At 59.4% G+C, this 46132-nt stretch carries 32 protein-coding genes, 2 tRNA genes and 7 pseudogenes (1 of these 41 only partly in view); 20 read left to right on the top strand and 21 right to left on the bottom strand.

Translation table 11 applies throughout. The annotated features are described in order from the left end of the window. The first annotated feature begins 250 nt into the window (after positions 1-250). Entirely contained in the window at positions 251-790 is a 540-nt protein-coding gene (locus tag MPC4_RS06985) for a transposase (protein ID WP_174511879.1), read from the top strand. A gap of 15 nt (positions 791-805) precedes the next feature. On the opposite strand, the gene ypfJ is transcribed toward MPC4_RS06985, so the two are convergent. The 4 genes from ypfJ to MPC4_RS06965 form a co-directional block, all read right to left on the bottom strand. Beyond that, complete coding sequence (ypfJ, locus tag MPC4_RS06980) at positions 806-1699, bottom strand: KPN_02809 family neutral zinc metallopeptidase (protein ID WP_174511878.1); 894 nt, start codon at positions 1697-1699, stop codon at positions 806-808. Positions 1700-1969: 270 nt separating this feature from the next. Then, positions 1970-2830 (bottom strand): uracil-DNA glycosylase, encoded by an 861-nt coding sequence (locus MPC4_RS06975; RefSeq protein ID WP_174511877.1) that lies wholly within the window; start codon positions 2828-2830, stop codon positions 1970-1972. A 42-nt stretch (positions 2831-2872) separates the two neighbouring features. Next, positions 2873-3862 (bottom strand): L-threonylcarbamoyladenylate synthase, encoded by a 990-nt coding sequence (locus tag MPC4_RS06970; RefSeq protein WP_174511876.1) that lies wholly within the window; start codon positions 3860-3862, stop codon positions 2873-2875. Further along, positions 3859-4275, bottom strand: coding sequence for a winged helix-turn-helix transcriptional regulator (locus tag MPC4_RS06965; protein WP_174511875.1), 417 nt, complete (start codon positions 4273-4275; stop codon positions 3859-3861). The genes MPC4_RS06970 and MPC4_RS06965 overlap by 4 nt, the downstream gene beginning before the upstream one ends. 80 nt (positions 4276-4355) lie before the next feature. Here MPC4_RS06965 and MPC4_RS06960 point away from each other — a divergent pair, with 80 nt between their 5' ends. Further along, on the top strand, positions 4356-4970 hold the full coding sequence (locus MPC4_RS06960) for an FMN-dependent NADH-azoreductase (protein ID WP_174511874.1): 615 nt from the start codon (positions 4356-4358) through the stop codon (positions 4968-4970). A gap of 106 nt (positions 4971-5076) precedes the next feature. Here MPC4_RS06960 and MPC4_RS06955 read toward each other — a convergent pair whose 3' ends face one another. Together MPC4_RS06955 and MPC4_RS06950 are read right to left on the bottom strand one after the other, a co-directional pair. Beyond that, positions 5077-5955, bottom strand: coding sequence for a hypothetical protein (locus MPC4_RS06955; RefSeq protein WP_425312427.1), 879 nt, complete (start codon positions 5953-5955; stop codon positions 5077-5079). Between the two features lie 146 nt (positions 5956-6101). Further along, entirely contained in the window at positions 6102-8579 is a 2478-nt protein-coding gene (locus tag MPC4_RS06950) for a YfhO family protein (RefSeq protein WP_174511873.1), read from the bottom strand. Positions 8580-8975: 396 nt separating this feature from the next. On the opposite strand from MPC4_RS06950, the gene MPC4_RS06945 reads away from it, so the two are divergent. Both MPC4_RS06945 and MPC4_RS06940 read left to right on the top strand, forming a co-directional pair. Beyond that, on the top strand, positions 8976-9539 hold the full coding sequence (locus MPC4_RS06945) for a nitroreductase family protein (protein ID WP_174511872.1): 564 nt from the start codon (positions 8976-8978) through the stop codon (positions 9537-9539). A gap of 105 nt (positions 9540-9644) precedes the next feature. After that, positions 9645-10346 (top strand): cupin domain-containing protein, encoded by a 702-nt coding sequence (locus MPC4_RS06940; protein ID WP_174511871.1) that lies wholly within the window; start codon positions 9645-9647, stop codon positions 10344-10346. A gap of 4 nt (positions 10347-10350) precedes the next feature. Here MPC4_RS06940 and MPC4_RS06935 read toward each other — a convergent pair whose 3' ends face one another. The 3 genes from MPC4_RS06935 to epmA all read right to left on the bottom strand — a co-directional run bounded on the left by MPC4_RS06935 (position 10351) and on the right by epmA (position 15080). After that, the gene (locus tag MPC4_RS06935; protein ID WP_174511870.1) at positions 10351-12852 is read right to left on the bottom strand and encodes a DUF3772 domain-containing protein; all 2502 of its coding nucleotides are present in this window, start codon (positions 12850-12852) and stop codon (positions 10351-10353) included. Positions 12853-12918: 66 nt separating this feature from the next. After that, positions 12919-14028, bottom strand: a complete 1110-nt coding sequence (locus MPC4_RS06930; protein ID WP_174511869.1) for a lysine-2,3-aminomutase-like protein — start codon at positions 14026-14028, stop codon at positions 12919-12921. Next, positions 14025-15080: an EF-P lysine aminoacylase EpmA gene (gene epmA / locus MPC4_RS06925; RefSeq protein ID WP_174511868.1), complete on the bottom strand. Its 1056-nt coding sequence runs from the start codon at positions 15078-15080 to the stop codon at positions 14025-14027. The genes MPC4_RS06930 and epmA overlap by 4 nt, the downstream gene beginning before the upstream one ends. Before the next feature lie 225 nt (positions 15081-15305). Here epmA and efp point away from each other — a divergent pair, with 225 nt between their 5' ends. Further along, the gene (gene efp / locus MPC4_RS06920) at positions 15306-15875 is read left to right on the top strand and encodes an elongation factor P (RefSeq protein WP_134487325.1); all 570 of its coding nucleotides are present in this window, start codon (positions 15306-15308) and stop codon (positions 15873-15875) included. A 123-nt stretch (positions 15876-15998) separates the two neighbouring features. Here efp and MPC4_RS06915 read toward each other — a convergent pair whose 3' ends face one another. Then, positions 15999-16223, bottom strand: coding sequence for a hypothetical protein (locus tag MPC4_RS06915; RefSeq protein WP_174511867.1), 225 nt, complete (start codon positions 16221-16223; stop codon positions 15999-16001). A gap of 504 nt (positions 16224-16727) precedes the next feature. Between MPC4_RS06915 and MPC4_RS06910 the strand changes: the two genes are divergently transcribed. After that, positions 16728-17999 (top strand): NAD(P)/FAD-dependent oxidoreductase, encoded by a 1272-nt coding sequence (locus MPC4_RS06910; RefSeq protein WP_174511866.1) that lies wholly within the window; start codon positions 16728-16730, stop codon positions 17997-17999. Between the two features lie 4 nt (positions 18000-18003). On the opposite strand, the gene MPC4_RS06905 is transcribed toward MPC4_RS06910, so the two are convergent. From MPC4_RS06905 to MPC4_RS06890, 4 genes are all read right to left on the bottom strand, one after another. After that, positions 18004-19533, bottom strand: a complete 1530-nt coding sequence (locus MPC4_RS06905; RefSeq protein WP_174511865.1) for an aspartate ammonia-lyase — start codon at positions 19531-19533, stop codon at positions 18004-18006. A gap of 241 nt (positions 19534-19774) precedes the next feature. Beyond that, positions 19775-22093: a Tex family protein gene (locus MPC4_RS06900; protein WP_174511864.1), complete on the bottom strand. Its 2319-nt coding sequence runs from the start codon at positions 22091-22093 to the stop codon at positions 19775-19777. Positions 22094-22288: 195 nt separating this feature from the next. Then, the gene (locus MPC4_RS06895; protein WP_280514753.1) at positions 22289-23431 is read right to left on the bottom strand and encodes a radical SAM protein; all 1143 of its coding nucleotides are present in this window, start codon (positions 23429-23431) and stop codon (positions 22289-22291) included. A gap of 30 nt (positions 23432-23461) precedes the next feature. Beyond that, positions 23462-23842, bottom strand: a complete 381-nt coding sequence (locus MPC4_RS06890; RefSeq protein ID WP_174511862.1) for a hypothetical protein — start codon at positions 23840-23842, stop codon at positions 23462-23464. A gap of 602 nt (positions 23843-24444) precedes the next feature. Here MPC4_RS06890 and MPC4_RS06885 point away from each other — a divergent pair. Further along, positions 24445-24534: transfer RNA gene (locus MPC4_RS06885), tRNA-Ser, on the top strand. A gap of 168 nt (positions 24535-24702) precedes the next feature. Next, positions 24703-25953 carry a tyrosine-type recombinase/integrase gene (locus MPC4_RS06880; protein WP_174511861.1) on the top strand — a complete coding sequence of 417 codons (1251 nt, stop codon included), beginning with the start codon at positions 24703-24705 and terminating at the stop codon, positions 25951-25953. On the opposite strand, the pseudogene MPC4_RS06875 reads toward MPC4_RS06880, so the two are convergent. Both MPC4_RS06875 and MPC4_RS21725 read right to left on the bottom strand, forming a co-directional pair. After that, positions 25872-26093, bottom strand: a pseudogene (locus MPC4_RS06875) (transposase); the annotation flags it as partial. The gene MPC4_RS06880 and the pseudogene MPC4_RS06875 overlap by 82 nt on opposite strands. A 160-nt stretch (positions 26094-26253) precedes the next feature. Continuing rightward, a pseudogene (locus MPC4_RS21725) lies at positions 26254-26623 on the bottom strand (transposase). Positions 26624-26889: 266 nt separating this feature from the next. On the opposite strand from MPC4_RS21725, the gene MPC4_RS06860 reads away from it, so the two are divergent. The 5 genes from MPC4_RS06860 to MPC4_RS06840 all read left to right on the top strand — a co-directional run bounded on the left by MPC4_RS06860 (position 26890) and on the right by MPC4_RS06840 (position 35153). Next, positions 26890-26966, top strand: a tRNA-Met gene (locus MPC4_RS06860). 302 nt (positions 26967-27268) lie between these two features. Then, a complete protein-coding gene (locus tag MPC4_RS06855) occupies positions 27269-30382 on the top strand; it encodes an N-6 DNA methylase (protein WP_174511859.1) in 3114 nt (1037 codons plus the stop codon). After that, positions 30375-33470 carry a type I restriction endonuclease subunit R gene (locus MPC4_RS06850; RefSeq protein ID WP_174511858.1) on the top strand — a complete coding sequence of 1032 codons (3096 nt, stop codon included), beginning with the start codon at positions 30375-30377 and terminating at the stop codon, positions 33468-33470. Before MPC4_RS06855 ends, MPC4_RS06850 begins: the two co-directional genes overlap by 8 nt. Next, positions 33470-34201 (top strand): M48 family metallopeptidase, encoded by a 732-nt coding sequence (locus MPC4_RS06845; protein ID WP_174511857.1) that lies wholly within the window; start codon positions 33470-33472, stop codon positions 34199-34201. The genes MPC4_RS06850 and MPC4_RS06845 overlap by 1 nt, the downstream gene beginning before the upstream one ends. A gap of 19 nt (positions 34202-34220) precedes the next feature. Further along, on the top strand, positions 34221-35153 hold the full coding sequence (locus MPC4_RS06840; RefSeq protein ID WP_174511856.1) for a GIY-YIG nuclease family protein: 933 nt from the start codon (positions 34221-34223) through the stop codon (positions 35151-35153). A gap of 218 nt (positions 35154-35371) precedes the next feature. On the opposite strand, the gene MPC4_RS06835 is transcribed toward MPC4_RS06840, so the two are convergent. Continuing rightward, positions 35372-35539, bottom strand: a complete 168-nt coding sequence (locus MPC4_RS06835) for a hypothetical protein (RefSeq protein WP_174511855.1) — start codon at positions 35537-35539, stop codon at positions 35372-35374. Then, positions 35536-35868 carry a hypothetical protein gene (locus MPC4_RS06830; RefSeq protein WP_174511800.1) on the bottom strand — a complete coding sequence of 111 codons (333 nt, stop codon included), beginning with the start codon at positions 35866-35868 and terminating at the stop codon, positions 35536-35538. The genes MPC4_RS06835 and MPC4_RS06830 overlap by 4 nt, the downstream gene beginning before the upstream one ends. Here MPC4_RS06830 and MPC4_RS06825 point away from each other — a divergent pair. Beyond that, positions 35837-36988 (top strand): annotated as a pseudogene (locus MPC4_RS06825) (IS3 family transposase). The gene MPC4_RS06830 and the pseudogene MPC4_RS06825 sit on opposite strands and share 32 nt — an antisense overlap. 315 nt (positions 36989-37303) lie before the next feature. Continuing rightward, positions 37304-37726 (top strand): annotated as a pseudogene (locus MPC4_RS06820) (integrase core domain-containing protein); the annotation flags it as partial. Positions 37727-37962: 236 nt separating this feature from the next. Here MPC4_RS06820 and MPC4_RS06815 read toward each other — a convergent pair. The 3 genes from MPC4_RS06815 to MPC4_RS06805 all read right to left on the bottom strand — a co-directional run bounded on the left by MPC4_RS06815 (position 37963) and on the right by MPC4_RS06805 (position 42462). Next, positions 37963-40710: a rhamnosyltransferase WsaF family glycosyltransferase gene (locus MPC4_RS06815; protein ID WP_174511853.1), complete on the bottom strand. Its 2748-nt coding sequence runs from the start codon at positions 40708-40710 to the stop codon at positions 37963-37965. A gap of 100 nt (positions 40711-40810) precedes the next feature. After that, positions 40811-41596, bottom strand: a complete 786-nt coding sequence (locus tag MPC4_RS06810) for a methyltransferase domain-containing protein (RefSeq protein ID WP_174511852.1) — start codon at positions 41594-41596, stop codon at positions 40811-40813. Between the two features lie 77 nt (positions 41597-41673). Beyond that, positions 41674-42462, bottom strand: coding sequence for a class I SAM-dependent methyltransferase (locus MPC4_RS06805; RefSeq protein WP_174511851.1), 789 nt, complete (start codon positions 42460-42462; stop codon positions 41674-41676). A gap of 224 nt (positions 42463-42686) precedes the next feature. On the opposite strand from MPC4_RS06805, the pseudogene MPC4_RS06800 reads away from it, so the two are divergent. The 5 genes and pseudogenes from MPC4_RS06800 to MPC4_RS06780 form a co-directional block, all read left to right on the top strand. Beyond that, positions 42687-43027, top strand: a pseudogene (locus MPC4_RS06800) (transposase); the annotation flags it as partial. Then, a pseudogene (locus tag MPC4_RS06795) lies at positions 43022-43402 on the top strand (transposase); the annotation flags it as partial. The pseudogenes MPC4_RS06800 and MPC4_RS06795, both read left to right, overlap by 6 nt. A gap of 99 nt (positions 43403-43501) precedes the next feature. Next, positions 43502-44551, top strand: a pseudogene (locus MPC4_RS06790) (IS630 family transposase). Between the two features lie 341 nt (positions 44552-44892). Further along, the gene (locus MPC4_RS06785) at positions 44893-45975 is read left to right on the top strand and encodes a sulfotransferase family protein (RefSeq protein WP_174511850.1); all 1083 of its coding nucleotides are present in this window, start codon (positions 44893-44895) and stop codon (positions 45973-45975) included. A 105-nt stretch (positions 45976-46080) separates the two neighbouring features. Next, positions 46081-46132: the beginning of a coiled-coil domain-containing protein gene (locus tag MPC4_RS06780; RefSeq protein ID WP_174511849.1), read on the top strand. It continues 1124 nt past the right edge of the window; 52 of the gene's 1176 nt are visible here — the first part of the coding sequence; it begins with the start codon at positions 46081-46083; its stop codon lies off the right edge, out of view.

The raw sequence follows: 46132 nt of genomic DNA, 5'->3' as shown, positions 1-46132 counted from the left end.
CGGTTGCAATCAATGTGGGTCCAGTTGCAATGATTGTGGTCCCGAGCGCCGAGGCTAGTTGCAATGATTGTGGGCCGGAACTTGCGATGATTGCGATCCCGGCCGCGGATGATTGCGGTCCATTACAGATAGGGCGCGCCAAACAATCATTTCCCAGCGACGGCGCGCCACGCTTTGCGATTAGGCCCCGATTGCACTATTCCCAACTCTATCTGATCAATTATCGCAGGCGCGCATTTCCGGCTGGCTCATGCTTTCAACCATCGTCCTTTATGAAATGACTGACTCGTCGCGCCGCATCGATCCCGCGGAGAGCGTTGTGCGAACCTTGAGTTCGCTCGTGAAGGCGAACGTCGAGGGACTTCTCGGCGATGTCGCCATTGCGGGACCAGCGGAGCAGGGCCTTGGCTTCATCGCGGATCATGCCGGCTGCGGCTTGATTGAGGCGACGGACGAGGCCGAATGGTTGCGCCGCGCGATAGAGGCGGCGCGTGGGCCGCACCTTTTCCTGCTGCGATCGGGCTTCGCGCCGCAGGCGGGATTCATCGAAGAGGCGGGCGATTTCATCAAAGCACGATCGGCCAGCCTCAGCGGCCGCGCCCCGGCTGCGCTGCTGCGCGCCGCGCCGGAGACATTCATCGAGCGCGTCTTTCCAAACGCCGCGCCATTGGCTGGTCTCATTGCTTCGCGCCAGCGCTGTCTTGAGGCTTCGGCTGGCCGGCTGGCCGCCCTGGCGCGATCCGTCACTCCGGCGACGACTTTGCGAACTCATGCGCGCCGCGTAGGGTGACGCGCGTTCGCGGCGTCATCGCGCAAAAGTGTTACAGGCGTCGACCTCACCGGATTTCAGGCCCGTGTTGAGCCATTGCTCGCGCTGGGCCGCCGAGCCATGCGTGAAGGAATCCGGCACGATATAGCCTTGCGCGGCCTTTTGCAGGCGATCATCGCCAATCGCCTGAGCGGTCCTCACCGCCTTGTCGATATCGCCAGGGTCGAGGATCTGGTATTTTTTTTGCGCATTGGCGGCCCAAACGCCGGCCAGGCAGTCGGCCATGAGTTCGACGCGCACCGAAATGGCGTTCGCCTGGGCTTTACTCGAAGCGCGCTGCTGCGCCGCCTGAACCTTCGGCAGGATGCCTAGCAGGTTCTGGACATGGTGGCCGATCTCATGCGCGATGACATAGGCGTAGGCGAAATCGCCGCCGCCGCCGAGCTTCTCTTTCATGTCGCGAAAAAAAGACGTGTCGAGATAGACTTTCTGGTCATTGGGACAATAGAAAGGCCCCATCGACGCGCTCGCGCCGCCGCAGCCCGATCTCGTCGAGCCGTTATAGAGCACGAGTTTCGGTTTGACGTAGGCGACCCCTTTCTGGGACGGCAGGATATCGGTCCAGACATCTTCATTCTCGGCGAGAACCGCCGCGACGAACTGGCCCATTTGGTCCGAGGGAGCGCCAGCCTGCCGCGACGGCGGCGGGGCGCTCTGCGTTTGACCGCCATGGCGCGCTCCGCTCATCATCTCGGCGCCCCCGATCAGGAGGCGCGGGTCGATGCCGAGCGCCCAGCCGATCAGACCGAGCACGACGATGGCGCCGATGCCGAGCTGGCCCCCGCCAAAACCTGGGCCGCCGCCGGCATATTCGGTTTCACCGCGCCGATCTTCGACATTATCGGAACGGCGAAAATCTTCCCATCTCATAAGCGGCTCCCGGCTAAGGCATGACTCCGTTTGTGGATCGGATCATGCATTCAAATCATGAGATAAAGCGAATGAGGGATGCAACGTAAACATCAATTTCGGTCCAGGCGACGGCTCGAAACGTTCGTAATGGTTTCGATTGAGTTCATCGTTGCAACAGGGAACAAACAAAAGCGCGATATCTGAATAGCGGCCATCGCCTTTAAGCTGCGCAATCGGCGTCGCGATGACCAAGGGCCATGTTTTTGTTCGTTTTCATGCGGAGTTTTCCTAAATCTGCGCGCGCAGCCGCACGATCTCCCTGGCGAGCAGCCGCAGATCCTGCCAGGCCAGTTTCTTCTGCGCGGGTTGCCGCAAAAGATAGGCCGGATGAAGCATGGCGATCGCCTTGATCGTCGCGTTTCCGACTGCATAATTGAACCAGCGCCCGCGCAATCGCATGATCCCGTCTTTCGAGCCAAGCAGGGTCTGCGCCGAGGGGGCGCCGAGGCAGACGAGGATTTTTGGACCAACGAGTTCGATCTGCCGCTGGATAAACGGCAGACAGGCGGCGGTCTCGATCGGGGTCGGGGTTCGATTGCCAGGGGGGCGCCACGGAACGATGTTGGCGATATACACCTTGCTGCGCTCAAGCCCGATTGAAGCCAGCATCTTGTTCAGCAATTGACCGGCGCGGCCGACGAAAGGCGCGCCCTGCCGATCCTCGTCCGCGCCCGGCGCTTCGCCGACGAACATAATTTCGGCCCCGGCCTCGCCGTCGCCGAAGACGAGCTGGGTCGCCGTGGTCTTGAGGCCGCATCCTGTAAATCGCAGCAGCTGCTCGCGCAGTTCCGCAAGGGTTTGAGCCGACGCCGCGGCCGCCCGCGCGTCCTGCTCGGCTTCTTCCACAAATGCGACCGTGCCTGCTGCGCGCGGCGGAGTGGCGGACGCGGTCGGCTGGCGCGGCGGCTCCTCCCTTTGTATTACGCGTTCAGGCTCCCGCGCTATCGGTGAAGCCGAAGCTTGCGCTTCCGCCAGCCGATCATGCGGCGCCTCGTCGAGCGCGATGTCGACGCCCATGTCGGCGTACCAGCGCAACAGTTGGGTAAGGCCGTCCGGCACGATGCGAACCTGTGTAAGCTGTGAATCCATCGCCAAATTTTACGTGCGGCGCTCAAGCCATCGAAGCAATGTTCAAGGTCTTGGCGCGGCCGCGCGTTTCAGCCTGTCATTGATCGCCTCGCCAAGGCCAAAATGCGGGATCGGCGCAACGGCGATCGAGGGCGACCCCATCGCGTCGAGTTCGCGCAGGAAACCGAAGAGATTGGCCGCGGCCTCATCGAGATTTCGCCCCGGCGACAGGTCGAGTACTGCGTCTTGCGCAGAAAATCGACCGCCGAAATCGAGTCCGGCTTCGCCATGTTCGACACCCGACGCGTCAAGGCGAAGGCGCGCTCGCGGCGCGTAATGTGAGGAGAGGGATCCCGGCGCGATGATCGCGCCTTCGCTTCTGGCGCCGCCGAGCGCGACGCCCAAGGTTTCTTCGATCAGCGCGCGGGAGAGACCGCCCGGCCGCAGGAGGCGCGGAGGCCCGTCGAGACACGCGACGATCGTCGATTCGACGCCGACGGGGCAGGGCCCGGCGTCGAGAATGAGGTCGATGTCGTCGGAAAGATCCTCAAAAACATGGGCGGCGCTCACAGGACTGACGCGGCCGGAACGGTTGGCGGAGGGCGCGGCGAGAGGGCGCCCCACGGCGGCGATAAGGCTGAGAGCCGCCGGATGGGAGGGGATGCGCAGGGCGATCGTCGCTTGGCTTGCCCGCGCGAGATCGCAGACCGTCGCATGGGGGGCCAGGGGGAGCACCAGCGTCAAGGGGCCCGGCCAGAAGCGCTCGGCGAGTTGGTTCGCCTCACGTGAAAACACACCCTGCGCCTTCGCCTCTTCGAGGCTCGACACATGGGCGATGAGCGGATTGAAGGATGGACGTCTTTTCGCCGCATAGATGCGCGCGACGGCGGCCTTTGAGGTTGCGTCCGCGCCAAGGCCATAGACCGTCTCGGTCGGGAACGCGACCAGTTGTTCCGCGCGTAGAAGGCTCGCCGCCGCCGCGATGCCGGCAGCACTGGCCTCGCATATGCGCGCGCGCGGCGCGACGATGGCGGAGCGAAGATCCTTGTTCATTTAGCGAAGCTCATCGGCGCGGCCTGCTCCAAGGATTGGCTTTGGCCTTTCGCCGCCTGATCGAAACGTCGCTGGGCGTCTTCGATGACCGAGACATTCCGCACGGCCCAGGCGCCGAGTTCGCGCACCGGAACCAACAGGGAATGCCCGAGCGGCGTCAATTCATAGTCGACGCGTGGCGGGATGGTCGGGAAAACCGTTCGCGTTACAAAGCCGTCGCGCTCGAGGCCGCGCAACGTCAGGGTCAGCATGCGCTGCGAGATTCCGCCGACGCGTCGGCGCAGTTCGTTAAAACGCATCGGACCATCGCCCAAAAGCATGACGACCAGAACGCTCCACTTATCGCCGATGCGGGACAGCACCGGCGCGACGCGGGCGCATTCGCTGGGCACATGCGTGTGACTCTGTTCCAAAAATGTGCCTCCTTGCGCCTTCTTTACAGGTACGCATAGTGCCTTGGTTACAAACCTATACTATGAAAGAGCATCGGTCCATGAAACTTCTGCACATCGATTCCAGCATTCTCGGCGGCTATTCGGTCAGTCGTCAGCTCTCGGCCGATATCGTCGCGAAGCTGCGCGAGATCACCCCCGGCCTTGAGATCATCTATCGCGACCTCGCCGCGGAGCCGACGCCTCACCTTTCAGGTTCTTACCTCGCTGCGCAACAGCCAGGTGCTCCGGCGCCCGACGCTGAGGTGCGGCAAGACGTTGCTCTCGGGGCCAAAATTCTGGACGAATTTCTTGCCGCCGACATCGTGGTGATCGGCGCGCCTATGTATAATTTCGCGATCCCAAGCCAGCTCAAGGCCTGGATCGACCGGGTGGTCATCGCCGGAAAAACCTTTCGCTATTCCGAGGCAGGCCCCGAGGGGCTGGCCGGGGCTAAGAGAGTGATCATCGCCTCGTCGCGCGGCGGCGTATTCTCGGGAGGCGCCCCCGCCGCGGCGCTCGATCATCAGGAGAGCTATTTGCGCGCCGTTTTCGGCTTCATAGGCATTACCGGCGTCGAAATCCTGCGCGCCGAAGGCATTGCATTTGGGCCGGACCCCAAGGCGGAGGCGATCAAAGCGGCCCAGCACGAAATTTCTAATCTGAAAGCGGCCTGAGCCGGACCGCAGCGGGCTGGCGCTCATATTGGATCGTGCAGGCCGTCCACCTTGGCGGTCGGCGCGATCCCCGACGAAGCTTTTCCAGACCGCACGAAGCGCGACCCTATTTCGCCAAAACCTCGACATCTCTGTCGACCGTCGATTCGACCTTGAAATTGGTTTGATAGACGTTGCTGTCGTGCCTTGCGATGGCGACATATTCGCCTTCCGCGAGAACCAGCGAGGGGAAGGCCCCGATCATTTCGCGAATGACGTCGCCGCCGGGCGTCAGGATCGTGAAGGAGGTGTTGGCGAGCGCTTCGCCGCTTGGACCGCTGACGAGCTTCAACGTCATCGTCGCCGCGCGATGGCGCAAGGTCGCGTCAGTCAGTTTGCCTGGCTGCACATGCAGATCGGCGCTAATCACCGAATTGGTCGAGTTGACCGAGCCATTGCTCTGGGGGTCGAGCAGAGTCGAAACGACGTGATAATTGCCTTCAGGCAAGCCGATCATATCGCCGGATTTTCCATTAGCGACGAGCTTTGCTTCGGAGTTGTTTCGCTCCGGAACATAGATTGAGATTTGCGTTTTCGCAGGAGCGATCGGCGCATCGCCGAGCATGCCGACAACGCGCAGCGCGCCGGCGTTGAGAACCAGTTTCTCGGTCACGCTCTTGCCGTTGATCTCGACTCTTTTTGTTGCGCCAGCAAGGCCAAAGGCGGCATGGACGATGAAATTGCCGTCGCGAAGGGTGAGCGCCGGCGCCGCGTCCGTGGAGTCGGCGACGAGTGTGTGGGAGCCGTCGAGTTCGGCCTTTTCATCAAAGACGCGCCAGTGAACGCCGGCGCGCAGCGGTTGCGCGTCGGTCGCGCCGAGAAAAGCGCTAAGGTGCAGGACATTGCCCTGCGCCGCCTGTGGCTTCGCCGCTTCTTCGCCCGCGGGCAGGCGCAAGGGCGGAATGTTCGATGCGTCCGGCGGAGCCGTATTCGGAGTTTGCGCCATAGCCGCCGTCGTGAGCCAAACGCAGGCGAAGAGGGCGCCGGCAAAGCTCAAGAGCGCTTTCATCGCAGTGGTCTGAGGCAAATCCGCGCCCGCTGCGCGCAAACATGCGCCGGTCGCGGCGCGCCAATCGGGCTTCACGTGATCCCTTACTCCTCGGTCTTATGCAGGATGGTCGAAAACGCCGCCGACAGATTTGCAAATGACAGCGGCCGGAAAGCGAATTCAATGCTGTGGCGTCCCGCCGGCACTTCAACGCCGCGGAACAGAATATTGGCTTTCAGCATCGGCTGCGGCTTGCCGTCGACGCGAACCTCCCATCCAGGATAAAAGAGATCGTGGAGCACGACAATGCCGGCTTTGTCGGCGTCAACGTCGAGCGTTACCGCATTGTCGGAGTAATTCGTGATCTCAACACGCGACGGATCTGGCGTCGCGACCGGCGGCGCATTGAAGCTTGCGCCGGAAACGCGGTCGCGGACCTGCCGGAGATCATCAAGGTTTGCCTGATCGATCAGCGCTTCGTGAGTGCGGTCGAAGTCCGGCATGACGTGTTCGTCCAGCACCTGTTCGCTATCGACAATTTTGACGTCTGGCGCGAAATAGGCGCGGGGCGCGGCTTTGCCAAGCTTATAAATATACATATTGTCGCTCGAATAGATCAAAGCGGCGTTCGGGCGCGGCACGTGGCGCGGCAAGCGCGTCAAGGGCCGATCGAGGACCAGATATTCAAGCCCGAGCAAAGATGCGAGGCGGCATTTGTAGCCGCGAAACGTGCCAGGGAAATGGCGCAGATTGGGATCGCCGGCATTGTCGCCGGGGCCGACGGCGCGCTCATAACCGTCGATGCGCAGGGGGTTGTAGCCGACGGTATTTTCCAGCTTCAGCGCCATCGAGGCGTTTTGCCAGGGACCAGGCAGCCCGAGGATCTCGACGCGCGGATGCTCGCCATCATGCGTCTTGGCGGCGATTTCGCGACGCAGCAGCGCGACGCCCGCCGCCTCGCCCGGCCTCATCGTCGCGAAGACGCTATAGCGGCTGACCGGCTCGGCGTTGAGCGACGAGGCGGCGTTGCGCCAGACGATCTCGCCTCCGGTGATGACAACGAATAAGGCCGCCGCCACGGCCCGCCTGCGGCGATCCTGCAAGGCGAACAGAAGCGCCGCTCCGACGAGGCCGATCGCGGCGGAGACGCCAAGCTGGCCGATCGAAGTCGCGACCCGGCCTTCGCGGAGGGAAAAGGCGAGGCCAGTGCCGATCAGACCGGCGACGGCGAGCGTGGTCGCCGCGGCCAGCGCCCAGCCGAACCATCGCGGCGTTGCGCCGAAAAAGCCCGGCAGACCGTCGAGGACATAGCGATGCAGCAAATAGCCCGAGCCGAAGGCCAAGGCGATATTGAGGATGAAGGTGGCGTCGGCCGGCCGGCGATAGAGCGAAACGCCCGGAATCCAATCGAAAGCGAGGGAGAAGAACGGCGTGTAGCGGCCGAGCGAATACAAGGCCGCCACGACCAGGACAATGAGGAAAAAGCGAATGCCGCGCGCGAAGATCCGACCGGCTGCAAGCCCATGCCACACGAAAAGGAGAATCGGCAAAGTGCCGACGAAGAGATAATCGACGGCGCGGTCGGTCCAGTCGGCCCGCGTCATCGTGTCGTAGTCCGGCCCCCAATAATCGTAAAGATGGTCAAGCGAGCCGAAGAAATTTGGCACGATGAGCGTAATGAGATTGACGGGGGCGAGCGATCCCGCCGCCGCGACGCCAAAGGCGATGCCGGGGCGGTTGGAATCGCCGAGAAACTGCATCGTCAGCAGGGCCGGAACGAAGAGAATCGCGCCGATCACGCAAGCTGCGAGGGTGAGCACGCCCAGTCTCGCGCGAAGATAGGCGAAAGCGGCGCCGGATTGCGCGATGGCGAAAATGACGCGCCCGGCCAGAACCATGCAGAGCAAATAGGCGACCTGATCCCGCCCCAGCGTCATCAGCGCCGCGAAGACGCCGAACAGAACGGCGAACCGATAGGACCGCCGCTCCAGGGCGATTTCGAGGCACCAAAGCGCCGCCGGAAAGAACGAATAGGAAATGATCATTCCCGTGTGCTGCAGTCGCGACGAGGCCGCGCCGCCAAGCATGAAAATCAGCGCCGCGAGGACCGCGCCAGCGGGGCTCCAGCGCCGCCGGCGGAACAGTCCCAGCATGGAAAGCCCGCCGAAAGCGAGATGAGCCAGTATGACGCCGTCAAACAGCTGCATCGAGGCGTTGGGCGCAATGAGCGCGAACAGCACCATGCTTGGGGTGAAGAGCAGCGATTGCGGATCGGCTACGGACGGGTGTCCGGCAAAATGATAGGGATTCCAAAGCGGGATCTCGCCGCGATGAAGGGCGTCGGCGAGAAAACGGAACATCGGATAGAAATGATTCTTGGAATCCCAGGGCACCACCGCTCCGCTTACCAGCCAGCAGGCGAGGGCGAGGCCAAGGAACGCCAGAAGGGCCATCACGGCGAAGAAGCTCGCCCGGCCTGTCCAGACCGGCGCCTGAAGCCGCTCCTCCACTTCGGAAAGCCCTCGGCGCGCATGGCGGCCGAGCGTGGTTGAAGGGTAGGGGAGCGTATCGAAAAACGACATTAGGATGGAGTTCCGATGGGCGGGTTCGTAATGGAGGGGCAAGCGAGTTCTTGCCGCGTCTCAGCAAACTGCTGTGTGATTGGGCACATTGAGGCTGGCAGAGTGCCAATTCGCCAAATTATACGGCGTTTTCAAGGAGCGGATGAAGCGAAGCCCGCGCATCGCGGATTCTTGAACGCATTGTGACCCTCGACTTGGGAACGCGCTTCAATCTGACCAGCATATGCCCCGAGCGCGTCCCGAAGCTGGCCTCTCCATTTCCTTGCCTTCTCCCCGGTCAATTATGCTTGTTCCATAAACAAAATCGCCAGATGTCATCGAGGCGCGCTTGTGTCTGTCAGCGCGGCGGGATTTGATCGCCGCCACCCCTTCTATGCCGAGTTCAGTGAACCTGCCATGAACGAACTGATCGAAAAGCTTAAGACCCGGCGCTCGGCGCCGCCGGCGACCTTGTCAGGTCCCGCACCCACCGCCCAAGAGATCGAAACCCTGCTGACGATTGCCGCTCGGACGCCCGACCATGGCAAGCTCGCGCCCTGGCGCTTCATCGTCTTCGAAGGAGACGCGCGCGAGCGCGCCGGAGCCATCATCGCGGACGTCTATGCGCAAGCGAACCCGGGGGCGGGCGCTGAACGCAAAGCCGCCGAGCAAACGCGCCTGAGCCTCGCGCCGCTGGTGATCGCGGTGGTGTCGCGCGCGGCGCCCCACCCGAAGATTCCTGAATGGGAGCAGGTTTTATCCGCGGGCGCGGTCTGCATGAACCTCGTCGTCGCGACAAATGCGCTTGGCTTCGCCGCCGCCTGGCTGACCGAATGGTATAGCTATAATCAGGAGGTTCTGGCTCGGCTTGGCGTTGGGGCCGAAGAAAAAATCGCCGGGTTCGTCCATATCGGCCGCAATGACTCGAGGCGCGAGGATCGCGTGCGGCCGGCGCTCGCCGATATCGTGACGCGATTTTAAGGAGGTGTGTTCGGAAAGCAGCAGTTTTTCCCTAGCAAGACCGTAGGCTGAACATTGAAATATTGAGCATTTTCGATAGGCGTCGAAGGAAACAGGGCTCCGTTCATGAGAATTAACGCTGATTTCACGCGTCGGATTGTGGTGCGCCGTGGCGATGCGCAATGGACGCCCTCGCCGCAGAAGGGCGTGGAGCGGCTGATGCTCGACCGGATCGGCGGGGAAGTCGCCCGGGCGACGAGCTTCGTGCGCTTTGCGCCGGAAACCGACTTTCCCGGTCATACCCATGGCGGCGGCGAAGAAGTTTACGTCATCGACGGCGCGTTCGAGGATGACAATGGGCTCCACGCGGCCGGCGCCTATATTCGAGACCCGATCGGCTCCTCCCATGCCCCATTCAGCGCGCAAGGCTGCACGCTTTTCGTCAAGCTCTGGCAATTCGACAAGGACGATCACGATCACGTCGAAATCGACACGGCGTCCGGCGAATGGCGCAAAGCGCCGGAAGGCTTTGCGATTCAACCGCTGCATCATTTTGCCGGGGTCACGACCTTCCTTGTCCGGCTTGATCAAGGCGCGACCCTTAACCGGGCTATCCACCCCGGCGGCGAAGAGATGGTCGTTCTCGCTGGCGCCTGCGCTGACGCTGAGGGGGACTATCCGGCGGGGACCTGGATCCGCGATCCCGGCGGGCGCGTGCAGCGCCTGTTTTCGGCGGGCGGATGCACGCTGTTCGTCAAGACCGGCCATCTTGCGGCGGCGGCGGCCGCGGCGCGGATGGCCGATGAGGCCGCCTCCGGCGCAGGATAAAATCTCAGCTGACCGCCGCGCTCGCGCCAGGCTGATCCTGTGCGCTTCTTCCCGGCGCCTGAAATCCGAGTTTCTCCGCGCCGACGATCTGGATCTTTTGAGGATCGACCGGCGGTCCGTCGAAAAACTTATGCTCCTTGAACTGTTTGAATATTTCGAAATGGAGATCGCTGCGTACGCGCGTCATGATTTCGACGTCGGCGACAAAGGCTGCGAGTTCGAAGCTGAGGGTCGATCCGGACATGCCGGTAAAGAATATTTGCGGCGCGGGAATTTTTAATACGCGGTCATTGCCCCTGGCCGCGGCGAAGAGAACCTCCCGTACTTTTTCGGGATCAGCGGCGCCGTTGACGGTCACGGCGATGACGATCCGTCCGCTTCTGTCATTGCGGACGAGATTCTTCACGACGCCGGTGATGAGGCTCGAATTCGGAATGATCACCTGCGCGCGGTCGACAGTTTCGATCTCGGTCGAGCGCACATTGATGCGGCGGACAAAACCCTGGTCTCCGCCGACGATAATCCAATCGCCGACGCGCACGGCGCGCTCCCAGAGCAGGATCAGCCCCGAGACGAAATTATTGACGATCGACTGCAGCCCGAAGCCGATGCCGACCGAAAGGGCGCCGGCGACAATGGCGAGTTTTTCGAAGCTAAGGCCGAGATAGCCGAGCGACAGACCCGCGGCGAGAATAAATCCGACGTAGCCAAGGCTTGTCGTGATCGAATTGCGCAGTCCGGAGTCTAGCGTGGTGTGCGGGAGCAGGGATGACTCGAGCCAGCCCTGCAAGCCCCGGATCGCCGCCGAGACGAGTCCGAATATGACTGCTGCAATGACGATCGAGGCCGGAGAAATGACGACATCGCCGATCTTGAAGCCGAAGAACGCGGAGCGAAGATCAAAGGGGACGTCGGTCGATTGCAAGCCCCACGGCGCCAGCACCGCTATGACCGCGACGATCAACAGGGTGAGCCGCAGGACGCCCGAGAGCAGGATGCCGACCAGTTCCAGCGAATCGCGCTGAAGCCCTATGCGGTTGATCAGCCAATGCCCGAATTTCGCCGCCGGTTTGAACCCGGTCGCGATCGCCTCTTCGACCAATATGCTCGCCATAAAGTAAAGGGAGACGACGGCAGTGGTCCAGAGCGCCTGGTCGAGGAAGAAACTTGCGAAAGTCGGGTAGCCGACAAAGACGCCGATTGCGACGACGAACGCGGCGACCATGGCGGCGGCGCGCAAAATGCCGAACCAGTTCCAGCGTCTCGTGAGCGCGGGGCCGAAGCAGTCGACATCGGTCGCATCGGCGCCGACGCGCCAAAGCCCCACAGCGAGGGCGATCGCCGCCATCAGCGCGCCAAGGCCGCGCGTCGCGACCGAAAATGAAAGCGAGCCGTCCACGGCGTCGTTGAAAGCTTCACAAAGGCGCGTCGCCGAAACGATCGAGGCGACGGCAGTCGCGACGCCGACGAGAAGCGCCGCCGCGCTGTCGCCGATCGGAGGCACGCGCCAGTTCGGCCGCGTCGGCGCAAACAGACCGCGGGCGATGCCGGCGGCGACCGCGATGCGAAGAACGCCGCTGCCGATCGCCTCGAAGACCGCTTGCAGGCGCAAGGTGGTGAGGTCAGCGGCGTCGAGCCCGAAAACGACGATGTAGGTCAGCGCGACGGGCGGAACGGCGATGACCAGGGCGATCCACCAGGCGCCGAGAATTTTGAGCAGACGGCCCGGCTTTTCGACGGCGCTGCTGCGCGCGAGAACGCGTTTGGCGAGCACGGCGAGCGGAATGTAGGCGAGAAAGACGGCGGCAAGACCAAGCCAGAACGCCGCCAGCCTCCAGCCGTCGAAGCGGGCGCTGATCCTTGACGCCCAATCGCTGAACAATGAGCCGATGTCTTCGATATTTCCGGGCGCCTCGCGCCAGACGTCGGTCCAGAGTTTGGCGTTGGCGATGCTGGTTGATCGCTGAAACAGGGATCTCGTGAACAAGGCGCGCCGTCTGGCCGAGATGTCGGTTTTCATCTGCTCTGCGCGAACGGAGAGCAGCTTGGCGCGCTTCAAGAGTTCGTCAGCGTTGCTGAAGCTTTGCTGCTGCGCAGTTCGCTCCTCGGTGACGGCTGGATTTTCAGGCGGCGATTTGTCGTCGGGCGGCGCGCCGAGCTGGTCCAGCCTCGCCTTGATCTCGGCGATGCGTGGCGTGATGCGCTCGGTGACGGTGTTGACGGAATCCGCGATCGGGCCGATCTGCTGGCGAGCGCCGGCAAGGTCGCTATCGCTCTGATTGTGGCGCTCGAGGCCGGTCGAGATATTATTGAGGGCGGCGTTCGCCTTGTCGAGCGTGTCGGCGAGGCGCGCGAGATCCGGCGCCGGAGCGGCCGTCGCCGCGGGCTGGGCTGGCGCCGCCTTGGCCGGGGCAGGCGTCGCGGGCGGCGGAGCTTGCGTCTGCGCTCGCGTTGGAGTCATCGCCAGCAACGTCATGATGCCGAGAACGCAAGCGAGATATTTCAATAATGCTTCCTTTCAAAAACAGGGACCCGCGCCGCGCGGGCCGCAACGCAAATGCGCCAAATGAGATCACCGCACGCGATCGCAAGCGCTCTCTGCGGCTACGCTGGCGTCAGGGCTCGCGGAACCCGGCGGATAAACATGCGCTCGGCCCTTGTAATCACTGATCTTATAGGCCGGCTTGGCGCTGGTTTCATCGACGTAATTGGGGCCGATCGGCGATTTGCCGTGACCTCCGGGCAGGTCGAGAACGTAGGCTGGCTGGCATAGGCCGGAAAGGCGGCCGCGCAACTGGCGCATCAACTCGCGGCCCTTTTCGATTTCGACGCGAAAATGCGCCGTTCCGGGCGCGAGATCCAGCTGGTGCAGATAATAGGGCTTGACGCGCGTCTCGACAAATCCACGCATCAAAGCGCTCAGGGTCTCGACGTCGTCGTTCACTCCTGCGAGCAGCACGCTCTGGCTCAGCATCGGAACGCCAGCGTCGATGAGGCGCGCGCAGGCCGCGCGGGCCGATGGCGTCAATTCGCGCGGATGGTTGGCGTGCAAGGCGACATATACCGTTTTGGCGGATTGCCGCAGGGCTGCGATCAGATCCGCGCTGACGGCGTCAGGATCGACGCAGGGCACACGCGTGTGCAGGCGTACGATCCTGACGTGTTCAATGGCCTCAAGGCGCTTCATGACGTCGGCGAGGCGTCGCGGCGACAAGGTGAGCGGATCGCCTCCTGTCAGAATCACCTCCCAGATGCGCGGCTGCGCGGCCACATAGGCAAGCGCCGCGTCGAGGGCTTTCGGCGCAAGATGCGTGGGGCTACCTGGTCCGACGACCTCGCGACGGAAGCAGAAGCGGCAATAGACCGGACAAATATGCAATAGCTTCAAAAGCACACGGTCGGGATAGCGATGAACGACGCCTTCAACCGGGCTGAAGGCGCTATCGCCGATCGGATCGCTGAGTTCCTCGGGGCGCGGAAAGAGTTCGGCGAGATCGGGAATGAATTGGCGTGCGATGGGATCGCGCGCATCCTTCGGGTCGATCAGTTCCGCGACCGCCGGCGTCACGCCGATGGCGTAGGACCTGGCGATGCTCTCAAGCTCCGCCCGGCGCGCCTCCGGCGCGAGGCCGGCGCTGATGAGGTCGGCGGCGCTGCGAAGCGTCGGAGGCGACGGGCTCATTTCGCCCAAACGCCTTCGGCGACCGGCGTCCAGATCACCTGCTCGATGTGGGGCGCGCCGGTCGCAAGCATGACGAGCCGGTCGAAGCCGAGCGCGATGCCGCTTGCCGGCGGCATCACAGCCAAGGCGGCGAGGAAATCCTCGTCGATCGGATAGCTCTCGCCATAAATGCGCTGGCGCTCCGCCATCTCCGCCTGAAAGCGGCGCCGCTGCTCGTCGGCGTCCGTCAATTCGCCGAACCCATTGGCGAGCTCAACGCCGCAAGCATAAAGTTCAAAGCGCTCAGCAAGCCGCTGATCCTCTTGTAAATTCGCCAAGGCAGCCTCGCTGGCCGGATAATCCATGAGGATTGTCGCACGACCGTGTCCGAGATGAGGCTCTATTTTGACGGAAAGCAGCTTGCTGAAAATGTCCGACCAGCTGTCGTCTCGCACGACCCGGACGCCGCATTTTTGCGCGTTTGCCGCGAGCGCCTCGCGGTTTGGGGTCAATCCGTCGATCGTCGCCAGCAGATCAATCCCGGCGTAGCGATCGAAGGCCTCCGTCACGCTCAAGAGCTCCAATTCCTCGAACGGATCGGCGATCGCGCTCCCATAGGTCAATAAATCCGCGCCCGCCGCCTTGGCTGTCGCGGCGAGAATCCCGGCGCAGTCCTCGATAAGCCGCTGATAGGGCGCGTGCGCCCTATACCATTCGAGGAGCGTGAATTCGGGATGGTGGAGCCTATCCCGCTCGCGATTTCTGAACACGTGGGCGACGGTAAATATACGCTCCTCGCCGGCCGCCAGCAGCTTTTTGGCGGCGAACTCCGGCGACGAATGCAGATAGAGAGGCGACGCCCTTCCCGCCCCATCCTGCATTTGAGTGGCGAATGCGCTGATATGGGCTTCGTTGCCCGGCGAGATCTGTAAAATGGCGGTGTCGACCTCGACGAAAGATTGCGCGCCGAAAAACGCCCGCAGGCCAGCGAGCATCCTCACGCGCGCCTTGAGGAAGGGGCGCCGGTCCGCATGGATATCCGGCCGCCACCAGGGCGATCGCGCGCTCACCATGCTATTTCGCTTGAAAAGCGCGGCGGAACATGGCTAGCGATAGGCGCAAGCGCGGACGCGCATCGCCGACCCAAGTTTTCTTCAGTTCGCCCGCGAATGGCTCCGTCCATGGTTGCACTGAAGCAAACCTGCAAGGCCATCGCATCCGGCTCCAGTTTCGAGAACCCGGACGCCCAGGCGGCGAAGGCCGGCGTTCGCATCGTTTGATCGTATAAAGGAAAACCAGTGAAAGTCATCGCCAGTTCGATTCGCAAAGGCAATATTATCGAGAGAGACGACGGTCAGCTCTATGTCGTCCTGACCGCTGAAAGCTTTCACCCCGGCAAGGGCACGCCGACGACGCAGATCGACATGCGCCGCCTCTCCGACGGCGTCAAGACGACGGACCGCTACAAGACGACCGAGCAGGTCGAGCGCGCCTATGTCGAAGATTCCAATTTCAGTTACCTTTATCAGGACGCCGACGGCTATACCTTTATGAACGGGGAGAATTTTGACCAGGTCATCGTTCCGCCCGCGGTGATCGGCGATCAGGCGATCTATCTGCAGGAAGGAATGAATTGCGTCCTCTCGATGTTCAACGGGGTCGCCGTCGCCATCCAGCTGCCGGCGCGCGTTACGCTCGAAGTCGTCGAGACCGAGCCGGCGATGAAGGGCCAGACGGCGTCCTCGTCCTATAAGCCGGCAAAGCTCTCGAATGGCGCTCGGGCGATGGTGCCGCCGCATATTTCCCCTGGCACGCGCATTGTCGTGCAGACCGAGGACGGCTCCTACGTCGAGCGCGCCAAGGACTGAGAAGGGGCGGCCGACGATGCGGATAAAACGAAAAAGGCCACCCGATCGGGCGGCTTTTTTCCTGAAATGCAAGCGTCGAAACATTCTTGCCGGGGGGAATCGAGTCTCCCGCCGGCCGCGCGATCAGAGCTTTGAACCCAGCTTTTCCTCGATCTGGTTCAAAAGAATCTGAAACCGATCCGGCTGGCTTTCAGGGCAGGGAAGCTCGAACACCCTGCGCAAACGGCTGCCGAATTGCGCGCACATGGGGCCCGCGCCGGAAAAGTCCATTTCCGGCATTTCGAAGCGGCTTTGATAGGTGGCTGGGCCCTGGCTCAAAAAGCTGCCCTGTTTCAACATCTTATTCATGATCACTGCTTCTTGATCGCCCGATCATTAACCTTTGATCCATCACTTTGACCAAACTAGGGTTTTAACGCGGCAAGAATCTTGCCGCCTTATCGTGCGGCCTGTTGATCCATCCAACTTCAGACGCGATATTTCGTTCCATGTCATAAATATGGCCAAGCAACCTTGCCCGAGTTTGGAGCGCTGATCCGGCTTTGCCGGCGAAAAGCGGCCCTGCAACGGTGAAGACTCCGTTTGAAAAATCGCAGCCCCCTATAGAACCCAAAGACGCTGCTCTCGCTCGATCGTTTCAAATTGGAGCGATGATGCTTTCTTTTCTGTAACCCAATGGTTGATGTGCTTTTTTAGAGGCGGTCATTTCTCGAAACATGCTTTAGAAATTCTCAACGGCGCCGCTACGGGGCGAGCGCCGGAGATCACTTTGATCTTGCGTCATGGGCTCTCTTTGAGTCATTTGCGTTTTCGAAAGCTGCGCAGGACTGCTTCAGGAAAGAGTAGACCATCGTGTCACAAGCCACCGACATCGACGCGGGATCGACCGTCGCCATCATTGGCGGCGGGCAGGCTGGCGCGGAAGCCGCCACGCTACTCCGCCAAAACGGCCATAAGGGCCGCATCATTTTATTCGGAGAGGAGAAGCATCTGCCCTATATGCGGCCGCCGCTCTCCAAGGCCTATCTCGCCGGCGAGATCGGCGCCGACGCGCTGATCTACAAGGCGCCGGTCGCATATGAGAAAGCAGGCGTCGAATTACGCCTCGGCGAGCGCGTCGCCGGCATCGACCGGGAGGCGCGACGGCTGCGGCTCGAAAGCGGCGAAAGCGTCGCCTATGACAAGCTGGTCATCGCCGCGGGCGGCCGGGCGCGCGAGCTGAGCGTTCCCGGCGCGAAACTGCGCAACATCTTCTATCTGCGCACGATCGCCGACGTAGAGCTTTTGCAGCCTCAGCTGCAGCCTGGCCGCCGCCTCGTCATCGTCGGCGGCGGCTATGTCGGCCTCGAGTTCGCGGCCGTCGCCATCAAGCGCGGTCTTAGAGTCACTGTGCTCGAGGGAGCGCCGCGCGTGCTGGCGCGCGTGACGGCGCCGGAGGTCTCGGCGTTTTACGAACGCTTTCACCGGGCCGCAGGCGTCGAGATCCGCACCGGCGTCGCCGTCAGCGGATTTACGCCGGGGCCGGACGGCGAGAACGTCGGCGCCGTGCAATGCGGCGACGGGCTCTCGGTCGCGGCGGATTTCGTTCTCGTCGGCATCGGCCTCGTTCCCAACACGGAGCTTGCAGAGGAGGCGGGACTTGTCATCGACGGCGGCATTCTCGTCGACGACGTCTCGCGCACCAGCGATCCGGATATTTTTGCAATCGGCGATTGCGCCGTCCATGCGCGGCATGGATTTCTGCAGCGCAAGATGCGGCTCGAATCAGTGCCGAACGCGCTCGAGCAGGCGCGAACGGTCGCGGCGGTCATCGCCGGCAAGCCGGCTCCGGCCGCGACGGCGCCGTGGTTCTGGTCCGATCAGTATGACCTCAAGCTGCAAATGGCCGGCATCTCGGAAGGCTATGACGAACTCGCCATCCGCGGCTCGACGGAAGGTTCGTCCTTCATTGCGTTCTATCTGAAGGATGGCCGCGTGATCGCCGCCGACGCGATCAACCGCCCCGCCGAATTCATGGCCTCGAAAAGGCTGATCGCCGATCGGGCAAAGGTGAGCGCGAAGGACCTCGCCGACGACTCCGTTCCGCTCAAGTCGCTCATCGCGGCCGCTGCCGCCGCGGCGTGAGTTTTCAATGCTTCGGCTCGAACACGGGCGAGGCTTTGCGCGGCGAGGGTTGCGTCATATTTTCGACGCCCAGCAAATCGCCAAGCTGGGCCTCGGTCATCAAGCCTTCTTCGAGAACAATGTCGGCGACCTTGCGCCCCTCGCGCAGCGCCCGCCGCGCAATGTGTGAACACGTCTCATAGCCGAGCATCGGCCCGAGGGCGGTGACAAGTCCGATGCTGTTCTCGACCAATTCGAGGCAGCGTTCGCGATCGGCCTCGATGCCGACGACGCAGCGCTGATCCAAGGTTTCGATCGCAGCCGTCAACATTCGCAATGAGGTCAGGATCGCATAGCCAATGGTCGGCTCGAAGGCGTTGAGCTGAAGCTGGCCGCCTTCCGCGCACATCGTCACGGTCAGGTCATGACCAATGACGAGGTAAGCCACCTGGCTGACGACCTCCGGGATGACCGGATTGACCTTGCCCGGCATGATGGACGAACCGGCCTGCACCGCCGGCAGGCGGATTTCACCGAATCCCGCGCGCGGGCCGGATGATAGAAGGCGCAGATCGTTGCAGATCTTCGACAGCTTCACCGCGATGCGTTTCAGAACGCCGGAGAACAGAACGAAAGCGCCCATGTCCGACGTCGCTTCAATGAGATTGGCGGCGAGGGTCAGGCGCTGGCCGGACAGGCGCGCCAGCTCGGCGACGGCCAGCGAGGCATAGCGCGGATCGGTATTGATGCCTGTGCCGATCGCCGTCGCGCCGAGATTGATCTCGCGAAACAGCGCGGCGGCCTCCTGCAGACGATCGACGTCCTCCTTGATCGTCACGTGAAAGGCGTCGAATTCCTGGCCGAGCGTCATCGGCACGGCGTCCTGCAACTGGGTGCGGCCAATCTTCAGCACGTCGCCGAATTCGACAGCCTTGGCCTTGAACGCGAAGGCGAGATCCTGCAGCGCGTGGACGAGTGATTCGGTGGCGAAGATCACCGCAAGCCGCAACGCGCTGGGATAGGCGTCATTGGTGGACTGGGCCATGTTGACGTCGTCGATAGGATGAAGCGAGCCATAGTCTCCGCGCGGCCGGCCGATCAGTTCGAGAGCGACATTGGCGATGACCTCGTTCGCGTTCATATTCGTCGACGTGCCGGCTCCCCCTTGCACGGCGTCGACGACGAATTGATCGAGAAAGCGTTTGTCCTTGATGATGAGGCCGCAGGCCCGGTCGATCGCCTCCGCCTTGCCAGAAGCCAAATGGCCAAGACGCCGGTTGGCGCGCGCCGCCGCCTGTTTGACGAGCGCCAGGGCGCGCACAAGTTCAGGAAAATGCCCGACAGGCACGCCTGTGATGGGAAAGTTTTCGACAGCTCGCAGCGTATGAATGCCCCAATAGACATCGGCCGGGATCTCGGCTTCGCCAAGAAGGTCGTGCTCGCGCCGGGTCGGAACAGCGGCGAGTTCAATGGAGCGGGTCGTCGCCAGCGCGAGCGTTGTCGGTGAAGCCTCGGACGCTTCTTCGAAAGGCCGGTCGAAACAACCCTCGGTCATGGCGCCGTCTCCGTGGAGTTCACTTTGCGGAGGAGATCCGCATCGATTGAGATCCGAAAACGGTAATGATTCGCTCCGTCCCCGGGGTGATGTCGTGTCTCCCATTATATAGGCGCGCTTTGCCGCCGCCGCGTCATTGCGCACATCGATTCGCGCCCCTCGAGGCGGGAAGTTCCCAGAGAGGACCTCGAAAATTAAGCATTCATGAATCGCGCGAAATAGGCCAGCGCGGACGCGCCGCCTATCGGCGCCTCAGAGCCTCGCTGAGAGCCGCGCCGAGCGCGCTCTGGGTCGCGCTCTTCTCCTGCCGCGTCGATCTTTGCTGCTGCGCCCGCACTTGCGGATCGCCGCCTGCGCCCCTGGCTGAGCTCGGAATCGCCGAAGCGGAGCCGTCGTCTTTGCGCATGGAGAGCGCGATGCGCTTACGCTTCAAATCGACGTCGACGACGCGCACTTTTACGACGTCGCCGGCTTTGACGACGGCGCTCGGGTCCTTGATGAAGCGATCGGCGAGTTGTGACACATGCACGAGCCCGTCCTGATGCACGCCGATATCGACGAAAGCGCCGAAATTGGCGACATTGGTCACCGTTCCTTCGAGCATCATGCCGGGCTTCAAGGCGCTGATGTCATCGACGCCCTCAGCGAAGGTCGCCGTTTTGAATTCGGGACGCGGATCGCGGCCGGGCTTTTCAAGTTCGAGCAGAATGTCGCGCACGGTCGGAAGGCCGAAACGCTCATCGACGAAGCGCGCCGGATCGAGCGATTTCAAGGCCGCCGAATCGCCCATCAGCGAGCGAATATCGCGTCCGCACGAGGTGATGATTTTCCGTGCAAGACCATAGGCCTCAGGATGGACGGAAGAGGCGTCGAGCGGCTCCGTGCCGTTCGTGATGCGCAAAAAGCCTGCGCTGAGTTCGAAAGCGCGGGGCCCGAGGCGCGGCACCGCCAGAAGATCGCGCCTTGATTTGAAGGCGCCGTTCTGATCGCGATGCACGATGATGGCGTCGGCCAGCGAAGCGGTGAGGCCGGATACGCGCGACAGCAGCGGCGCCGAGGCCATATTGAGATCGACGCCGACCGCGTTGACGGCGTCCTCGACGACGGCGTCGAGCGAGTGGGCAAGGCGGGTCTGATTGACGTCATGCTGATATTGGCCGACCCCGATCGCTTTCGGGTCTATCTTGACGAGTTCGGCGAGCGGATCCTGCAAGCGCCGCGCGATCGAGACCGCCCCGCGCAAGGACACGTCGAGATCAGGCATCTCCGCTGCGGCTCTGGCCGAGGCGGAATAGACCGAGGCGCCAGCCTCGCTGACGACGATCTTGGTCGGCTGCGGCGCGGGCAGGGCCTTGATGACGTCGCCGGCGAGACGGTCGGTTTCGCGGCTCGCCGTACCGTTGCCGATCGCGATCAGTTCAACGCGATGCTTGCGGATCAGACGCGCCAGTTCCGCCTCGGCGCCCATCACATCGTTGCGCGGCTGAAACGGATAGATCGTCGATGTGTCGAGCAGCTTGCCCGTGGCGTCGACGACGGCGACCTTGACGCCGGTGCGGATGCCGGGATCAAGGCCCATGGTCGGGCGCGGGCCGGCAGGCGCGGCGAGAAGAAGGTCTTTCAGATTGCGGGCGAACACTTCGATCGCCTCGGCCTCGGCGCGCTCGCGCAGTTCGTTCATCAGATCGAGCGTCAGGTGAAGCGAGAGCTTGACCCGCCAGGCGAAGCGCACAACGTCGAACAGCCATGCGTCGGCGGCGCCGCCTTGGAGCGATATTGAATAATGCTGCGCGATCATCTGTTCGACCGGCTTCACCGGCGCGACGCTATCCGCGTCGATCTCGATTTCGAGCGATAGCGTCTCCTCGTTTCGGCCGCGCAGCATGGCGAGCGCGCGATGGCTCGGCGTCGTCGCCCAGCGCTCGCTGTGATCGAAGTAGTCCGAGAATTTTGCCCCGGCTTCCTCCTTGCCCTCGATAACGCGGGCGCGAAGCATGGCCTTGCTTTTGAGATAGGCGCGCAGGGCCCCGACGAGATCCGCATTCTCGGCGAAAGCTTCGGCCACAATATCGCGCGCGCCCTCAAGCGCCGATTTCACGTCCGGCACGTCGCCGGTCAGGAAAGCTTGCGCAAGCTCCGCCGGAACGCAATCGCGATTGGCCAGAATCTGGTCGGCGAGCGCGCCAAGACCGCGCTCGCGGGCAATTTCGGCGCGAGTGCGGCGTTTCGGCTTGAAGGGCAGATAAATGTCCTCAAGTTCGGCCTTGGTGGCGGCCGCGGCGATTTTCCCTGCGAGTTCGTCGCTCAATTTGTCCTGAGCGCGGATCGATTCAAGGATGGCGGCACGGCGCGTTTCAAGCTCGCGCAAATAGGCAAGCCGTTCCTCGAGCTGGCGCAACTGTGTGTCGTCGAGGCCGCCGGTCGCCTCCTTGCGGTAGCGGGCGATGAAGGGAACGGTCGCGCCTTCATCGAGCAGATCGACGGCAACCTTCACCTGATCCGGCCGAGCGGCGATTTCGGAGGCGATGGTCTTCAAAATGCGGTCGATTGCAGCAGCCATTCGGGTCGTGTCCTCGTCGATTCGGGGTCTGGACCTTAGGGCAGACGAGGGGGGATTCCAACATCGGCGCGCTGCGGCGATCGGAGCGCCGCCACGCCGCAAAGCGTCAAGGTGACGCGCCGGCAAGCTCGGACGTGAGTTGCTTTATCCGGCCGCTCTCGTTGGCGAAGCCACGAATGATTCGCGGCGCCGGGCTCATTGAGCCAGAGCCCTCGCCAGGGCGCCGGCCGAAAGTCCCCGCTCTATCAGGTAGTTGGCGACCTTCACATATATCATTCGCAAGGCGTCGCAATAGACCGACCGATTGTCGTAGCGCCGCTCATCGTCATAGCGGTGCAGCATTGATCCGCCATTGCAGGCCGATACCCATACGCATTTGCAACACTCGGACGGCGCACTGCGACTGGCGCGATGGGAGCGCATCCATTCGCTGGAGAGCAGATCGGCGAATGAAACATCCGACACGGAGCCTCCATGCCACATTTCGCCTGGCGAAGACGAGCGCAGAATATCGTCAGCGCCAATTGCGCCGTCTGTTTCTATCGTCAAGGTCGTCGCCGTGGACCGGCCGAGGCTGGCGAGAAAACTGGGGCCGCCGACAAGAAGTGAGACAATCGAACTGAGGATGCGAATGTCCACTTCCGCATCCTCGCGCGAGGACCACTCGTCGAAGAGATCGCAGAGGAACCGGCCATATTCGGAAATCGGGAAGGGCGGTTTATGAGCATGATTGAAGTCAGGCAACAGACAGTCGAAATGCTCGATCTTTAGATCATCGACGAAATGTCTGTATATTTTTCTGGCGTCTCGTCTTGGATCGATCACGCATAAGACGCCTACCGAGTTGATGCGTTTGGCGCTGGCGGCCTCCTGGAGTAACTGAAGCCCCTTGCAAACCCTCTGATAAGTGCCGCCGCCGCGGTGATCGACGCGCAACTCGTCGTTATATTCGGGCGGGCCGTCGAGGCTCACTCCAACACGCACGGAATGCCTCTGGAACACGTCGATCCAGTCTTGATCGACAAGCATTCCGTTCGTTTGTACGGCGAGTTCAAGGCGCGTCAGCGATCCTATTGCTTCGACCATCTCGCCGCACCAACGGGAAAAACGTATCTTTGGCAAAAGAAGCGGCTCGCCGCCATGGAAAATGATTTGGACAGAGTTGATGGGGTTTGAAGCGCAGGCGCTCCGCAGAAACGGAAGCATATCCGCGAAGACCTTTTCGCCCATCAAGCGCGGACGCCTCCGCCAAGTCTCATCCGGCCCATTGTACATATAGCAGTAACTGCAATTGATGTTGCAGCTTTCCGCAACTTTCACAACCACGGACAGGTTCATCTGGATTCGGGGCGTTGTGGTGATTTACTTCTATTTCTGTCTATCCCATCTCTCCCAGCCACAAAGCTGGCGCCCCGGCTGCGCTGCGTCGATCGCTTTCGCGGCGATCGGACTTTTCGCCTTTAATTCAGCGAGGGGATGCTCGTGATCTTCGTCGGCCGCTTCGATGATGTGAACCCCTTCTTTCAGAAGATCCTGCAGCGCGGCGCGGAAGGAGGGGGTGGCATAACCATGTACCAATGTGTGGACGGAGCGGCTCTGAGAGAATGTTTCGACGGCCTCTTTGCCAAGCTTAGGCTTTTTTTCTTCGAGCGCGCCCAGCTTTTCCTGATCGTCACTCTCGATTACCGGAATAAGTTCCGCTCCGGCGTCGATAAGGGCTGTTAGAAGCTTCCCTAAATTCTCCGTCACCGTAACCTCCCTGACTAATCATTTATCGAACAAGCTTTTGAGGAGCCGATATTGTTTTCCGGCGCTGTTGTTTTTTCGAAAGCCACGCCGCCAAGTCTAATAGGGTGAATGATACATGCGTTGTTTTTTGCGTCCACATCTTTGACAAAGGCGCGCGAAGAAATCCGGCGCAAGGGCAGGGCAGGCCCGGGCGGGGATCGCGACGCCGCGAGTCATTTGGCCGGGAAACGACGCGCGCTAAAAAAAAATGGCGCGCCGCCGCGACATCGAAGCGTCCTTGATGCGAAAAAGCGCAAACGCGCATGAGGAAGGCCCAAAATCTGCCGTCCACGGACAAGTCGATGCGCCTTTTCGAGCCGCACATCCAGACCTCGTCTGATCGGGCGGCCGCAGCGCCCCAAAGTGCCTGGTGCGTCTTCTCATCAGGTGAGCGCGCAATCGCGGGCGGAGGCGCCCAATGCAAGCTGCATTCACCGGGTTGCGCTCGCCGCGCGGGACACTATAGTGCGCGGATTCGCGTTGCCTGCGGCGCCGGGAGCCCTTGGAGAGACTCCAGGCCGAGCAGGAAAAGGGACATCCGTCCAATCTTTTAGCGAAAATGCGGAGGGGTGGCCGAGTGGTTGAAGGCGCACGCCTGGAAAGTGTGTATGCGGGAAACCGTATCGCGGGTTCGAATCCCGCTCCCTCCGCCAGTTTGCCGTTTTTGACAGTTTGCCTGGCCCGGAAAAGCTCCATAGTTCAGTCCATTAAAGGGTTATTCGTGTTTGCCTCGGTTTTTTAACGTTTGCCTCAATCCTAGTTATAAACTAGGACGCTCGCTAGGCTCAGTTTTTGACCGGCGCGTTAGGCAGACAAAAACAGTGGTTAAGAAAATCAATCGGTTATCGGCGCGCACCATCGCGACCCTCTCAAAACCTGGCCGTCACGCTGACGGCGGCGGGCTCTATCTCAAGGTCGACGCCGGCGGCGCCAAGCGCTGGACCTTTATGTGGATGCGCGCCGGCCGTCAGCGCGAAGCCGGGCTTGGCTCCGTCATCGCCGTGCCGCTCGTCAAGGCGCGAGAGATCGCGGCGTCCTACAGAGCCGTCCTAGCCGATGGCGGCGATCCGATCGAAAGCCGTCAGAAAGCGCAGGCCGAAAAGCAGGGCCGCAAGACTTTCGGCGACGTCGCCAATGAGTTCCTGCTCGCCAACGAGCCGAGCTGGCGCAACGCCAAACATCGCGCACAATGGCGCATGACGCTCGAAGTGTACGGCAAGGCCCTAATGCCGGTCCCCGTCGAAAACATAGAGACGACGACCGTCCTCGAGGCGTTGAAACCGATCTGGCAGACCAAGCCTGAAACCGCGTCCCGGCTTCGGGGCAGGATCGAAGCCGTTCTCGACGCAGCGCGGGTAGCCGGGCATACGCCGGCGGACCGGCTGAATCCGGCGCGATGGAAAGGCCATCTCGACAAGCTGCTGCCAAAACCGAACAAGCTTTCGCGCGGGCATCATGCCGCAATGCCTTATCTTGACGTTCCCCGGTTCGTATCGAGATTGAGGGAGCGCGAAACGATCGGCGCGCTTGCGCTCGAATTCCTTATTCTGACGGCCGCCCGCACGGGCGAAGCGCTGGGCGCCGAATGGCCGGAATTCGATCTTGCCGAAAAGCTCTGGACCGTTCCGGCCGCGCGCATGAAAGCGGGCCGGGAGCATCGCGTCCCGTTGCCGCCCCGCGCCGTCGAGATCATCGAGCAGCTCGCCAAGGTCAGGACCGGCGCAGTCGCCTTTCCTGGTCAGCGGCTCGACAAGCCGCTCTCGAACATGGCGCTGGAGATGGCGCTGCGACGCCTCGGCGTTCACGACGCGACGGTGCACGGGTTCCGGTCCGCGTTTCGTGACTGGTGCGGCGAAGAAACGCATTTTCCCCGCGAGATCGCCGAAGCGGCGCTTGCCCATGTGACCGGCGACAAGACAGAATTGGCTTACCGGCGCGGTGATGCGCTCGAAAAGCGGCGTTCGCTTATGGAGGCTTGGGGTGAGTTCTTGACCCCCAGCAGAAATCCGGCGAGCATCGATCGCGCCGCCACCTCCGGATCGACCCCAGGGCGGCCGTTTCCCTCGCAGTAAAGATCGCCGACTTCACTACCCAGCCATGAGAGATCGAGAACGCGATCGACCCGCGCGATGATGTGGTCGTCTGGCACAAGCTGACGTAGCGAACCCGTCATGAACAATTCGAGCTGATCACGTTCCTTGCGCCCAAGCATGCCGCCGCCCCGGATGAAATCATCGAATTGAAGAAGTGAATCACGGAAAGGGACGTTTTTTCAACGACCCCGCGATGCGGGACTGGAAGATGGCCTGCGGAAAGGCGGCGCATGAACCCCGGCGGGCAAGACTTGGATTGGAGGCCGCCGACGACGGCGATCAGGATGTCGCTGACGCCGCATGAACCGCAATCAGGACGCCGAAGGCGATATAAACGCCCCTGTTGCGCACGACGCCTTTGTCGCGGATCTTGACGCGGCTTGTGTCGAAGAAAAAGCTCGGGTAGCAGGCGTCGTGCAGCTGGTTCTGCAACTCCGCCACTTCCTCCAGAACGGTGTCGGTGACGCCCGAAATGAGGCGAGCCGTCGATTCCATAAGGTCCTCCAAAAATGGCCCAGAATCCCGACATCGTCATGCCGCGCGCGTACGTCGAGGTGATCTTATCAGCGAACTCGGGAAATCGCGCGGATTTGGCCATTTGCTTCGGATCGTAGGTCCCGGCCCCGTCGCGCGAGATCGCCACCGTCATTTTTGAAGAGCCGGTCAGCATCGTCTTCTTCGAATGGCCGTAGCGGCAATTGCCTCGCCAGCCGCGTTCTCGCGCTCAAGGCAACCGTCGAGCTCGGTGTTTAGAATTCGCCCCGACAGTGCGCTCGGCGTGCTGATCCAGTTGCATAATGAAAGACCGTTTGATCTGCTCCCACTCTCTGCAGTGGCCGCGGTTGTAAAATCCAAGCGCCCTATGAGCGGTTTTGCAGCTCCGCACTGGCCTTCCCATTCGTGATTTTGGCGTCGCGCGGGGTGGAGCAGCCCGGTAGCTATTCAGGCTCATAACCTGAAGGTCACAGGTTCAAATCCTGTCCCCGTAACCAAAATACAAAAGCTAATTCAATAGCTTATGCAAAGCCCCGCTTGGCTCTCGCCGGCGGGGCTTTTGCTTGTGTCCGCACTGTGTCCGTTTTTAGGGTCATTCAGAAACACGATCAGGCCGCGTGAGAGAAGCGGAAGCGTCGCAACGAGAATGCGCGCGATCTCGGCCAATCCGAGAAAAAACGTCCCTTCGTCCTACGCCTCTTCGCGTTGCCGACGGCGCGGACTATGGTGTTCAAAAATGGGGGTGGCGAGTCGCGCTTTTCAAGTGGCGAATATCGCGCGTCAACTTGGAAAGCGTCGAATGGCAGTCAAGAAGTCCGATCTATATTCATCTCTTTGGGCGTCCTGCGATGAACTGCGTGGTGGCATGGATGCCAGCCAGTATAAGGACTACGTCCTTTTCATGCTGTTCATCAAGTACGTCTCGGACAAGTACGCGAACAGCGACGATCTCGAGCCGCCGCTCACCATACCGAGGGGCGCAAGCTTCGGCGACATGATCGCCCTGAAGGGCAATCCAAACATCGGCGATCTGATCAACACCCAGATCATTCAGCCTCTCGTTGACAGCAACGAATCCCTCGCTCGCACAGATTTTCCCGATTTCAACGACCCGAACAAACTCGGTGAGGGCAACGATCGCATCGAGCGGCTGACAAACCTCATCGCGATCTTTGAAAGTCCGGATCTCGATTTCTCGAAGAACAGGGCGGATCACGACGACATTCTGGGCGACGCCTATGAATATCTGATGCGCCACTTCGCGACGGAGAGCGGCAAAAGCAAAGGCCAATTCTACACGCCATCCGAGGTAAGCCGCATCATCGCAAAGGTCATCGGCATTTCGCCGAGGAACACGGTCGCCGGCACAACCGCCTACGACCCCACATGCGGATCTGGATCGTTGCTGCTGAAGGTGGCCGCGGAGGCTGGGAGGCGCATCACACTCGAAGGCCAGGAAAAGGACGTAACGACGGCCGGTCTGGCTCGCATGAACATGATCCTGCACGATTTCCCGACGGCCAGGATCGTCGCGGGCAACACGCTCGCCAATCCGAAGTTCCTGGATGGCGATCGCTTGCGGACTTACGACTACGTCGTCGCCAATCCACCCTTTTCGGACAAGGCATGGTCCAACGGCATCGACACCGGCCGTGATCCACACGCCCGTTTCAGCTGGGGCGCGCCGCCACGGAAGAAGGGAGACTACGCTTATCTACTTCACATAATTCGTTCGATGAGGCCGAACGGGAAGGCCGCTTGCATTCTTCCTCACGGTGCTCTGTCTCGTGGAAACGCTGAGACCGAAATCCGAAAAGCATTGGTCAAATCCGGTTACCTAAAGGGCATTATCGGTCTGCCGCCGAACCTGTTCTACGGCACAAGCATTCCCGCGTGCATCATCGTACTCGACAAAGAGAACGCTGCGGCCCGGCGCGGCATCTTCATGGTCGATGCCTCGAAGGGCTTCCGCAGGGACGGCGCCAAAAACCGGCTGCGCGAGCAAGACATGCATCGCATCGTCGACACGTTCACCCGAGCCAATGACGTTCCCGGTTATGCGCGGATGGTTCCACATGATGAAATCGCTGCTGACGGGAATTCGTACAGCCTCAGCCTGCGGCGCTACATCGACAGCTCCGAGGCCGAGGATATTCAGGACATTGATGCGCACCTGAACGGTGGGATTCCTGTTCGCGATATTGATGCGCTTGCCGCGTGGTGGAAGGTGATGCCGTCGCTGCGTGGCCAGCTTTTCGCAGACCTTCGACCTGGCTACCTGTCCCTCACTTTGCCGGTGGAAGAGGTCAAGGCGGCGATCGAGGACCACAGCGAATTCCAGGCGTTCACGAGAGCCGCCGGCGATGTTTTAGCCGCCTGGCGCACCCGGACCGATGCCACCGCCCGCGCCTTTGGATTGAACGGCCACCCGAGAGAATTTATCGAAGCCGTTTCCGAGGATCTGCTCGAGGCCTTCCGCAAGGCGCCGCTGGTCGACGCCTACGATGTCTATCAGCATCTGATGGATTATTGGGCCGAAGCGATGCAGGACGACGCCTATCTGATCGCCGCAGTCGGCTGGGCGGCGGGCGCCGCGCCGCGCGAAATCGTCAAGCGCAAGAACAAGGAGGGCAAGCTGGTCTGGCCCGAGCCGGGCGATTATCAGATCGGCAAGCGCCGGTTCACGTCTGATCTTGTGCCGTCGCGCCTGATCATTGCCCGCCATTTCGCGGTCGATCAGGCAGCGATCGATGCACTCGACGCCCGCCTCGCCGAACTTGAACAAGAGATGGCCTACAAGCTTGAAGACGGCGCGGGCGAGGACGGATTGCTGACCGAGGTGATCGAAGGCGAAGGTGAAAAGCAGAAGATCACGGCCAAGGCGATCAAGGCGCGGCTGAAGGAGATAGGGCGCGACGCGGATCTGGCGGACGAGCGAGAGGCGTTGCTCGCCTATCAGGCACTGATCGACGATTTCGACGAGGCGAGGAAGAAGCGCAAGGCGGCGGAAGAAAAGCTCTACGCTAAGGTTCATGCCCGCTATGCAGCGTTCACCGACGACGAAGTGAAAGAACTCGTCGCAGGCGACAAGTGGCTTGCCACGATTGAAGCTCGGGTTGTTTCAGAAGTCTCGCGGGCAGCGCAATTGCTGACGGCACGCACGAGACTTCTTGCAGAGCGCTACAGTGAACCGCTGCCTAGGTTGAAAGACGATGTCGCTCGGCTCGATGGTCGTGTCACGACCCACCGACAGTTGCTGCGTGGGCAGAAGCGTCTGGTCGGGTTCTCCGACCAGTGGCGCGAGGTTTCATTTTTCGAGGCTGTGTCGATCGTTAGCGGACAAGTCGATCCGAAAAACGAACCATACAGGTCGATGGTTCTTATTGGGTCGGAACACATTGAATCTGGAACTGGAATGATTTTGTCACTTAAAAGCGCTGCGGAACAAGGCGCCATAAGCGGAAAATATCTATTCCGTCGTGGTGACATACTTTATGGAAAAATAAACCCTCACCTGAAGAAGGTTGCGATTGCGCCATTTGATGGTATTTGCAGTGCAGATATCTATCCACTGAGACCGCGGCACGGTTACTCTTCCCGTTTTCTTCTGTCAGTTTTGCTAGCAAAAGAGTTTACGGAGTTTTCCGTCTCGTTGTCTGCTCGAAGTGGAATACCGAAGATCAATAGAGAGGAACTTGCCGGTTTTCGCTTTCGTGTTCCGGATGAAGTTGAGCAAGAATCGATTGCGTTGGTGCTCAACGACATCGACGAAGAACTCGCGACGCTGGAAAAGCATATAAGCAAGTTGCGCGCGGTCGCTCAAGCTGCGACGCAGGCCTTGCTGAGCAGTCAGCGCATTCAATTTAATTCGAACACCTCGGAGGTTGTGGAGAGAGGCACCCCCAATGCCTGAACGCCCGCGCAGCGAACGCGTCACGCAGAACCGGCTCGCCGCCTTCATCACTCAGGCAGAAGCTGCGGGCGGTCTTGGCTATCGGCCGCTCGGCGATTGGTCGGCGCGGGCGAACAACCGCTGCGTCGAACCGGACCTTTTGCGCAGCAACCTTACCGCACGCGGCTATTCCAAGCCCGAGATCGATGCGGCGCTCACCCGCCTCATGCAGGCGATCGAGGTCACCGGCACGACGCTTTACCAGGCGAATCTCAAGACCTACACGCTGCTGCGCTATGGCGTCGATGTGCAAACCTCGGTCAGTGCGCCCTTCAAGAAGGTGCACCTGATCGATTGGGAGAACGCCGACGCCAACGATTTCGCCCTTACGGAAGAGGTAACGCTGAAGGGCGGGCACGAGCGGCGCCCCGATCTCGTCGTCTATCTCAACGGGCTCGCCATCGCGGTGATCGAATTGAAGCGCGCCGCAGTCGAGATCGGAGATGGCGTCCGCCAGCTGATTTCCAATCAGGACGAGATCTTCAACGCGCCGTTTTTCGCCACCGCCCAGCTTCTGCTGGCGGGCAGCGATGCGCAGGGCCTGCGCTATGGCACCATTGGCACGCCCGAAACCCTGTTCGTGGAATGGCGCGACGAGAATCCGCCCGAAGGCGAACTCCCCGCAGGCGCGCTTCTTGACCGGCCGGTGGGCCAGCTTCTGCCCAAAGAGCGGTTGCTCGACCTGATCCGCAATTTCGTGATCTTCGACGCCGGTATCAAGAAGGTGCCGCGGCATCATCAATACACCGGCGTGAAGTTGGCGCAGGAGCGCCTTGCGCGGCGCGAGGGCGGCGTGATCTGGCACACGCAGGGTTCGGGCAAGAGTATTCTTATGGTCTTACTCGCCAAGTGGATTCTGGAACGCGAGCCTGACGCGCGCATACTTATCGTCACCGACCGCGATGAACTGGACAAGCAGATCGAAGGGGTGATGCGCAACGCGGGCGTGATCGGTTCGGAAGCGCCATCGCCGCGTGTCACCCGCCGCGACGAGTTCGTCAGCTGGCTCGGCGCGCCGTCACCCCGGCTGATCTGCGCCTTGATCCACAAGTTCGATTCAACCGATCTTTCCGGCCCGCCACCACTGGTGACCGGCCGCTTCTATGTGTTTGTGGATGAATGCCACCGCACCCAGGGCGGTGACATGAACAAGCAAATGAAGCGCTGGCTGGAAGGCGCGATCTTCGTCGGCTTCACCGGCACGCCGCTTCTCCAGAAGGACAAGCAGACGACGCGTGAGGTCTTCGGCACCTATATCCACACGTACAAGTTCCAGGAGGCCGTCCGCGATAAGGTCGTTCTCGATTTGAAGTATGAGGCGCGCGACGTGCCTCAGCGCATGACGAGCCCCGCCGCCATCGACGCCTGGTTCGACAAGAAGACGAAGGGGCTGAACAACTTCCAGAAGGCCGTGCTTCGCAAACGCTGGGCGACCATGGAGGAATTGCTCAGCGCAACCGAACGCAAGCGCCGAATCGTGGCGGAGATCGTTCAGGACTTCGATCTGAAGCCGCGTCTCAGCGACGACCGCGGAACGGCAATTCTGGTCGCGTCATCAATCCGGGATGCCTGCGAGTACTTCCGCGAATTCCAGAACACCCGGCTCGCTCCGCATGTTGGGATCGTTACGTCTTTCGAGCCGAACCATAACGCCATCTCTCGTGAGCCGGCAAACAGCGACGAGCGCTATAAGTACGATACCTACACCAGGTCCGTCTTGAAGGGTGGGCAGAGCACGACCGCCTATGAAACCGAGATCAAGCGGCGCTTCATTGAAGAGCCGGCGAACACGAAGCTCCTGATCGTCGTTTCGAAGTTGCTCACCGGCTTTGACGCACCGAGCTGCACTTACATCTATATCGACGACAAGCTGCGCGATCACACGCTCTTCCAGGCGATTTGCCGAACCAATCGGATCGACGGCGATGACAAGAGTTATGGTTACATTGTCGACTTCAAGGAGCTTTTTGGCAACGTTCAGCACGCCATTGCGGTCTATAGCTCTGACGAGTTGGATATCGACCAAGGCAGCGGCGGCGAGAACAACGTCGAAATCAAGGGTTGGCTCGATGAGGGCAAGGCGCGCTTCGATGCAGCGCGGGAAACCCTGCACTATCTTTGCGATCAGGTGCCGCCGCCGAAGGAAGTTGAACAGTATCTGCGATACTTCTGCGGAGACGCCGCCAATCCGAATTCGCTGAACGAAACGGAGGCGCTGCGAGTATCCTTCTACAAGGCAGTCGCGTCGTTTGTACGGGCTTATGCGGCCATCGCACAGAACCTCGACGAAGCGGGTTATGATGCGGCTACTCAGGCCGCGATCTTGCGCGAGGTGGAACTCTACACCGACCTCCGCGCGGCCATCAAAAAACATTCCGGCGAAGAGCTCGACATCAAGCCCTACGAGGCTGACATGCGGCATCTTCTGAATACCTACATCCAGGCCGATCCGGCTCAGGCCCTCGGAAGCCTCTCAAATGTTTCACTGACGCAGGCGATCATTGAGACAGGCATTCATGATGCCATCGCCAAACAACTGAACGAGAAAGGGAAGCTCTCAAAGAATGCCGTTGCTGAGGGCATCATCAACAACATTCGCAAGACGATTATCCGCGATCAGCTGACCGATCCGCGCTTCTTCGATGAGATGTCCCGGCTCTTGGAGGACTTGATCAGGCAAAGCCGCGAAAATGCCGAGGCCTATGAGGACTTCCTGCAAAACGCAGAGGATCTCATCAAGCGCTTGGCTGGGCGGACGCCAAACGACGGCCTACCGGTCGCACTTCACGGAAATCGTGAAGCTAGCGTCATCTTCAACAATCTGGCGACGATACCGGCAAGTGGCTTTATCTGCCCAGCCGACGATGCCGGCAAGGCGAATCTGGCACTGGAAATCGATCGAACAGTGCGCGAATACGCTCCTGCTGGATGGAAGGGCGATGCCGTTCGAGAGCGAGAGGTAAAGAACGTGTTGTTCCCGCTGTTCAATCGGGATCGTGACGCAACGTTAGCGATGTTCGAGATCATCAAGAATCAGCCGGGGTACTGATGGCTGAACTGATTCACCTCGGCGATATCGCAATCAGCGTCACCCGGAAAGACGTGAAAAACGTCCACTTGTCGGTTCACCCGCCGGATGGGCGCGTCACGCTCGTTGCACCAATGACAACTCGAATTGACGTTGCAAGGGCCTACGCGATCACGCGGATTGGCTGGATCAGGCAGCAGAAAGTCCGTTTCTCAAAGCAGGCTCGGGAGGCACCGCGTCAATTCAAGGGACGGGAAACCCATTATCTCTGGGGTCGGCGGCACCTCTTGAGGCTAACCGAACGGGACGAAAAGCCGACAATCAAAGTGGATCATCGAACTATCCACCTGCAAGTTCGACCCGGAGCCGAGGCGGAGCAGCGAGCCCGCATAATGCACGAGTGGCATCTCGGACTGCTTCACGATGCGATCCCCGAGCTGATCCGCAAGTGGGAAGCCCGGATCGGGGTCAAGGTTCGCGGCTACTTTCTGCAACGGATGAAAACCAAATGGGGAAGCTGCAACCCTCAGCGCGGGACGATCAGGATCAACACCGAGTTGGTGAAGAAACCGCGCGATATGCTCGAATATGTGATCGTGCATGAGATGATCCACGTTATTGAACCCAAACATACGAAGGCGTTCTTCCAGCATCTGGATCGCCTTTACCCGAATTGGTCCGTGGTTCGCGCGGAGTTGAACGAGCTTCCACTGTCTGCCGAAAGCTGGCCGAGACGGCAGGAAGGCGGATAAAGTGGCGGAGAGGAGTTTCATGAGTCAGCCTGCTGAAGCCTTCGGTCGAACAATTCAGCTGTTCCTTGTCGATGGAACGCCGAACGGCCTGACGATCGCCTCGATACACGGCTGGACGGGCTCAGTTCTCGTTGCCACGCAGTCAACTTTTGCGAAGCTGCTTGCGCGACCGGAGGTGGACCGGACTGGCGTATACATCCTGTTCGGGCCCGATCCGGCGGATGCGCTTTCCATGCGTGCCTATATCGGCGAAGCAGACAGCGTTCGCGATCGTATTGCGCAAAGCGCCGGCGATCGAGGGTTCTGGGAAACCGCGGTCGTGATCACAACAAGCGACGAAGCCCTTACAAAAGGCCATGTGCGGTATCTGGAAGCAAGACTGATCGAGCTCGCGATCAGCGCCGGACGGGTAAGCCTCGACAATGGCCAGGCGCCAAGTGCCGACAAGAGGCGAATGCCAGAGGCCGACCGCGCCAACATGGAGGCCTTCCTCGCGAACCTGAAAACCGTGTTGCCAGTGATTGGTTTAGATTTGCTCAAGCCGCGTCCCGTTGCAGCCACAAAAGCCGCTGGGCTCGCAATGACACCAGACGAGACAAGGTTCGAGATCCGGCACAAGAGCGGCGTCAAGGCGACCAGTGTGGAGGAGGAAGGTGAATTTGTCGTCCTACCGGGCAGTGAAGCACTTAAGGACGCCGGCTATCAAGGCACTAACTCTTATGGCGAGTTAAAGCAGGAATTGATTGCACAAGGTGTGTTGGGTGCTGCGCCAGATGCGAAATTCTACACTTTCGCCAAACCTTACGCCTTCAAGAGCCCTTCGGCAGCCGCCGCGGTGGTCCTTGATCGCAATTCCAACGGGCGCTCAGAGTGGAAGGTTGTTGGATCAAAGCTGACCTACCATCAATGGCAGGAAGAAAAAGCGCGGACCGCAGGCAATCCGGCATCCTAACCGCTGCATGCCCGCGCCTGATCGCGCAGGCGGGCATAGTCCAGCGTCGCCTGTTCCAGGGCCGTGCCAGTTGGCAGGCGTTGGATTCCGTCGGCAAGCGGTCCTGGAAGACGCGATCGTATGCCGCAACCGGCGGGCAGACGACGGACGGCCTAGAAGGAGCCGTCGCGCAGGCGGTCAGCGAGAGCGTCGCGATCGCGAGGAGCGGCAGCGCCCGCTTAGAGCATCCGGTCCCTGGCATCGGAAGCCTCCTTCTGGGATTTGAGTTCAGCCTCGCGGGCTTTAGCCGCTTCGGCGGCGGCATCTGCTTTGCGACCGGCGGCGAAGATCGCCGCGGTGGCGATGACCACCGCGACGATGAGGACGAGAGCGATCCAACCGGTCACTTGTTCGCCCCGGTGATCCCAGCGCGCAGTGTGCCGAGGCCGAGCGCGGCGAGGATCTGGGTGAGCCAGTCGGAACCCACATCGACGCCCGGCACGTCGATGCCGAGGCCTTTCTCGACGACCACGACAAGAACGAGCACGGCGGCAATGATGTAGGTGCGATAGCCCGCCCCGAACGGAAGAACGGCGTGTGAATAGGCGTGGAATAACGACCCCGTTTTTGGGGTGATCGGCTTTGGCCTGCTGCCGGTTTCGTGGACACCAAGTTTGGGTGTTTCATGACGCCGGAGGTGGGGAATGCAGAAACGTAAATATAGTCGCGAGTTCAAGATCGAGTCGGTTCGGCTGATTCGGGAGCGGGGGGTAAGCGTGGCGCAGGCTTCTCGGGATCTCGACATCTACGAGAACGTGCTGCGGAAATGGGTGAAAGAGTTTGCCGCCGATCAGGCGCAGGCTTTTCCTGGGCTGGGGCAGATGAAGCCGGAGCAGCTTGAGATCGAGCGTCTGCGGCGTGAGGTCGCCAAGCCGAAGGCTGAGCGCGACATTCTAAAAAAGGCCGCAGCCTAGTTCGCGAGGGAAACGATATGAAGTTCGGTTTCATCGCGAAGCACCGTTCGATCTGGCCGATGGCATGGCTCTGCGAAGCGCTGGGCGTCTCCCATTCGGGCTTTCATGCCTGGCTTGCCCGTGTTCCAAGCGCACGCGCGTTGGCGGACGAAGCGCTGGCGCCGAAGGTCAGGGCGAGCTTTGTCGCAAGCGCGCGAACCTATGGGGCGCGCCGCGTCTGGAGAGACGTTTTAGCCGATGGCGTATGTTGCGGACTGCACAAAGTCGAGCGGCTGATGGGGCGCAGGGCCTGCGGGCTCGACCCCGCCGGCGCGCCCTGCCGAGGGACGAAGGTGAGCGCATGGTGTCCACAGTCGCGCCAAATGTGCTCGATCGCCAGTTCGCGGCGGAGCGGCCAAATCAAAAGTGGATCGCCGACTTCACCTATGTCTGGACGGCGGAGGGCTGGCTCTACGTCGCCGCTGTGATCGATCTTTTTCCCGCCGTGTCGTCGGCTGGTCGATGAAGGCCGAAATGACGGCGCAGCTCGTCGCCGATGCTTTCGTCATGGCGATCTGGCGGCGCGGCAAGCCGAATGCTTTGCTTCATCATTCAGATCAGGGCAGCCAGTACGCGAGCGCGCAGTTTCAGAAGTTGATGGCCGATAACGGCGTCGATTGCTCGATGAGCCGATCCGGAAATGTCTGGGACAACGCGGCGATGGAAAGCTTCTTCTCATCGTTGAAAACAGAAAGAATCCGGCGCTAGGTCTATCGCTCGCGCGATGCCGCGAGAGCCGACATCTTTGATTATATCGAGCGGTTCTACAATGTGACCCGAAGACATTCGACGATCGGTTATGTCAGCCCAATCGAGTTCGAAAGGAAGGCCGCGTTAGCTTAACTGTCTGTCCACAAGACCGGTCGCAGGCCATGGAGTAGTTCTCGGTCTATGATTTCATTCAGTGCGCTCTCCCCCGGTTAGGGACCGTATAAAAAGGCCCGCAGCGAGGGCAGCGCTGCGCCCGAAGTATCGCTCAAATGTGTGTTTTTTTAAGTTGAAGTCCAAAGTTTGATCTAAATCGCAACGTCTTGCGGGGATTTAGAGGCTACTGTGATATGATGGTTATTCGCTTTGGCAGGAACCTCGAGCAATGCTCCGTCCTTGATCGGCGTTCGTCGGATCGGCGGACGGGGGGCTCTCCCCTTGGGCGGACGCTCTGTCGTCGACGATTGCACCCGCACATGCCTTGGCTTGGTCGCCGATACCTCGCTCTCTGGCCTGAGGGTCGCACGGGCCCTGGATCAGTTGATCCATGAGCACGGTAAGGCCAGGATGGTGGTCAGCCACAATGGCAGCGAACTCACCTCGAATGCAATCCTGCGCTGGGCCAACGACAGCCGGGTGGCCTGGCATTACATCGCGCCCGGCAAGCCGACCGACAACGCCTTCATCGAGTCGTTCAATGGCAAGTTTCGGGCGGAATGCCTGAACGCACACTGGTTCATGAGCCTTGACGACGCCCGTTCGAAAATGGAGGAATGGCGTAAGGACTATAACGAAGTCCGGCCCCACAGCGCGATCGGAAACAAGCCCCCGATATCGCTGATCAATGGCTCACCGGCATCGCTGCCGACATGAGCCAAAACCGGCGAAAATTCCAGCAGCAGCTGGCCTAAAAACAGGGAGCAGTTCAGTAATTGGAAAATTTTAGTTCAGATTGGACAAATTTAAGGGAGTAGGTCACCACGGCCAGCACGTCATGCGCCAGCCGTTCGGGATTCGAGGCGACTTGGCGGGGAATCTGCCGAAGATGGCGTAGCGGCGCGCCGGCACTTGGCTCCACGCGCCAATTGGGGATGAGAATCTGAAGGATCTCATTCCAACTTAAGCAGCCGGCCGAGACTCTTAGCACTATACTCAGTAACGTTGGGGTGTACATTAGCAGACATATTTGGATCTTTCATCGTCTGCTGAAGCGGGAACGCGTTTGCCTTCACGCGTATGATTGCATTGCTAATGGCCTCTGAAATCGTATCATCCGTTAACTTGTCCAGGGCAATAATATTGTCGGCCCATTGACTTAGATTTTTGCCGAAACAGGAATTCGTAATCGTGACGACGCCTGCCTCGGCCATTTCTAATGGAGGGTAACTAGGATGTGGCGACAGCATCAGAGAAATGCCAACAGACGCTGTGCGCAAATAGGTACTGTAGTCTTCTAAGGAGAGCTTGCCTCCAATTTCGACATTACAAACATGTGCGAGCGCCTCTGGAGAATATTCTTCCCCTAATGAGACAATTCTCCATTCTCTCGCAATTGTGGGATTTCGCTGTTGCCACAGGCTTATCCCATCGACCAAGATTTCAAACAAGTTCCTCGTTACATGTGGACGGCCGTAGAAGATGATTATTTTTTGCCTCTCTTCAATACCGTCAATCCTAATCAATCCGTTTCTTTTGTATCCAATATAGTAAATTGTATCAAACAAATATTCTTTCAAAAGGTACTGACATAGCTCATACGAATTAATTACAGCTACAGTTTCATCGCCTCTTCTTAATGTATTGTCCGCCAAAATCCAATTCGAACTCCATCCATAGAAGTTAGGTTCGAAATCTTGAATTAAATAGATAAGTTTATTAGACTTTTTAAACATTTTCTTCTGAACATCGATTGCCTCAAATGCAAGGTCAGCCGTCCACCATGCCGTTGCCACGAAAATATCCGATGACCGCACGGTCAGCGGTTCGAACCTCCGTTCCACTGCCTCGACAATTACATGCCCGCTGTTCGTGTCATGTGGAGATAGTCCTCTAAAAGAGTATTTTTTGAAGCGCACCCCAGCCTCGCTCACAACTGCGGCGTCAGTAACGATGATGCGAAAATCTGCAACAGTATTATAGCACCTCTCAAGATCATCGAACATTTTGAGCGCTGTTGAAACACCCCCAAAGGTTTGGTGCGGGTTTATCGTAGGAACCAACAAGTTCAATCGCGGTTTCTTATTTGAAGAAGGGAAATAGATGATCCTGCGAACCTCTTTGATGGCCTTTTCCGTAGCTGTAATACCAGACAGTTGCCTTAATAGTAGTGGCCGATAAGTCAGCGCAAGATTGGACGAAACATCTTCTTGTGTGTTACTTTCAAGCAATGTATTCTTTATGGGATAAGCGATCTGCTTTGAAATAATCTTTGCCCATCGAAAACCCGCGATTTCTGCGAAAAACAGAAATGAACGCTCAATAGCATGTGCCAAAGTTCCATCGACCTGCCCCGCTTCATCCGGAAACGCAGCAAACTCTATGTCTAAGTCCAACAATGGACGAAGTGCAGCAGATCGGCCCCAAAACATCGACCCCGATGGAAATTCTAGAAGATGAAGCTTATCAAGGTGAAAACCGGCTCGCCGTAGAAGGTCGGCCGCCATCTCGAAGTCGTAGCCCCAATTAAGAATCCCACGTAGCGCAAAAAGATGCTGAGGGAAAACAATTCCGACGTTTTCATTTTCAAATAAGCTGAATACACTTTTAACTATACGCTCACTCCCAAGTAAGTTTAAAAGAATATACTCCAGCCATCCCTCTAGCGGCCCCCCCCCATGTGGAGATCTCTTTGTATGCAGGTGTATAAAATATTCGTAGCGCTCAAATACATCCGAAAAGCCAACTATGAATGGCGCAATATCCCGACCTCTATTTTCAAATACGCGGACTTCTACTTTGCCATGTAAATATTCCCGCAAATAATTAGTTATAATAGCTTTTTTATCAATCGTATCCGTAGATATGAACAAATCAGTTGGTACCGGCACATTCGTTATGTAACCAATGATGGCAGGAAGAAGCTCCGTATAATACACATGAATTACTGCCGCAACACGGGTTACTGTACCGGAAGTCATAATAAAGTCAAACGGAACCGCTAAACAATAATCATTTTCATTGCATGGACGAAGGCTCGGTACCGCGTTTAAGTCTGTTGTTAAATTTGACGTGTACATGAAGCGTAAATGCGGTTCTCGATCTTCAGCGGCGCACGATTGGCGCCCTTCAGCACGTCCTATTTCTATATAATGGCGGAATGGATTTAGCTCATTAAATGACAAATCGCTATTGCAAAAGCAGTAATAACCTGTGTTGAAATCTGACCGCGGGTTACGTCCTTCTTTCCAGCCATAGAAAATATAGTGCTTAATCGGGTCTATATTTGAACTCCTTACGTCGGGATACCGTGAAAGATAGTAATTTACGTCAAACTCAGGTGCGATGATCAAATAGTCCAGCGCGAAATTTCGATCTCGGGAGTTTGGAGCTTTAGGCACCCGACCTTCTTTGCGCCCGTGACGTAGGAAATGCACGAATGGATTTCGATTTGCCCGTTCGACATCCGGATTTGATCCCCTATAGTACAAGGTATCGAAGCCCGCATGAGGATTTAGGCCAATGCGCCAGCCTTGCGTGCGATAGTGCTCGATTGGGTCAAGTTCGCTCCCGATTGTATCGGGGTATTGGGAGATATAAAAACTTCTGTCAAATTCCCGTTTTATGAGTCTATATTCGTTTCTATCTTTTTGTCGGGAAATTATTTTAGATAGATGCGCGCTAAGAATCGAAGGAATCATCTGTGTTTTCCCTTAAAAACGCGCGACGCCGCCGACGGTCGATCCATGACGAACCCTAGCATTATAAACAAGGTTTGACAGGTTTGACATTGACCATTTTTTACGTTGCAGGCTTTTGTAAAACGACTGAGAAATCGAGACCGCCAAATACAGTTGGATGGAGATCGAGGGGCTGCAGGTTGATCATCTGGCTATTGCAAAGCGACTGCGTTAGCGCCGAGAAACTGTCCGGCGTTAGCACCCAGCAATGAGCATCCACCTCATATGCAAGTTCAGCCTTTTCAGCGATGGAAAAAGCGTTTGCAAAGTTTAGCATAGGGCCCGGCAACGAATTACCGATCCAGACGTCGCGGGCGACAAGGCCCGGAGCGTGATAGTAAAAATGATCGAACACTTGCGCGAACGAAGGATGTTTGAACGCGGATTTGTGGGCCACGAGAGCGTCTGTGAAAGTACTCTCCTGTCTATAAATATCGAAGATATATCGTTTATCTGGAATTATTAGGAACAGGATGCCTCCTGGCTTCAACTTCGTGGTTATTTGCTTGAGCCATCCAATAATGTCCGGTACGTGTTCTATGACATGAGCCGCAGCGACCCAATCGTAGCCGTCAGGGACTTGATCATATCCTTGGAGAAGGTTATAGTTGATTGGCACAACGAAATCGGGATTATGGCCGGTATCAGGCTTAGCTATATCCCTTAGATATTCGGCGGTATTCCAATCAGCAAAATCGCATCTCCCTTCCATCGGCTCCACGAGAGGCAAATCAAACGCGCCGATTTCGAGACCACGCGTGGTTAAGGGATCAACATGATATAAGAAATGTGATCTATGATGGTGAAACCTACCGTCGCGCCTGGGGTTCTTAGAGGGCTGCGTCATAAGTGGGATCCTGGATTAGGCTATGGTTTGGATTAGTTGAGCAGAGCTTGCGGGCAGGCAGGAAAAATAGGTCGAGTTTAGCCGTGGGCACCAGTTGGCTGGCGCAATGCTGTCGCCGTAATCCAAGGACCAGCCTCTTGGGTCGGATTATCCTCATGGACCGAAAATTGATATCCGAAGTGTTCGAAGCATCGTTGAATCCCCGCTTTCTCGAGCCACGATGCGCTGGGCATTGTGCCGCCCCAGAATTGGCCAGAATTGGTAGTTTCACCGTAAATGTGTTCGTATAAGATAAGCTCAAGCCCGTCGCAATTGACTACCTTCGGTTTACGCCCTGCGCCGGAAGGCACGTCGGGATCGTAATAATGCGTCCATAAAAATACGCGATCTGTATGCTGAGCAATCGCTTTGATGAGCTCGAAGGGATTCTCCATATGGTAGAGAATGCCGGAGCAGAAAATCATATCAAACCGATCACGATTGATCTGAAGGAATTTCAAGCAATCGCCCAGCAGAAATCGGCAACGCGGTGTGCGTAGAATCTCTTTGACAATAAGGCATTTCAAGAAGGCCTCCGAGTTTGCTTCGATTGAAAGAATTCGATCGGCCCCGAGTTTTGCCAATTGATACGTGTGGGCACCTTCGAGCGGCCCAAGTTCAAGTATGTTCATGCCATGCAGTGAGCCTGGGACCAACCCGAGATATTGGGCGGCGATGGACGGGCGACGATCCGCGCTGAACATAGGCAATGCTCCCGAGGTAAGACCGGGATGAACCTCCTCGATTTTGCTTGCCCAGTGACCGTGAAAAAGATCGATAGCATTTTGATCAACGGGGAAGCGTCGCTCGAACTTGCTTTCCATCATTTTTGATGTCCCCTAGCCTTGGTTTTTCTCTAACAATTGACGCGCGCTTCTTTTTCTCATCAATTGGCGGCGCGTGTCAGGTTGTAGGCTGAAGTAAAGGAGTTTGCTTCGAATATCAATTGTTAGAAAGCAATTAGGGAGCTGGCCCCGCAAATTTGAACAGTGAGATAAGTGGATTTTCTGCCTGACGGCGGCGAGGATTCTCGCCGCCGTCAGGAGTGAAGATGACGAAGAGACCGCGCCGCAATCATACAGCGGCCTTCAAGGCGAAGGTGGCTTTGGCCGCCGTGAAGGGGGACAGGACGCCGACCGAGCTGGCTCAGCAGTTCGACGTTCACCCGAACCAGATCACGACGTGGAAAGGTCAGCTTCTCGAAGGCGCGGCCGGGGTGTTTGGCCAGGAGAGGAACGAAGCGAAAGAGGCCATCGTCGATCTGAAGGCGCTGCACGCCAAGATCGGCGAACTGACGCTGGAGAATGATTTTTTGGAAGGCGCGCTCACCAAAGCGGGTTTGCTGAGCGCAAAGCGATGATCGACCGCACGCACGGCCTTCCGATTCTGCGTTGCCATGGGCTCACCGCGCCCTTCGTCATCGACGCTCCGATGAACCGGCGCATCTTCGAGACCTATGTCGAGACCCAGCTCGCGCCGACCCTTGAAAAGGGCGATGTCGTGATCATGGACAATCTGGCGGCCCACAAAAGTCCGGCTGCCGAAAAGGCCATCGGGGCCACGGGCGCATGGATTCTGTTCCTACCGCCCTACAGTCCGGACCTGAATCCGATCGCGATGGCCTTCTCCAAACTAAAAGCGCGTCTGCGCGCCAGCGCCGTCAGGACGATCGACGCCCTCTGGCGCGAAATCGGCCAAATCTGCGATCTATTCGAGCCAGCCGAATGCCAAAACTACTTCAAAGCCGCCGGATATGGATTCACTTGAACATCCGACGCCCTAATACCAACGGCCTCGATATTTGGCTCGTGAGGGATTCCGCTTTCGCGTCTGAGATAATTGCATGGCGCGGGGAGGATTCGCGCGATGGCGTCAGCGGTTAAATTACGGACGGATTTTTCAGCTGGCGAACTTTGGCGGCTTGCGACGGCGGCGAAGAACGCGAACCAGAGCCGGCGTCTATTGGCGCTGGCGGCGGTCCTGGACGGCATGAACCGGACAGATGCGGCGCGGATCGGCGGCATGGATCGCCAGACGCTGCGCGACTGGGCGCATCGGTTTAACGACCATGATCTCGACAACTGGTCGAAGGGCAGGCCGACGCGCCTCTCGGCGGAGCAGCAGGCGAAACTGGCGCAGCTTGGACCGGTCCGGACCGGGCCGTGCATGCGTCGTGCGCTGGCGGCGCGTCGACTTGCAACGCGTCATCGGCGAGCGCTTCGGCGTCGTCTATCACGAGCGTACGGTCGGCAAGCTCCTCAAGGCGCTCGGCTTCTTCCATGTCAGCGCCCGTCGGCGCCACCCGGGGCAGGACGCCCGGACGATCGAGGCGTTTAAAAAAACTTCGCGGCCGCGCTGAACGTCCATCTGGCCGGCGTCAGGAAGGGCAAACCCATCGAGATCTGGTTCCAGGACGAGGCCCGGATCGGCCAGAAGAACGGGATCGTCCGCCAATGGGCAAGACGCGGAACGCGGCCGCGTCAGCCTGCCGACCAGCGCTACGAGAGCGCCTGGCTCTTCGGCGCGATCTGCCCGGCCCGCGGAACCGGCGCGGCGCTCGCACTGCCCTATGCCAACACAGAGGCCATGCAACTTCATCTCGACGAAATCTCACGCATGGTCGCCAAGGGCGCACACGCTGTCCTGCTGCTCGATCGCGCCGGGTGGCATACGACGGGGGCCCTCAACGTCCCAAAGAACATGACGCTGATTTTCCTGCCTTCCCGATCCCCGGAGCTGAACCCGGTCGAGAACATCTGGCAATATCTGCGCGCGAACTGGCTCTCGAACCGCGTCTTCGAAAGCTATGACGCCATCATCGACGCCGCCTGTGAGGCCTGGCGAAACCTCATCGCACAGCCCAAAACAATCACCTCAATCGGCATGCGCGAATGGGCCCACATCGGTCAATCATAAGGGCCGTTGGTATGAGGCGCCGCTCTCGTTGGCAAACGGCTTATCGACGCTCCCCGCATCATAAGCCAAAACAGGCGGAAATTCCAGTTTCGGCTGGCCTAAAAACCGGGAGCGGCTCACGTCAGGTCGGACTCTAACTCTACGTGGAGGAAATGCGCGGTGGCAGGTCACCAGCATTTTCGGCCGAGAGACCGCGTAAGCTGCCTTTCGAATGATCTGATGTCTGCAAACCTTGACTAGATCGGCGCTATGCTGCTCATTTAATGTTTCAGCACCCGATGATGCGCTGTTTTTCTCCTGCGCCTCGCCGCTTTCGCGCATAGCTCTTGGATCGAAACCTCATGAGAAAGGTCATCCTTGTTCTCGGAATGCATCGTAGCGGTACGTCCGCGATAACTGGAACGATGGTGCAGCTTGGCCTTGGCGCGCCGTTCACTCTCATGCCCTCCAACAACGAGAACGAGAGAGGTTATTGGGAATCGCTTAGAATTTCTGTTCTTCATGACGAGTTGCTCGCGGCAGCGGGAAGCAGCTGGCGCGATTGGCGTGCTTTTGACAAAGCATGGCGTCATTCAGCGTGCGGGAGCGCTTTTAGAAGCCGCGCCAAATTACTTCTCGGCGAAGAATTTGGAGAAGCGGAGCTTTTTGCCTTCAAGGACCCGCGCCTGTGTCGAATCATACCTTTTTGGGTGGCGGCGTTCGAGGAAATGCAAATCGCTCCTCTGGTCGTCATTCCCATCCGCTCGCCCCTTGAAGTCGCTCAATCTCTAGCGAAACGGGACGGATTCAGCCTGGAAACAGGATTGCTTCTATGGTTAAGGCATGTCCTTGATGCCGAACGCGAAAGCCGCCATTTTCCGCGCGCCATCGTGTCGATGGATGATCTTTTCGAGGACTGGCGGGGCGCGATTACCAGAATAGGGGGGCTCCTGGGAATCAAATGGCCGGCTTTTGGCGAAGCAAGCGCCGCGGCCATAGATGCTTTTCTATCGCCCGACCTTAGACATCAAAACGCCGCGGCAGACTCGCTGCCTCCCGTTTTTGCATGGACGATAAAAGCCTATGAGGCGATGCTGACTTTACGCGATCGCCCGCAATCATCTCTGGCGCTCAGTGCGCTGGATGAAGTGAACTCAACGTTCGAATTGGCATGCGCCTTCATGGGTCCAGCTTTCGCCGAAGTCGAGAAAAGAGCGGCGCGGGCTGAGACCGAAGCCGCCGCCATTTGCAGGGAGCGAGACGAATTGACCCGCAAATATGAAAACCTCACCCACGCGCTCGTGCATCGCGCAAAACAGCGACGCAATGAATCTCATAACATGCGGGTCGGGCCCTCCATTGACCCCGAGTTGAACCGTGAACGGGCGCGGCAAAGGCTTCTTTCCATTCGGGCTACGCTAGCTGGCGTCTCCGCCGGGAGTTGAATGGGCTGTGAATCGCGCGGCGCCTCCATCCTCGGTTCTGCGTCTCCAAGCCTTGATCAGGCACATTGATCCTATGCAGATAATCCAAGCTCAACTGGACCGCCGATGAAATCGCGTGGGAACAAGACCGGTGACCGCCGCGGAGAGACCAAGCGTC

The organism is Methylocella tundrae, from assembly GCF_901905185.1.
GTDB classification, from domain to species: domain Bacteria; phylum Pseudomonadota; class Alphaproteobacteria; order Rhizobiales; family Beijerinckiaceae; genus Methylocapsa; species Methylocapsa tundrae.
Note: the sequence above shows the minus strand (reverse complement) of the source record. Positions and strands in the feature narration are given on the sequence as shown.

Excerpts from the sequence above, each read along its gene's own strand:
- MPC4_RS06805 (WP_174511851.1), bottom strand. The coding sequence starts at position 42,462 with ATGATGGAAAGCAAGTTCGAGCGACGCTTCCCCGTTGATCAAAATGCT.
- MPC4_RS06850 (WP_174511858.1), top strand. The coding sequence starts at position 30,375 with ATGCCTGAACGCCCGCGCAGCGAACGCGTCACGCAGAACCGGCTCGCC.
- MPC4_RS06970 (WP_174511876.1), bottom strand. The coding sequence starts at position 3,862 with ATGAACAAGGATCTTCGCTCCGCCATCGTCGCGCCGCGCGCGCGCATA.
- ypfJ (WP_174511878.1), bottom strand. The coding sequence starts at position 1,699 with ATGAGATGGGAAGATTTTCGCCGTTCCGATAATGTCGAAGATCGGCGC.
- MPC4_RS06950 (WP_174511873.1), bottom strand. The coding sequence starts at position 8,579 with ATGTCGTTTTTCGATACGCTCCCCTACCCTTCAACCACGCTCGGCCGC.
- MPC4_RS06930 (WP_174511869.1), bottom strand. The coding sequence starts at position 14,028 with ATGAGCCCGTCGCCTCCGACGCTTCGCAGCGCCGCCGACCTCATCAGC.
- MPC4_RS06840 (WP_174511856.1), top strand. The coding sequence starts at position 34,221 with ATGAGTCAGCCTGCTGAAGCCTTCGGTCGAACAATTCAGCTGTTCCTT.
- MPC4_RS06785 (WP_174511850.1), top strand. The coding sequence starts at position 44,893 with ATGAGAAAGGTCATCCTTGTTCTCGGAATGCATCGTAGCGGTACGTCC.
- MPC4_RS06955 (WP_425312427.1), bottom strand. The coding sequence starts at position 5,955 with ATGGCGCAAACTCCGAATACGGCTCCGCCGGACGCATCGAACATTCCG.
- epmA (WP_174511868.1), bottom strand. The coding sequence starts at position 15,080 with ATGGTGAGCGCGCGATCGCCCTGGTGGCGGCCGGATATCCATGCGGAC.
- MPC4_RS06845 (WP_174511857.1), top strand. The coding sequence starts at position 33,470 with ATGGCTGAACTGATTCACCTCGGCGATATCGCAATCAGCGTCACCCGG.
- MPC4_RS06900 (WP_174511864.1), bottom strand. The coding sequence starts at position 22,093 with ATGGCTGCTGCAATCGACCGCATTTTGAAGACCATCGCCTCCGAAATC.
- MPC4_RS06960 (WP_174511874.1), top strand. The coding sequence starts at position 4,356 with ATGAAACTTCTGCACATCGATTCCAGCATTCTCGGCGGCTATTCGGTC.
- MPC4_RS06905 (WP_174511865.1), bottom strand. The coding sequence starts at position 19,533 with ATGACCGAGGGTTGTTTCGACCGGCCTTTCGAAGAAGCGTCCGAGGCT.
- MPC4_RS06985 (WP_174511879.1), top strand. The coding sequence starts at position 251 with ATGCTTTCAACCATCGTCCTTTATGAAATGACTGACTCGTCGCGCCGC.
- MPC4_RS06975 (WP_174511877.1), bottom strand. The coding sequence starts at position 2,830 with ATGGATTCACAGCTTACACAGGTTCGCATCGTGCCGGACGGCCTTACC.
- MPC4_RS06915 (WP_174511867.1), bottom strand. The coding sequence starts at position 16,223 with ATGAATAAGATGTTGAAACAGGGCAGCTTTTTGAGCCAGGGCCCAGCC.
- MPC4_RS06945 (WP_174511872.1), top strand. The coding sequence starts at position 8,976 with ATGAACGAACTGATCGAAAAGCTTAAGACCCGGCGCTCGGCGCCGCCG.
- MPC4_RS06855 (WP_174511859.1), top strand. The coding sequence starts at position 27,269 with ATGGCAGTCAAGAAGTCCGATCTATATTCATCTCTTTGGGCGTCCTGC.
- MPC4_RS06895 (WP_280514753.1), bottom strand. The coding sequence starts at position 23,431 with ATGAACCTGTCCGTGGTTGTGAAAGTTGCGGAAAGCTGCAACATCAAT.
- MPC4_RS06940 (WP_174511871.1), top strand. The coding sequence starts at position 9,645 with ATGAGAATTAACGCTGATTTCACGCGTCGGATTGTGGTGCGCCGTGGC.
- MPC4_RS06815 (WP_174511853.1), bottom strand. The coding sequence starts at position 40,710 with ATGATTCCTTCGATTCTTAGCGCGCATCTATCTAAAATAATTTCCCGA.
- MPC4_RS06810 (WP_174511852.1), bottom strand. The coding sequence starts at position 41,596 with ATGACGCAGCCCTCTAAGAACCCCAGGCGCGACGGTAGGTTTCACCAT.